Source organism: Neisseria perflava (assembly GCF_002863305.2).
GTDB classification, from domain to species: Bacteria; Pseudomonadota; Gammaproteobacteria; order Burkholderiales; family Neisseriaceae; genus Neisseria; species Neisseria perflava_A.
Genome location: NZ_CP136962.1, coordinates 979,175 through 1,036,503, shown reverse-complemented (window position 1 = coordinate 1,036,503; position 57,329 = coordinate 979,175). Strand labels below are relative to the sequence as shown.

General features: G+C 47.4%; 57 protein-coding genes (2 of these 57 running past the window's edge). 21 read left to right on the top strand and 36 right to left on the bottom strand.

Annotated elements, in window-relative coordinates; translation table 11 throughout:
* From mutL to CYJ98_RS04645, 6 genes are all read right to left on the bottom strand, one after another.
* Positions 1–99: the 5' end (the start) of a DNA mismatch repair endonuclease MutL gene (mutL, locus tag CYJ98_RS04670; protein ID WP_101755536.1), read on the bottom strand. The gene continues 1,878 nt to the left of window position 1, outside the view; 99 of the gene's 1,977 nt are visible here — the first part of the coding sequence; it begins with the start codon at positions 97–99; its stop codon lies beyond the left edge, outside the window.
* A 37-nt stretch (positions 100–136) separates the two neighbouring features.
* Positions 137–619 (bottom strand): GNAT family N-acetyltransferase, encoded by a 483-nt coding sequence (locus tag CYJ98_RS04665; protein WP_101755535.1) that lies wholly within the window; start codon positions 617–619, stop codon positions 137–139.
* 72 nt (positions 620–691) lie between these two features.
* Positions 692–1,828, bottom strand: coding sequence for a 5-(carboxyamino)imidazole ribonucleotide synthase (locus CYJ98_RS04660; RefSeq protein ID WP_101755534.1), 1,137 nt, complete (start codon positions 1,826–1,828; stop codon positions 692–694).
* 82 nt (positions 1,829–1,910) lie between these two features.
* On the bottom strand, positions 1,911–2,480 hold the full coding sequence (locus CYJ98_RS04655; protein ID WP_101755533.1) for an RNA 2'-phosphotransferase: 570 nt from the start codon (positions 2,478–2,480) through the stop codon (positions 1,911–1,913).
* Between the two features lie 43 nt (positions 2,481–2,523).
* Positions 2,524–3,999, bottom strand: coding sequence for an anthranilate synthase component I (trpE, locus tag CYJ98_RS04650; RefSeq protein ID WP_101755532.1), 1,476 nt, complete (start codon positions 3,997–3,999; stop codon positions 2,524–2,526).
* Between the two features lie 135 nt (positions 4,000–4,134).
* Positions 4,135–4,512, bottom strand: a complete 378-nt coding sequence (locus CYJ98_RS04645) for a hypothetical protein (RefSeq protein ID WP_101755531.1) — start codon at positions 4,510–4,512, stop codon at positions 4,135–4,137.
* A gap of 136 nt (positions 4,513–4,648) precedes the next feature.
* Here CYJ98_RS04645 and CYJ98_RS04640 point away from each other — a divergent pair, with 136 nt between their 5' ends.
* The gene (locus tag CYJ98_RS04640; protein WP_101755530.1) at positions 4,649–5,269 is read left to right on the top strand and encodes a Smr/MutS family protein; all 621 of its coding nucleotides are present in this window, start codon (positions 4,649–4,651) and stop codon (positions 5,267–5,269) included.
* Positions 5,270–5,321: 52 nt separating this feature from the next.
* Here CYJ98_RS04640 and CYJ98_RS04635 read toward each other — a convergent pair whose 3' ends face one another.
* The 6 genes from CYJ98_RS04635 to dnaB form a co-directional block, all read right to left on the bottom strand.
* Positions 5,322–5,810: a PilX family type IV pilin gene (locus CYJ98_RS04635; protein WP_101755529.1), complete on the bottom strand. Its 489-nt coding sequence runs from the start codon at positions 5,808–5,810 to the stop codon at positions 5,322–5,324.
* Between the two features lie 4 nt (positions 5,811–5,814).
* On the bottom strand, positions 5,815–6,414 hold the full coding sequence (locus CYJ98_RS04630) for a pilus assembly PilX family protein (protein ID WP_101755528.1): 600 nt from the start codon (positions 6,412–6,414) through the stop codon (positions 5,815–5,817).
* Complete coding sequence (locus CYJ98_RS04625) at positions 6,393–7,328, bottom strand: PilW family protein (RefSeq protein WP_101755527.1); 936 nt, start codon at positions 7,326–7,328, stop codon at positions 6,393–6,395. Before CYJ98_RS04625 ends, CYJ98_RS04630 begins: the two co-directional genes overlap by 22 nt.
* Before the next feature lie 2 nt (positions 7,329–7,330).
* Positions 7,331–7,978, bottom strand: coding sequence for a type IV pilus modification protein PilV (gene pilV / locus CYJ98_RS04620; protein ID WP_180947862.1), 648 nt, complete (start codon positions 7,976–7,978; stop codon positions 7,331–7,333).
* A gap of 15 nt (positions 7,979–7,993) precedes the next feature.
* A complete protein-coding gene (locus CYJ98_RS04615; RefSeq protein ID WP_101755526.1) occupies positions 7,994–8,659 on the bottom strand; it encodes a pilus assembly FimT family protein in 666 nt (221 codons plus the stop codon).
* 157 nt (positions 8,660–8,816) lie between these two features.
* Positions 8,817–10,223, bottom strand: a complete 1,407-nt coding sequence (dnaB, locus tag CYJ98_RS04610) for a replicative DNA helicase (RefSeq protein ID WP_101755525.1) — start codon at positions 10,221–10,223, stop codon at positions 8,817–8,819.
* A 154-nt stretch (positions 10,224–10,377) separates the two neighbouring features.
* Between dnaB and CYJ98_RS04605 the strand changes: the two genes are divergently transcribed.
* A complete protein-coding gene (locus CYJ98_RS04605) occupies positions 10,378–10,959 on the top strand; it encodes a superoxide dismutase (RefSeq protein WP_003683473.1) in 582 nt (193 codons plus the stop codon).
* Between the two features lie 225 nt (positions 10,960–11,184).
* Positions 11,185–12,726 (top strand): OFA family MFS transporter, encoded by a 1,542-nt coding sequence (locus CYJ98_RS04600; protein ID WP_101755524.1) that lies wholly within the window; start codon positions 11,185–11,187, stop codon positions 12,724–12,726.
* Positions 12,727–12,786: 60 nt separating this feature from the next.
* Here the strand turns inward: CYJ98_RS04600 and CYJ98_RS04595 are convergent, their stop codons facing one another.
* The 10 genes from CYJ98_RS04595 to cmk all read right to left on the bottom strand — a co-directional run bounded on the left by CYJ98_RS04595 (position 12,787) and on the right by cmk (position 22,577).
* Entirely contained in the window at positions 12,787–13,632 is an 846-nt protein-coding gene (locus tag CYJ98_RS04595) for a DUF817 domain-containing protein (RefSeq protein ID WP_101755523.1), read from the bottom strand.
* Between the two features lie 33 nt (positions 13,633–13,665).
* Positions 13,666–14,931 (bottom strand): flavodoxin-dependent (E)-4-hydroxy-3-methylbut-2-enyl-diphosphate synthase, encoded by a 1,266-nt coding sequence (gene ispG / locus CYJ98_RS04590; RefSeq protein WP_101755522.1) that lies wholly within the window; start codon positions 14,929–14,931, stop codon positions 13,666–13,668.
* Position 14,932: 1 nt separating this feature from the next.
* Positions 14,933–15,814, bottom strand: coding sequence for a helix-turn-helix domain-containing protein (locus tag CYJ98_RS04585; RefSeq protein WP_070822174.1), 882 nt, complete (start codon positions 15,812–15,814; stop codon positions 14,933–14,935).
* A complete protein-coding gene (pilW, locus tag CYJ98_RS04580; protein WP_003683469.1) occupies positions 15,815–16,570 on the bottom strand; it encodes a type IV pilus biogenesis/stability protein PilW in 756 nt (251 codons plus the stop codon). It lies immediately after the preceding gene.
* Between the two features lie 8 nt (positions 16,571–16,578).
* Positions 16,579–17,667, bottom strand: coding sequence for a 23S rRNA (adenine(2503)-C(2))-methyltransferase RlmN (gene rlmN, locus CYJ98_RS04575; RefSeq protein WP_070826197.1), 1,089 nt, complete (start codon positions 17,665–17,667; stop codon positions 16,579–16,581).
* Between the two features lie 168 nt (positions 17,668–17,835).
* A complete protein-coding gene (ndk, locus tag CYJ98_RS04570) occupies positions 17,836–18,261 on the bottom strand; it encodes a nucleoside-diphosphate kinase (protein ID WP_004519785.1) in 426 nt (141 codons plus the stop codon).
* A gap of 94 nt (positions 18,262–18,355) precedes the next feature.
* On the bottom strand, positions 18,356–19,492 hold the full coding sequence (gene zapE, locus CYJ98_RS04565; RefSeq protein ID WP_101755521.1) for a cell division protein ZapE: 1,137 nt from the start codon (positions 19,490–19,492) through the stop codon (positions 18,356–18,358).
* Between the two features lie 260 nt (positions 19,493–19,752).
* Positions 19,753–20,067 (bottom strand): integration host factor subunit beta, encoded by a 315-nt coding sequence (locus tag CYJ98_RS04560; RefSeq protein ID WP_003678992.1) that lies wholly within the window; start codon positions 20,065–20,067, stop codon positions 19,753–19,755.
* Positions 20,068–20,077: 10 nt separating this feature from the next.
* Entirely contained in the window at positions 20,078–21,763 is a 1,686-nt protein-coding gene (rpsA, locus tag CYJ98_RS04555) for a 30S ribosomal protein S1 (RefSeq protein WP_003678994.1), read from the bottom strand.
* Between the two features lie 154 nt (positions 21,764–21,917).
* Positions 21,918–22,577, bottom strand: a complete 660-nt coding sequence (gene cmk / locus CYJ98_RS04550; RefSeq protein WP_101755519.1) for a (d)CMP kinase — start codon at positions 22,575–22,577, stop codon at positions 21,918–21,920.
* A gap of 216 nt (positions 22,578–22,793) precedes the next feature.
* On the opposite strand from cmk, the gene ruvB reads away from it, so the two are divergent.
* The 7 genes from ruvB to CYJ98_RS04515 all read left to right on the top strand — a co-directional run bounded on the left by ruvB (position 22,794) and on the right by CYJ98_RS04515 (position 27,952).
* On the top strand, positions 22,794–23,825 hold the full coding sequence (ruvB, locus tag CYJ98_RS04545) for a Holliday junction branch migration DNA helicase RuvB (RefSeq protein ID WP_039862144.1): 1,032 nt from the start codon (positions 22,794–22,796) through the stop codon (positions 23,823–23,825).
* Positions 23,826–23,947: 122 nt separating this feature from the next.
* Entirely contained in the window at positions 23,948–25,855 is a 1,908-nt protein-coding gene (locus tag CYJ98_RS04540) for an ATP-binding cassette domain-containing protein (protein WP_101755518.1), read from the top strand.
* An 89-nt stretch (positions 25,856–25,944) separates the two neighbouring features.
* Positions 25,945–26,376, top strand: coding sequence for a type II toxin-antitoxin system RatA family toxin (locus CYJ98_RS04535; RefSeq protein WP_101755517.1), 432 nt, complete (start codon positions 25,945–25,947; stop codon positions 26,374–26,376).
* Positions 26,369–26,641, top strand: coding sequence for an RnfH family protein (locus CYJ98_RS04530; RefSeq protein ID WP_101755516.1), 273 nt, complete (start codon positions 26,369–26,371; stop codon positions 26,639–26,641). Before CYJ98_RS04535 ends, CYJ98_RS04530 begins: the two co-directional genes overlap by 8 nt.
* A 54-nt stretch (positions 26,642–26,695) precedes the next feature.
* Positions 26,696–27,274, top strand: coding sequence for an aminoacyl-tRNA hydrolase (pth, locus tag CYJ98_RS04525; protein WP_003683307.1), 579 nt, complete (start codon positions 26,696–26,698; stop codon positions 27,272–27,274).
* 103 nt (positions 27,275–27,377) lie between these two features.
* Positions 27,378–27,587 (top strand): dioxygenase, encoded by a 210-nt coding sequence (locus CYJ98_RS04520; RefSeq protein WP_101755515.1) that lies wholly within the window; start codon positions 27,378–27,380, stop codon positions 27,585–27,587.
* A complete protein-coding gene (locus tag CYJ98_RS04515; RefSeq protein WP_101755514.1) occupies positions 27,584–27,952 on the top strand; it encodes a VanZ family protein in 369 nt (122 codons plus the stop codon). The genes CYJ98_RS04520 and CYJ98_RS04515 overlap by 4 nt, the downstream gene beginning before the upstream one ends.
* Before the next feature lie 103 nt (positions 27,953–28,055).
* Here the strand turns inward: CYJ98_RS04515 and CYJ98_RS04510 are convergent, their stop codons facing one another.
* The 7 genes from CYJ98_RS04510 to dapA all read right to left on the bottom strand — a co-directional run bounded on the left by CYJ98_RS04510 (position 28,056) and on the right by dapA (position 33,465).
* Positions 28,056–28,598, bottom strand: a complete 543-nt coding sequence (locus tag CYJ98_RS04510) for an opacity family porin (protein ID WP_101755513.1) — start codon at positions 28,596–28,598, stop codon at positions 28,056–28,058.
* A 135-nt stretch (positions 28,599–28,733) separates the two neighbouring features.
* Positions 28,734–29,909, bottom strand: a complete 1,176-nt coding sequence (hemW, locus tag CYJ98_RS04505; RefSeq protein ID WP_101755512.1) for a radical SAM family heme chaperone HemW — start codon at positions 29,907–29,909, stop codon at positions 28,734–28,736.
* A gap of 96 nt (positions 29,910–30,005) precedes the next feature.
* Positions 30,006–30,368 (bottom strand): thioredoxin, encoded by a 363-nt coding sequence (locus CYJ98_RS04500; protein ID WP_101755511.1) that lies wholly within the window; start codon positions 30,366–30,368, stop codon positions 30,006–30,008.
* Positions 30,369–30,421: 53 nt separating this feature from the next.
* Positions 30,422–31,015, bottom strand: coding sequence for an RdgB/HAM1 family non-canonical purine NTP pyrophosphatase (rdgB, locus tag CYJ98_RS04495; protein WP_101755510.1), 594 nt, complete (start codon positions 31,013–31,015; stop codon positions 30,422–30,424).
* Between the two features lie 9 nt (positions 31,016–31,024).
* Positions 31,025–31,255: an NGO_0222 family membrane protein gene (locus CYJ98_RS04490; RefSeq protein ID WP_036490655.1), complete on the bottom strand. Its 231-nt coding sequence runs from the start codon at positions 31,253–31,255 to the stop codon at positions 31,025–31,027.
* A 122-nt stretch (positions 31,256–31,377) separates the two neighbouring features.
* On the bottom strand, positions 31,378–32,463 hold the full coding sequence (gene bamC, locus CYJ98_RS04485) for an outer membrane protein assembly factor BamC (protein WP_419150078.1): 1,086 nt from the start codon (positions 32,461–32,463) through the stop codon (positions 31,378–31,380).
* Positions 32,464–32,589: 126 nt separating this feature from the next.
* Positions 32,590–33,465 carry a 4-hydroxy-tetrahydrodipicolinate synthase gene (gene dapA, locus CYJ98_RS04480; protein ID WP_101755508.1) on the bottom strand — a complete coding sequence of 292 codons (876 nt, stop codon included), beginning with the start codon at positions 33,463–33,465 and terminating at the stop codon, positions 32,590–32,592.
* Positions 33,466–33,801: 336 nt separating this feature from the next.
* Between dapA and CYJ98_RS04475 the strand changes: the two genes are divergently transcribed.
* The 5 genes from CYJ98_RS04475 (at position 33,802) to CYJ98_RS04455 (ending at position 39,725) form a co-directional block, all read left to right on the top strand.
* Positions 33,802–35,193 carry a nucleobase:cation symporter-2 family protein gene (locus CYJ98_RS04475; protein ID WP_036490659.1) on the top strand — a complete coding sequence of 464 codons (1,392 nt, stop codon included), beginning with the start codon at positions 33,802–33,804 and terminating at the stop codon, positions 35,191–35,193.
* 117 nt (positions 35,194–35,310) lie between these two features.
* On the top strand, positions 35,311–36,453 hold the full coding sequence (locus tag CYJ98_RS04470; protein ID WP_101755507.1) for a THUMP domain-containing class I SAM-dependent RNA methyltransferase: 1,143 nt from the start codon (positions 35,311–35,313) through the stop codon (positions 36,451–36,453).
* A gap of 287 nt (positions 36,454–36,740) precedes the next feature.
* Positions 36,741–37,250, top strand: coding sequence for an anaerobic ribonucleoside-triphosphate reductase activating protein (gene nrdG, locus CYJ98_RS04465; protein WP_101755506.1), 510 nt, complete (start codon positions 36,741–36,743; stop codon positions 37,248–37,250).
* Between the two features lie 117 nt (positions 37,251–37,367).
* A complete protein-coding gene (gene nrdD, locus CYJ98_RS04460; protein ID WP_101755505.1) occupies positions 37,368–39,149 on the top strand; it encodes an anaerobic ribonucleoside-triphosphate reductase in 1,782 nt (593 codons plus the stop codon).
* 189 nt (positions 39,150–39,338) lie between these two features.
* Complete coding sequence (locus CYJ98_RS04455) at positions 39,339–39,725, top strand: DUF5339 family protein (protein ID WP_101755504.1); 387 nt, start codon at positions 39,339–39,341, stop codon at positions 39,723–39,725.
* 306 nt (positions 39,726–40,031) lie between these two features.
* On the opposite strand, the gene CYJ98_RS04450 is transcribed toward CYJ98_RS04455, so the two are convergent.
* The 4 genes from CYJ98_RS04450 to rfbD all read right to left on the bottom strand — a co-directional run bounded on the left by CYJ98_RS04450 (position 40,032) and on the right by rfbD (position 45,402).
* The gene (locus CYJ98_RS04450; RefSeq protein WP_145988411.1) at positions 40,032–40,541 is read right to left on the bottom strand and encodes a hypothetical protein; all 510 of its coding nucleotides are present in this window, start codon (positions 40,539–40,541) and stop codon (positions 40,032–40,034) included.
* 18 nt (positions 40,542–40,559) lie between these two features.
* Entirely contained in the window at positions 40,560–41,486 is a 927-nt protein-coding gene (locus tag CYJ98_RS04445) for a hypothetical protein (RefSeq protein ID WP_101804489.1), read from the bottom strand.
* 52 nt (positions 41,487–41,538) lie between these two features.
* Complete coding sequence (uvrA, locus tag CYJ98_RS04440; RefSeq protein WP_101755502.1) at positions 41,539–44,388, bottom strand: excinuclease ABC subunit UvrA; 2,850 nt, start codon at positions 44,386–44,388, stop codon at positions 41,539–41,541.
* Between the two features lie 150 nt (positions 44,389–44,538).
* Positions 44,539–45,402, bottom strand: a complete 864-nt coding sequence (rfbD, locus tag CYJ98_RS04435) for a dTDP-4-dehydrorhamnose reductase (protein WP_101755501.1) — start codon at positions 45,400–45,402, stop codon at positions 44,539–44,541.
* A 444-nt stretch (positions 45,403–45,846) separates the two neighbouring features.
* Between rfbD and CYJ98_RS04430 the strand changes: the two genes are divergently transcribed.
* The 4 genes from CYJ98_RS04430 to dld all read left to right on the top strand — a co-directional run bounded on the left by CYJ98_RS04430 (position 45,847) and on the right by dld (position 52,516).
* Entirely contained in the window at positions 45,847–47,277 is a 1,431-nt protein-coding gene (locus CYJ98_RS04430) for a calcium-binding protein (RefSeq protein WP_419150075.1), read from the top strand.
* 163 nt (positions 47,278–47,440) lie between these two features.
* Positions 47,441–48,304 carry a phosphoribosylaminoimidazolesuccinocarboxamide synthase gene (locus CYJ98_RS04425; protein ID WP_070460812.1) on the top strand — a complete coding sequence of 288 codons (864 nt, stop codon included), beginning with the start codon at positions 47,441–47,443 and terminating at the stop codon, positions 48,302–48,304.
* 236 nt (positions 48,305–48,540) lie between these two features.
* Positions 48,541–50,661, top strand: a complete 2,121-nt coding sequence (pnp, locus tag CYJ98_RS04420; protein WP_101755500.1) for a polyribonucleotide nucleotidyltransferase — start codon at positions 48,541–48,543, stop codon at positions 50,659–50,661.
* 163 nt (positions 50,662–50,824) lie between these two features.
* A complete protein-coding gene (dld, locus tag CYJ98_RS04415; protein ID WP_036490674.1) occupies positions 50,825–52,516 on the top strand; it encodes a D-lactate dehydrogenase in 1,692 nt (563 codons plus the stop codon).
* 61 nt (positions 52,517–52,577) lie between these two features.
* Here dld and CYJ98_RS04410 read toward each other — a convergent pair whose 3' ends face one another.
* The 3 genes from CYJ98_RS04410 to CYJ98_RS04400 form a co-directional block, all read right to left on the bottom strand.
* Positions 52,578–53,942: a sodium-dependent transporter gene (locus tag CYJ98_RS04410; protein WP_101755499.1), complete on the bottom strand. Its 1,365-nt coding sequence runs from the start codon at positions 53,940–53,942 to the stop codon at positions 52,578–52,580.
* 783 nt (positions 53,943–54,725) lie between these two features.
* On the bottom strand, positions 54,726–55,409 hold the full coding sequence (locus CYJ98_RS04405; RefSeq protein ID WP_101755498.1) for a 16S rRNA pseudouridine(516) synthase: 684 nt from the start codon (positions 55,407–55,409) through the stop codon (positions 54,726–54,728).
* A gap of 143 nt (positions 55,410–55,552) precedes the next feature.
* Positions 55,553–56,029, bottom strand: coding sequence for a hypothetical protein (locus CYJ98_RS04400; protein WP_049348077.1), 477 nt, complete (start codon positions 56,027–56,029; stop codon positions 55,553–55,555).
* A 341-nt stretch (positions 56,030–56,370) separates the two neighbouring features.
* On the opposite strand from CYJ98_RS04400, the gene dnaQ reads away from it, so the two are divergent.
* Both dnaQ and ispD read left to right on the top strand, forming a co-directional pair.
* Positions 56,371–57,108 carry a DNA polymerase III subunit epsilon gene (gene dnaQ, locus CYJ98_RS04395; RefSeq protein ID WP_101755497.1) on the top strand — a complete coding sequence of 246 codons (738 nt, stop codon included), beginning with the start codon at positions 56,371–56,373 and terminating at the stop codon, positions 57,106–57,108.
* A protein-coding gene (ispD, locus tag CYJ98_RS04390; RefSeq protein ID WP_101755496.1) for a 2-C-methyl-D-erythritol 4-phosphate cytidylyltransferase crosses the window boundary here: on the top strand, positions 57,105–57,329 show its 5' portion. The gene runs 462 nt beyond the window's last position; only the first 225 of its 687 coding nucleotides appear in the window; it begins with the start codon at positions 57,105–57,107; its stop codon lies beyond the right edge, outside the window. The genes dnaQ and ispD overlap by 4 nt, the downstream gene beginning before the upstream one ends.

Here is a 57,329-nt window from a genome sequence, read left to right as displayed (position 1 = left end):
TTCAACGATTTCTTTCAAGGCGTTGGCAGGGCGTTCGACCACTTCGCCGGCGGCGATTTGGTTGACAAGATGGTCGGGCAGGGCGGCAATTCGGGACATCGGTTTCTTTCAAAAAAAGCAACAGCGGAAGGGGAAATTACAGGTATTTGCGCATCAATTCGCATTCGACACGGACGGTTTTGTTCAGCTGCAACACGGCAGTACCGAGCGACTCGTAACGGTTGAGGCGATAAAAAGGTACGGAATTGAGCGAGGCATACAGTTTGAGAAAGCTGAGGCCCGCATTTCGTGCCATTTCTTCGGCGCGGCTGAGCAGGGCCGTGCCCAAGCCGAGATTGTGGAAGAGCGGATGGACGTATAAGGCGTCCAGTTGCGCTTCTTTGAAATCGACTTGGAAGAAGCCTTGAATCAGCCCTTTGTATTCGACCACCCACAAGGCTTTGTTTTTATCGGAGATGGTTTCCAAATAGCTGTTGATGTCGAGCAGACTTTCCCATGTGTGCATAATGGTTTCATTGTAACTGCGGATGCAGGCATATTGAACGGCATGCAGATGGGCATTGTGTATGTCTTGGCAGTCTTTTTCGGTTGCCGGACGGAGGATGGTCAGAAGGCTCATGGCGGATGGTCGGAAAAATTGATTTCAGACGGCCTTTGGCAATCAAAGGCCGTCTGAAAAAAGTGGGTAAGGTTACAGGCTTTGATGTAAGGCTTGGGCAGTTTGGAACGCGTTGTCCGCATCGTTGGCCAAGACGGTAAAGTGGCCCATTTTTCGGGCTTTACGCGCGGCTTTTTTACCGTATAGATGCAGATGTGCATTCGGGTTGCTTTGCAACGGCAGCCATTCGGGTTCGCCGCCGTCTTCCTTCCAAACGTCGCCCAAAATATTCGCCATACAGCAAGAGCTCAGCAATTTGGTGTCAGCCGGAGGCAGGTTGCACATCAGGCGGACCTGTTGCTGGAATTGGTCTGTCGCGCAGGCATCGATGGTATGGTGGCCGGAATTGTGCGGACGCGGCGCGATTTCGTTGACGACCAATTCATGTGTATCGCCGACAACAAACATTTCTACTGCCAATACGCCGACGTAGTTCAATTCATCGGCCAAACGCTGCGCCATCTGCCGCGCCTGTTGCTGCACGTCGGCACTCAGTCGCGCAGGGACGATGGAGTAGGCGAGGATGCCGTTTTCGTGAATATTTTCGGCAGGGTCGAAAGTTTGCACGTTGTCATTGTTCAGACGGCATACGATAACGGAAATCTCGCCGCGCAAGTCCACCATTTTTTCTAAAACGCAATCCACGCCACCGTGTTCGGCAAATGCGGCTTTGAGTTCATCCAATGTTTTTACGCGGATTTGACCTTTGCCGTCGTAGCCCAAAGTGGCAGTTTTCAAGATGCCGGGCAGAAATTGTACGCTTTCTTCAGTGATGTCTTCGGCTTTGCAAACCGCTTGATACGGTGCGGTTTGCAGGCCTGCTTTGCGTATCCATGCCTTTTCCTGAATGCGGTTTTGCGCGATGGCAACGCAGTCGCCGCTGGGGGAAACATTGGTGTGTTTGGCGAGAAAACGCATCGCATCGGCATTGACGTTTTCAAACTCGGTCGTAACAGCCGCGCATTTTGCCAATTCTTCCAAAGCGGCCGGATCATCAAACGGCGCGCACAAATGGCGGTCGGCAAATTCCGCTGCCGGCGCGTTCGGGTCGGGATCGAGTACGGTTACTTTGTAGCCCATGGTTTTGGCAGCAACAGTAAACATTCTGCCTAATTGTCCGCCGCCGAGGATGCCGAGCATGGCAGGAGGGAGGATGGGGGATGTGTTCATGGATAATCGCTTTATGAAGAAATTGGGTAGGGTGTTTGCAGGCCGTCTGAACATGGTTTACGGCTTCAGACGGCCTGATGTTTTAAAGTTTGCCGATAAATTGCGGCGGAACGTTTTCAGTTAACCATACGCCGTTGTCCGCCAAATAAAATTGATGTCCTGCCGCAAGCATGGAGACAGTGTCGATGGTCAATACAACCGGCTTGCCGTGGCGGGAGCCGACTTTAACGGCTGTTTCGGCATCGGCAGACAGATGGACAAAATGGCGCGAGGCAGAATGCAGACCTTGTTCCAAAATAGATGGAACAGAGTGCTCAGCCGTACCGTGATACAAAATCTGAGGAGGCGTCGCCACTTTGTGTTCGACCTGAACTTGTGCCGTCGAATGACCTTGCGCCGCGCGGATGCGTTTGCCGTCTTCTGATACGGTAAACCGTTTTTTATCGTTGTTTTCGACCACTTCCAACAATATTTCGTAGGTCAGCGGATTGCCCGTAAGGCCGCGCTCGGGATGGTTTGCCTGCGTCAGTAGGGTATCAATATCCACCCAGCCGTCTTTATCCAAAGTAATACCAATTTGCTCGGGATGATGGCGTAATATAAAGCTGAGGAATTTGCTGATGGATTTTAGTTGTTTTTCGTTGAGTATCATAATCTTATTGTTTAGTCATTTCAGAGCGCAGGCCGTCTGAAAATTATTTATCCAGCCCTTCTTGCACCATTTGCGCTGCGCGGATTACTGCCCGAGCTTTGTTTTGGGTTTCCTGCCATTCGGATGTCGGGTTGGAATCGGCAACTACGCCTGCGCCGCTTTGGACGAAGAGGGTATTGTTTTTAATCACGGCAGTGCGGATGGCAATGGCTAAGTCCATGTCGTTGTTGAAACTCCATACGCCGACTGCGCCGCCGTAGATGCCGCGTTTGCTCGGTTCGACTTCTTCGATGATCTCCATGGCGCGGACTTTGGGGGCACCGGAAAGTGTGCCTGCCGGGAAGGTTGCGGCGAGGATGTCCATATTGGTCATGCCCTCTTTCAGACGGCCTTCGACGTTGGAGACGATGTGCATTACATGAGAGTATTTTTCAATTACCATTTTGTCAGTGACTTTGACTTCGCCGGTTTTGCTGATGCGGCCGACGTCGTTGCGTCCTAAGTCAATCAACATGACGTGTTCGGCAATTTCTTTGGCATCACTCAGCAGGTCTTGTTCGTTGGCAAGGTCTTCGGCGGGTGTTTTACCGCGCAGGCGCGTGCCGGCGATAGGGCGGACGATGACGTCGTCACGTTCGCGGCGGACGAGGATTTCGGGCGAAGAGCCGACAATATGGAAATCGCCGAAATCGTAGTAGAACATATACGGCGATGGGTTCAGTGTACGCAGGGCGCGGTAGAGGGCAAGCGGATTGTCGGTAAATTCCATGCTCATGCGTTGGCTGGGGACAACCTGCATGCAGTCGCCTGCAAAGATGTAGTCTTTGATTTTGTTGACGCAGGTTTTGAAAGGTCCTTCGCCAAACTCGCTGACTGCTTGGGTTTGTTTGCTGCCGAGCGAAAGCGGGATGGCGCAACTTTGGCGCAACTGGGTACGGATGTCTTCAAGACGTTCGCGTGCGCGTTCGTAGCCGTCGGCTTGAGACGGATCGGCATAAACAATCAGGTAGATTTTGCCGCTTAGGTTATCCACTACCGCAAGCTCTTGCGAGAGCATCAGGAGGATGTCGGGCGTACCGAGCGGATCGGCTTTGGCCGTATGTTTCAGGCGGTGGGCAAAATGTTCAAAGTTGTAGATGGTTTCATAACCAAAGTAGCCGACCAGGCCGCCGGTAAAGCGTGGCAGGCTTGGGATTTCGGGCGTTTTGAAGCGGTTGTGGAAGGCTTCGATAAAGGGTAGGGGATTGCCGTCGTGTTGTTCGACGATTTCGCCGTTTTGATACACATCGACATGTTTGCCGCTGGTTTTGAGATAGTGGCTGCAAGGCAGGCCGATAAAGGAATAGCGGCCGAAGCGTTCGCCACCGACAACGGATTCGAGCAGGTAGGTGAAAGGCTTGTTGGCAAGTTTGAGGTAGATTGAGAGCGGTGTGTCCAAGTCGGCAAGCAGCTCTTGAACGAGTGGAATGCGGTTGTAACCTTGTGCGGCTTGGGCTTGGTATTCTTGTTTGCTGATCATCTTGATAAGTCTTTCAGACGGCCTGTTTTAGGGTGTTAAATCGTGTGAAGAGTATAGCATTTTATTGGAATTGTTGACAGTCTGAGCGTTATGTCAGATATGGAAAACGCCGTCTGAAAAAGACGGCGCGAGGTATTAGGCAATGGTGTTGGAGATTTTGTTTTTCCGGCTTCGTTTCCACTTGAAAATATAAGCGGCAACAACGGGAATCAGGGCGATAATGGATTTGAATGTCCAGCCTGAATACCATGTACCTTCGGGAACATCGCTGGCAAGCCAAGTGAAGTATGGCCACCAGCAGGCAACCAGGCTGCCGAGGAACAGCGGCCAAATATGACGGCTTAAGTTGCGTTGCCATAAAAGGAAACAGATGGCCGCCCAAACAAAAGTCAGTACGGTAATCAGGAGGATGGTGTAGGCATCTGAAATCAGGATGGCGGCAAAGTAGTAGCTGAGTCCGACCCATAATAGGGCAAGTATCAAGACGATGATTTCTTCCGGGCGTTTAAACATATTTTCTCTCTTTTATAAGACTGGCAATACGTTAATACTATACCCTAAACAAGAAGCGATGATAAGAGTCTTTCAGACGGTCTTGTAATCGGGTTTGCTATAATGTGCGCAATCAATTTTTTGGAAAGGACAAACCATGACGGCAAACTTTCAAGAAACGCTGAAGGCTTTGGGCAAACAGGTGAAAAAGGAAGCCGCGGAGCGGGAAGCCGAAGCGAAGGCTAAAAAGCTGGTAGAGGATGTAGATTTCAGCAAGGCGGTTGGCAAGGTTACGCCGTTGAAAAATGCCGGTAACTATTATGAACAGCCTCGCGATAAATCGCCTATCAAACCGCGACCTAAAGAAATGGCAACTTTGGAGCAGGAAGATTATTTTTATGTGGGTAGCGGCGGCTGGGAAGAGCCACCGGCTTCGTTCAGTAAAAACGGACAGGGTAAAAATGATTTGATGCGTTTGCGAAACGGCCATTATCCTGTTGTGGCTGATGTGGATTTGCATGGCTATACGCAGGAAGAAGCGCAGCAGGTATTGAACGAATTTATTGAATTTACGAAAAAACGCGGCGTTTGCGGCGAGATTGTCCACGGCAGCGGCTTGGGTTCTTCAGGCTATAAACCGGTTTTGAAAAATATGACGCGCCGTTGGTTGATGCAGCATCCTGATGTGTTGGCTTATGTCGAGCCTCGACAAGGCAATGATGGCGCTGTCAGGATTTTGTTGAAACGTCAACGCCGAGACGATGATTGGAAGCAGTAAAATAAAAAAAGCAGTGTCGATAAAATGACACTGCTTTTTTATGTTTGTCAGACTAAGAAGATTTCTTTTTGGAAACCGATTCGCAACCTTTGCCATTGATCATTGTAGTTTTGGAATCTTTGGCAGAGTCAATATCAGTACATTTGTAAGCATTGCCCAAACTATCCATCCAAACGGAAAGGGTATAGCCTGTTTTGATGGGTATGGCTTTCAAACGATAGGCCCGGCTTGTACTGGCATTAATCATTTCAGCAGAGTATTGGTATTTGTCTGCCAAATCTTTATGGCCTTTGTATGAGGAAATAAATGTACCTAATTCTTTTTCAATCCTTTTAGTTTCCCAATTTGGATTTTTAACCATCTTATTTTTAAAAGCAGAATTGATGGCGACTAACTCGGCATGCGCTTGTGATTGGTAGCCGCGTTCAATGTAGCGGTTGTAAGATGGAATGGCAATGACGCTCAGGATGGCTAAGATGGCGACGGCAATCATCATCTCAACCAGCGTAAAGCCTAGTTGTTTGGTAGAGGTGGTATTCATTATATTATTCGCTGGCAACGTAAGACTGAAGAACGACTTGGGTATTGTCATTCTTACCCCATGCTTTGGCAGTAACGCGGTAAATAGTACGTTTGTCGGCAGAGTTAGTGCCTAGATATTCGATGATGTAGCGCGGACTTTTTTTGATGCCGCTATTTTCACCTAGAGAATATTTTTTGCCGTTGACATCAATACATTTTTGGGGTTTTTTCTTCTTTTTTTCATCTTTTTCATCTTTTTCTATACATTCAGGGAGTATACGATTCCAAGCATCTCCTTCCAGTTTGTCGTTTTCTGGTTTTTCAAAGTTACCATCATATATAACTTCTGGAGTAGAGCATAAACCGTTTTTACAATCTTTGGTAAAAGTAGTCTTTTTACCTTCAATATCAAAAATTTGATTTTCACCTTCACGCAGTGCCGCTTCGGCCAGGGTGGTTGCCAGTTTGCGGTCGGCATCGTTAGTGCTGATGCGTTGTTCGGTATTGTAGGACTGAGTGGCTGTAACCACGAGCAGGGCGATAACGACCATCATCATTAAGACGATAAACAAAGCATAGCCCTGCTGCCGTTCGGGTTTGTTTAGAGTGATCGGTCGGCGCATACGTTTCCTCCGCGGATGGTGGCATTAATATTATAGATATCGACTTTATTGTCTTGTTCTTTTGATGGGTCAATACTGCCGTTATTCAGTACGATTTGGATAGAAGCCGGAGACTTAGCCTCAATTGAGGTATCCAATTGATCTGCATACTTAAAGGTTTCCGCATTTGCTCCACTTGCTGATGCATTTTCAGAATCAGGACATTCTGCATAGATATAATGAAGATCCATGCTTGTAATGCCTTTAATTAGCAGCTGTGGATTACTCCATGAGCCATTATCAGATAATTGGAAACGGAACAAACCGCTCTCTTCGCCAAGTTTACCGACAGCGTAGGCAATCATTTCATGTTTCATAATGGCGATACTGCCGTCTTGATCAGAGTTGGTAATTTTTAAAGCTGATTTTGCCGCAGCCAAATCTTTAATTTCTATGTGAGGTTTGGCAATACCGGAGCAGCTGCTGGCAATGGCAGTTTTTGCAGCAGAGTCCGCTTTGTCGATACCGTATTGGAACAGCAGGGCTTTGCCAGTTTGAACAAAGCCTGTATAGCTTAATTTATTGATTTCTTTAACCGGTAACAGCTTATTCACACCGGCTGTTTTCAATGTATATTCATCCGAGCTTTTGTCTTCTATCACTGCAGAGGCAGGAAAATTCGCCATATTGAAGCAGCCGAAATTACCTGCCATACGCGCATCGCGGACGATCATATTGGCGGCGTTGCGCAAATCTTGTTGGATACCGATACGGGCGTTGGCAGACTTGTTTAATCCGCGCGCAGTAAAGTAGGTGGAGCTGACAGCCATTAAGACGATCATGCTGAGCAGGCTGGCAACCAGAAATTCAAGGATGCTGAAGCCACGAATGGCGATTTTATTGGGAATATGGTTGAGTAAGCGTTTATTGTTCATTGTTAGTCTCTTACGCGTGATTGGTAGGTATAGACAACGTGATGCCCCGATGTATTGAGATTTTTTGCGCTATTTTCTTCTTCGACATCTTGCAACCATAAAACTTTCACGATGGTCGTGTCGCCTTTGCCATCGCATTTCGCGTTAAACCCATTTTCGTAAGTCGGCTCTGCACCGGAAGAATCTTTGCAGATGGTCGAGAAGACTTGGGCTTCGGGAAGGGCTTTGGCTAAATCAGCTTTAAACTGTGCAATTTGAGCCTGTGCAAGTTGGGCTTTGCTCATTTTGGCTTCAAATTTTGCAGTTTGTTTAGAGTCGGATTTTAGGTAGGCATCATAGGATTTTTTATAACGGGAGGTTTTTTCCCCTGCAGTATCGGTTTCTTCAGAGAGTGTCGGATTAATGAGCATGCCTTCAATTAGATTTTGTGTAATTTGGGCGACTGTGGTTTGATTTTCAGACTCGCGCACGCTGGATACGGTACGCAATTGAACAGCCAGAAGGGCAAGCACACCGATGGCAAGGACAAACATGGCAATCAAAACTTCAATCAGGGTCATACCTGATTGAAGTTTTGGAGTAAAGCTTGTTGAGCTTGTTTTCAGACGGCCTTTAAATGATCTGAGATGAGTAGGATTAGTAATGTTCATAAGATACCGTTGTTATTATTTGGAAGTGTATTCGCATATTTTGCGCTCATCGTTTTTAGCACAGATTTCGACATGCCCATTGCCATTGATTAAAAGTACGGTAGCACGGGCTTTCTTGGTTTCAGCATCGGCAGCAGATTTATCCGTTAGGCTGATTTTGATGTGGCCGTCTGAAAATTGATAATTTTTGCCATCAGTTGAATGACCAAATGTACCATTGGGAAGAAATCTCCACCAGACTTCTTTTGAAGCTGAGGCCGAGAGGGCAGAACGGTCATTGCCGATAGGGATATAGTTGAAGCTGTATTCCACTTTGTCGGTATCTCCATTAAGGATAATGGAGCGGATGGATAAATCAACTGTGTCGTTTTGATAGCGTAAGTCTTCGTTTTTATCGGCGTAGGACAACATACCATTACCGGCATATTTGGAATCGCAACCATTATTGGGTGAGCCATCGGATTTGATTTTGACCGGGCAGATGTAAACGGGAAGATTGAGTCGGACGGCCTCATTACGCGCGAAGCGCAGCAGATTTGCAATTTGCTCTGCTTGCGATGCCGCACGTCTGGAGGCAATCCATTGATTCATATTGGGAAGTGCGATGACTGCCATTACTGCTGCAATAGTAATGACGATCAGCAACTCAATTAGGGTGAAGCCTTTTTGTGTCTGATACATGAGTGATTTTTTAGTAGTAATGTGTTGGGTAACTGACGTTTTCTCTTTTGCACTTGCCTGTGGCAATGCTTTTGCTTTTATTAGATTTATTCTAAACGATTTTGTAATGCGTGACTAATGAAATATGAAATTCGGTTAGTTTTTCGGACAATCTGTCTCAATCTTCCATCAACATGGATTCTGGAATATAGGCAGCATTATCAAATTTGGTAAATTGACCCATCCAAGTGAGGAATACTTTCCCAACGGGACCGTTACGGTGTTTGCCGATAATACATTCCGCCAAGCCTTTTGCGGGTGAATCTGAGTTGTAGTATTCGTCGCGATACATGAACATAATCAAGTCGGCATCTTGTTCGATTGCGCCGGACTCACGCAAGTCGGACATCATCGGGCGTTTGTCGGTACGCTGCTCAACTGTACGGCTCAACTGCGACAGGGCAATGACGGGAACTTGCAATTCTTTAGCCAATGCTTTGAGGGAGCGCGAAATTTCGCCAAGCTCGGAAGCACGGTTGTCAGAGCGACCAGAACCTGACATCAATTGCAGGTAGTCGATAACGATCAACCCTAATTTGCCGTTGAACTGGCGTGCAAGACGACGGGCGCGGGCGCGGAGTTCGAGCGCAGTCAAACCCGGCGTTTCATCGATATACATGGGTGCATCGGAGAGTTTAACGACCGCTTCGTTCAGACGGCCCCAGTGTTCGTCTTGTAATCTGCCGGTTTTTAAAACGCTTTGATCCAAACGTCCGACTGAACCCAGCATACGCATGACCAACTGCGCACCGCCCATCTCCATAGAGAATACGGCGACAGGCAATTTGTTTTCTACGGCAACGTGTTCCGCAATATTGATCGAAAAGGCGGTTTTACCCATGGACGGACGACCTGCGACGATGATCAAATCGCCTGGTTGAAGACCTGATGTTTTTTTGTCGAGGTCGATAAAACCTGTCGATATGCCGGTTACTTCATCAGGATTGTCGCGCGAATAAAGCATATCGATGCGCTCGACCACTTCTTTCAGAAGGTCGGGCATCTCAAGGAAGCCTTGTTTGGATTTGGCGGTGCTTTCGGCGATTTGGAATACTTTGTTTTCTGCCTCGTCCAAAAGCTGGCCTGCATCGCGCCCTTGCGGATTGTATGCGCTGCGTGCAATTTCCGTGCCGACTTCGGCAAGCTGGCGCATGATGGAACGTTCGCGCACGATTTCGGCGTAGCGGCGGATATTGGCAGCAGATGGCGTATTTTGCGCCAGCGTAATCAGATAGTTGAATCCGCCTGCCGCTTCCAATTCTTCATTGCGTTCCAAACTTTCTTGGACGGTAATGACGTCGGCAGGACGGCTTTCATTAATCAGGTTGGCAATCGTACGAAAAATCAGGCGGTGTTCGTGGCGATAGAAATCCTCGCTGGAAACGACATCGGCAATACGGTCCCAAGCAGAATTTTCCAGCATCAGGCCGCCCAATACGGATTGCTCCGCTTCTGTGGAATGTGGCGGCAGTGACAATGCGCTGATTTCACGGTCTTCAGACGGCATATCGGAATAATTGCTCATGACGGGCATCTCTGGCTGGGAAATTGCAATCCACTATTATAGCGCAGTGTAAGTTCAATTGGTTTGTTTAGGCTAAAGCAGGTAAAATAGCAATGTTGTCGATTTGACAACACATACTACCAAAATATAAATATCAATAATTAGGAGCATAAAAATGGAACATAAGCTGCCACAACTGCCTTATGAACTGGACGCATTGTCCCCACATCTGACCAAAGAAACTTTGGAGTTCCACTACGGCAAACACCATCAAACCTACATCACCAATTTGAATAATCAAATCAAAGGCACTGAGTTTGAAGAAATGCCTTTGGAAGAAATCGTAAAAAAATCTTCCGGCGGTATGTTCAACAACGCTGCCCAAACTTGGAACCACACTTTCTACTGGCTGGGCTTTACCCCTAAAGGTCAAGGCAAACCTGCCGGTGAATTGGCTGCGGCCATCGACGCCAAATGGGGCAGCTTCGAGAAATTCCAAGAAGCGTTCAATGCCTGCGCGGCTGGTACTTTCGGTTCCGGTTGGGCATGGTTGGTAAAAACGCCTGCCGGTGAATTGGATCTGGTTTCTACTTCCAATGCAGGTACTCCGCTGACTACTGAAAATACTCCGCTGTTGACTTGTGATGTATGGGAACACGCCTACTACATCGACTACCGCAACAGCCGTCCTAACTACCTGAAAGGTTTTTGGGAAATCGTTAACTGGGATGAAGTTGCCAAACGCTTCGCCGCATAAAACGATATGAATGAAAAGGCCGTCTGAAAGATTTTCAGACGGCCTTTTTGTTGATATTGGATGAGGAAAATGGTTTGGATGAATGTTTTTTCTGTCTGATGCGCAAAATTATCATGGAGCGGACAAAAAGGAAAATGGGAGATTAATGTTACAATATTGTTAACAATTTTTTGATTCCATATGATATGGAATCAGCGTTTGACATACATAAGATAAGAGGATTTTATGAAGTTTTTAGACCGTGAGGCGACCATTGCCAAACCCGGCTTTAATCGTTGGCTGGTACCGCCTGCCGCTTTGGCTGTGCATCTTGCCATCGGGCAGATATACGCTTATTCCGTGTTCAATGCGCCTTTAACCAAGCTTATCGGTATCACTGAGTCGGCTGCCGGAGATTGGAAGCTGACCACGGTGGGTTGGATTTTCAGTATTGCCTTGGCGATGCTGGGCGCGTCTGCGGCCATGTTCGGTACATGGATGGAACGCGTTGGGCCGCGTAAGGCGATGTTTGTTGCCGCCTGCTGCTTTAGCTTGGGCTTTTTTGTGTCGGCAATCGGCGTCCATACGCACAATCTGTTTTTGCTTTATTTGGGCAACGGCGTGATTGGCGGGATTGGTTTGGGCTTGGGCTATATCGGGCCTGTATCGACATTGATGAAATGGTTTCCCGATAAACCGGGCATGGCAACAGGTTTGGCGATTATGGGTTTTGGTGGCGGCGCGATGTTGGCCTCGCCTTTGTCGGTATCGCTGATGAGTTTTTTCTCCAGTGAAACTTCGGTTGGCGTTGCGCAGACTTTTGTGGTTTTAGGGTTGTTTTATTTGGTGTTGATGATGTTCGGCGCGTTTACGATCCGTGTACCTGCCGATGGCTGGAAACCTAAAGGTTATGTTGCGCCGAAAAACAAAAGCAAATTGGTCAGCAGCAATCATGTCAATGTTTCACAAGCCATGAAAACGCCGCAATTCTGGCTCTTGTTTTGGGTGTTGTGTTTGAATGTGACGGCCGGTATTGGCGTATTGGGACAGGCTTCCGTCATGATTCAGGAGCTGTTTTCCGAGGCATCTGTGGGAAAACAAGCGGCCATTGGTGCGGGCGCAGCGGCAGGTTTTGTGAGCCTGTTAAGCCTGTTTAATATGGGCGGCCGCTTTTTGTGGTCCAGCGTGTCCGATAAAATCGGCCGTAAAAACACTTATACTGTTTTCTTCGTGCTCGGCTCGCTGTTGTATTTTGCCATTCCGTCTATTGGCGGAAGCGGTAACAAGGCTTTGTTTGTCATAGGTTTCTGCGTCATTATTTCCATGTATGGCGGCGGTTTTGCAGCTATTCCGGCGTATTTGAAGGATTTGTTCGGCACTTATCAAGTCGGTGCAATCCACGGCAGGATTTTGCTGGCATGGTCAACTGCGGCCGTTATTGGCCCGGTATTGGTTAACTATATCCGCCAAAGTCAAATTGAAAGCGGCGTTCCGGCTGCCGAGGCTTATAGCATTACCATGTACATCATGGCGGGTTTGTTGATTGTCGGTTTGCTGTGTAACTTGGGTGTCCGTTCGGTTCATGAAAAGCATCACGAGAAAGACATTAAAGTAGCGGCCCATAGCCGTAATCCCGATGATGAAACCGCTGTATCCGATGCCTATCTGATTAGCAAAAAAGTCTCAGCGGGCGGCATTGGAGTATGGTGGCGCTGGGCTTTGGTCTGCATTCCTTTGGGCTACGGCGTTATTATGGTGTTTGTGAAAGCCTTAAGTTTGTTTAATTGATTGTTGAAAATTAAAGGCCGTCTGAAAGTTTCAGACGGCCTTTTTTCAAATGTTAAACAACTAATCTTTCGATACGCTGATGGTATGTTTGATGTGTTTTAAATTCGCAACGATGGTAAAAGTCATCATCACCAGTAAAGCCCATGAACTCCATTTGCTGATGTGTACCGATGCCCACGCGCCGATTTGGTTTGGATAGCGCCAAACGCCGAATAGGGTTCCCAAATTTTCCGCCAGCCAAATGAAAAATCCGATCAGGACGAAAGCGAGCAGGAGCGGCATTCTGCGAGTGGTGTCATAGGGCGTGTATAAGACCGTTGTTCGGGCGTATAGGCCGAGAGCAAAAGCTGCAAGATACCAGCGATAGTCACCGATATAGTGATGGGTGAAGAAATTGATATAAATCGCCAGTGCGCACAAAGTACCCAGCCAATACGGCGGATGACTTTTGATTTTTAAGTCAAACAGCCGCCATGCTTGAATGATATAGCTGCCGACTGCAGCATACATAAAGCCCGCAAACAGCGGTACGCCGCCGATTTTAGTGTAAGCCTCATCCGGATAGCTCCAAGACTGGATATCGCCTGATGTCTTGAACCACTCTAAAGCAAAGCCCACCAAGTGAAACAGCGTAATCGATTTCACTTCATCCCAAGTTTCCAGCTTGAAATACAGCATGGCTGCTTGTACGGAGACGGCAAAAATCAGCAGCAGGTCATAGCGCGAAATTCCCAGCCAACCTGTTTTCGGAATGAGGAACATGGCAATGAAAAACAAGCCTGCAAATAAGCAGGCTCGTGCTTCTTTCAAACCGAAAAACCAAAATTCAACGATAAAGCGTCGCCAACCATGCAAATCCTTGCGTTTGGGATGCTCAGTCAGCCAAGTATCCAGTTTGTCCAACATATTTTCAGACGGCCTCTTTATCTTGATAATATTTTAGGCAGACTGAATTGGAATGACACGGTTTTGCTTACGTTTTGCGCCACCTTCGCAGTAGTTGGTTTTGACATAATCTTCAACGATTTGCAAAAACTCGGCAGCGATATTGTCGCCTTTGAGGGTCACTTTGCGTTCGCCGTCTACATAAACCGGCGCAACCGGAGTTTCACCTGTACCTGGCAGGCTGATACCGATATCGGCAAGCTTGCTCTCGCCCGGGCCATTGACTACGCAACCCATTACGGCAACGTTCAATGATTCAACGCCTGGATACTCAGTGCGCCAAACAGTCATTTTTTGACGTAAATAGTTTTGTACGTCTTGCGCCAATTCTTGGAATACGGTACTGGTGGTACGGCCGCAGCCCGGGCAGGCTGTAACCATTGGTGTGAAGGAACGCAAACCCATGGTTTGCAGGATTTCCTGACCGACAATGACTTCCTGAGTGCGCGAACTGCCGGGCTCGGGGGTTAGGGAGATTCGAATGGTGTCGCCGATGCCTTCTTGCAGCAATACAGCCAAGGCAGCGGTAGATGCCACAATACCTTTGCTGCCCATGCCAGCCTCGGTCAGACCGAGATGGAGCGGATAGCGGCAACGGCTGCCCAATTCGCGGTAAACCTGAATCAAGTCTTGTACGGCACTGACCTTGCACGACAAAATGATTTTGTCTTCGGGTAAACCCAAAGCTACGGCTTTTTCTGCCGACTCCAGCGCCGAAACAATCAAAGCCTCTTTCATGATTTCTTCAGGCGGCTTCGGTGTAGCAGAAGCTAGGTTGGCATCCATCATACGTTTGGCAAGGCTTTGATCAAGCGAACCCCAGTTCACACCGATGCGTACGGCTTTATTGTTTTCTGCCGCTGTACGAATCATAAAGGCAAATTTCTCATCGCCTTTTGCGCCTTTGCCGACATTGCCCGGGTTGATGCGGTATTTAGACAGGGCCTTGCCGCACTCGGGAAATTCAGCCAATAAGCGTTCGCCATTGAAATGGAAGTCGCCGATAAGGGGCGTGGTGTAACCCATATCGTCTAAGCGGCTGCGGATTTCGGTGACTTTGGAAGCCGCTTCCGGAGTATTGACCGTGATGCGTACCATTTCCGAGCCGGCATCGCTCAACTCTTTGACCTGTCGGGCGGTTGCTTCTGCATCTGCGGTGTCGGTATTGGTCATAGATTGCACAACGACGGGCGCATCCGAACCGACAATGAGATGATCGATTTGTACTTGATGTGTCAGACGGCGTTTAGGTGTGGTCATTTTAGTTTTTTCCTGCAACAAAAGAGGCGGATTTTTCACCGGCAACACGGTGTTTTAAAGGTTCGATTGGTGTGCCGCCGTAATTGGCTTCCGAACCGGCTGCAATACCGATCCAAACATTATAAGGCGCGCCACCTCTCAGACGATGTTCGCTTCCGGCCGGAACAATGCGGCTGAATACTACTTTTCCATCTTTGTCTGTAATAATCAGATTGCTTCGGTATTGGACTTTAATCCACAGTTCGTCTTTCTCGACTTTGACGGCAGGTTTTTCTTCTACAACGGCAGAAGCTGCTGAAGCTGCTTGTTCATTGACGGCTTCAGGCTTATTGGTAATTTCTTTTTTACCGTCTTCGGTCATTTCGCTAACGGCAACATTATCCGTTTTCAAAGCAGGCGTTTTCATCGTATCGGCAACATCTTTGCTGTTTTGAATATTTGCCTGTTCGTTTTCATAGCTGGATTTACTTTGCCAAAAGTAAACACCGCCTATTGCTAAAGCCAATGCGGCTGCACCCAATATCCATTTTGGGAAACCCTGTTTTTCAGCATCCTCGTAGCTTAAGCCGCTGTTGGTGCTGCGTGTTACTGCATATACATGGTCTTCAAGTTGCGGAGTAATCGAGTGTAAATGTTTGGTGATGGTTTGTTCATCGATTTTGAGGAATCGTGCATATGAACGAAGATAGCCTGAGACGAAGACCAGGCCCGGAAAATTTGAATATTCCCCTTTTTCTAAGGCATCAATTTGTTCGGCAGACAGTTTTAAACGTGAAGCAACATCTTCAATATCGATTTTGGCATCAGTTCTGTGCTTTCGTAATTCATCCCCCAGTGTTTTGGCGGCTTGTGTGTCGTAGTTGATTTTATCGTTATTTTCCATTTAGTGGCCTGTTGTAACAGTTTGTAGTTCGTCAGAATAAGGGAAGTTTGCCCTAAGTTGGGCTTCATATTCGTATGCAGCGTGTTTATTGCCCAAGGCAGTGGCCAAGCGCCAGCCTAAAAGCAAATCGTCAGCCTGCAGGACATCGACTTTGCTTTGGTATTGACGGAAATAATAGTCGGCATCGTTCAGATTGCCTGCCATCATTTTGGTTCGGGCAAGCTCTTTGAAAGCAGGGAAGAATTGTGGATTGGCTGCCAAAGACCTTTCCAAATAGGCTTGAGCCAAAGAGTATTGGCCTAACCTTGCGCTGCAAATGCCTTTATTCATATTGGCAATAAAGGGGCTTGGGTAGGTCGGGTCGGCCAGTGCTTTATCAAAATAAGCCATAGATTCGGCAGGTGCATTCATTTGATTGCATAAGAACCAACCGTAATTGTTGTTAACTTCCGCACTATCCGGTTTTAAAGACAATGCTTTAAGAAAGCTTTCCTGAGCTTTATCGCGGACCTTCAGATATTGATAAATTTCAGCGCGTACCAACCAAGCAATATCGTTTTTTGAATTGAATTTAAGCGCCTCTTCGATACTTTCGGTAGCTTGGCGATAGTTTTGGCCGCGCATATATTCCACGGCAAGCTGGGTTTTGATATTGGAAACCTGAATGGCACGTTCTTTGGGGCTTGGTCCGGAAGAGGAAGCGCAGGCAGAAAGAGTCAGTGCGGTAAGTAAAGCGAATCCGAACTTGATTTTCATAATTAACCTTATTGTTCGACCAAAATCTGTTGCCATTTTTGTTGGCGGCGTGTTTTATCTTGTACTTGTCCGGCCAATTGTCCGCAAGCGGCATCGATATCGTCGCCGCGGGTTTTGCGGACAGTAACAACAAAGCCGGCTTGTTGCAGAATATCGCGGAAGACACGGATATTTTCATTGCTAGAACGTTCGTAGCCGGAATTTGGGAAAGGATTGAACGGAATCAGATTGAATTTGCAGGGTACGTCTTTAACCAATTCAATCAATTCACGTGCATGTTGTGCCTTGTCGTTGATGCCGTCGAGCATAACGTATTCAAAGGTAATAAAGTCACGGGGGGCTTTGACCAAATAACGTTGACAGGCCGCCATCAATTCTTTAAGCGGGTATTTTTTATTAAGGGGGACAATTTGATCGCGAACTTCATCGTTGGATGCGTGTAAAGATACAGCTAAAGCAACAGGCATTGCATCACGCAGTCTGTCCATTTGTGGAACCATACCTGAAGTGGAAACAGTCACGCGGCGGCGGCTCAAGCCGTAGCCGTGATCATCCAGCATAATACTCAAGGCAGTAACAACATTATCAAAGTTTGCCATGGGTTCGCCCATGCCCATCATCACCACGTTGGAGATAACGCGTTCGTTTTTAGGGGTAACGCCCATGGCTTTATTGGCCCACCAAAGCTGACCGATAATTTCAGCGGCAGTCAGGTTGCGGTTGAAACCTTGTCGTCCGGTAGAGCAGAAGGTGCATTCCAATGCGCAACCGACTTGGGAAGAGATACACAAAGTACCGCGTTCAGCCTCGGGAATGAAAACGGTTTCTACACCGTTGCCCGTGCCGACATCCAGCAACCATTTGCGTGTGCCATCCGTAGATTCTTGTGCCATCATTAATTTAGGCACTTCGATTGTGGCTTGTTCATTCAACTTGGCGCGCAATGATTTGGCCAAGTCAGTCATTTCTTCAAAGTTCTGTGCACCGGCTTGATGCATCCAACGCATTACTTGCTTGGCACGAAAAGGCTTTTCGCCCATTTCGGCAAAGTGTTGCGTCAGTCCGTTTAAATCGTAATTCAGTAGATTGGTTTTCATGTATTTTTATGTTTCTCAGTAAAGCTTTTAAAGCAAAGGGGCTTATTGGGCAGCTTTGCTTTAAAAGCCTTTGTGTTTTCAGACGGCCTTTAATTTGTAGGACATACAAAGCAGTTTTGCCGTCCGATATGAATCGGACGGCCGTAGAGCGGCTACAGGCTTTTACTCTTAGCGCGGGCAGATTTCGCTTTGGCTGAAGAAGTAAGCAATTTCAATTGCAGCATTTTCAACGCTGTCAGAACCATGTACGGCATTAACACTGACAGATTCTGCAAAGTCGGCACGGATTGTGCCCGGAGCTGCATCGGCTGGGTTGGTTGCGCCCATCAATTCACGATTTTTGGCAACGGCGTTTTCACCTTCTAATACTTGAATCATAACAGGATTGCGAGTCATGAATTTAACCAAGTCTTCATAAAAAGGGCGATCTTTATGTACGGCATAAAACTCTTTTGCTTCACGCTCAGAGAGATGTTTCATTTTCGCCGCAATAATGCGCAAGCCGTTTTCTTCAAAGCGGCTATAAATCTTGCCGATGACGTTTTTTTCTACTGCATCGGGTTTGATGATGGAAATCGTACGTTCGATAGCCATGTTATGTCCTTGTTTTTATTGATAGGTAAGTTGTCGCAGCCAAGAGGCAAGGGAAGTGTATTCTACCAAATTTCGCCCCTTTTTGGGAAAGGCATTATTTGCTTAAAGTCAGGTGCGGTTGCTCCAAATAGACTTCAGACTGCATTTCGACCATACGGCTGGCTGTACGGGTAAATTCTTCGGCAAAATCGCCTTCAACATAAATATCGTTTACGCCAACTGCGCTGGTAGCACACAATTTCACACGGAAATCGTATAAAACGTCAATTAACCATGTCAGACGGCGTGCTTCTGCTTTTTCTTGCGGGGTTAGACGTTCTAATCCTGAAAGGAAAACCATCTCATAATGTTCAGCCAAGTACAGATAGTCAGCTTGTGAGCGCGGGCCGAAACATAATGCACGGAAATCAAACCAGATGGCGCGTTCTGACTGGGCTTTATGAGGAATTTCCCGTCCATGAATAATGCTGATGCCTGGGTTTAATTCAGAGATTCCGCTCATTTCTTTAAATAAAGCAGCCAGTTTTTGCTCATTTTCTTCATTATTGGGGACAAAGAAAATTTCAGCAGGACGCAGCGTACGCAAGCGGTAATCTTCGCCGCCATCCACATTTAAAACGGTCAGGTTGGACTCTATAAGGGCGATGGTTGGCAGAAAACTGCTGCGGTTTTGGCCTTGAGGATAGAGTTCGGATGGGGCGTAGTTGGAAGTGGCTACCAAGACTACACCTTCACTCAACAGGTTTTCCAGCAAACGGCCTAGAATCATGGCATCTGCAATATCGCTGACATGAAACTCGTCAAAGCATAATACGCGTGTTTCTTTGGCAATTTCTGTTGCAACGGCTTTTAAGGGATTGGCTTCGCTTTTTAAGACTTTAAGGCGTTGATGGATTTCGGCCATGAAGGCATGGAAATGCACGCGACGCTTACGACGATAGGGAAGACAACCGAAAAAAGCATCCATCAAAAAGCTTTTACCGCGTCCTACGCCGCCATAAAAATAGAGTCCTTTAGGTACTTGGGGAGAACGCAAGCTACGGCCGAGAAAACGGTTGCGTTTGCGTTTGAACATCATCAGCTCGGTCCACAAACGATCCAAATATTCAATGGCTCGCGCTTGTGCTTCGTCGCGGATGAAGTTGGGCTGTTCGGCTGCAGCTTGATACCAAGTCAATGGGCTATGGTTTTCAAATGGAGGTGGTGTGAATAGTTGGTCTCTATTACTCATGTGTAACCTTTATTATGCTTTACTGGCGATAGTTGAAACATCATTCGCAATAGTTTGGACGGTAGTTGGAATGATGTTTTCATTACAGAATATTCGGTCTATTATAAATGATTTCAGACGGCCTGCGTTTTTTGCAAAAGCATTGTAGTAGATATAGTTGAAATAGTGTGCGATTAAGGTATGCGTGAAAAGAGCCGGCTTTGGTATTTTTGGCGAAAACAAAAAAACGCCGCATTTCTGCGGCGTTTTGCTACTAAGTATTAATGAGCACTTTCTTGCAATGCCAAGTCTACACGCTCACGCAACTCTTTACCCGGTTTGAAGTGAGGAACATGCTTTTCTGGCACTTCCACGCGTTCTCCGGTTTTCGGGTTGCGCCCGATACGGGCAGGGCGGTGGTTCAAGTCGAAGCTGCCGAAGCCGCGGATTTCGATACGTTGTCCACGAGCCAGTGAGCGGGTCATGGTATCAACCAAGACTTTTACACTGTATTCGACATCTTTAGCCAGCAGTTGGTTGCCATTTTTTTCGGCAAACACTTCTGCGAGGCGAACCATCAATTCAGACTTCGTCATGTCTGCAACCTTATTCTTGGTCGCCGGACAGTTTGGCTTTCAGCAAGTCGCCCAGGCTGGTAGTACCGGCATTGGCAGTTGCAGCGGCGTTAACTGAGTTCAGCGCTTCGCGATTTTCTTTAGCGTCTTTCGCTTTAACAGACAGACGGATACTGCGGTTTTTGCGGTCAACGGTAACGATAACGGCTTCAACTTCGTCGCCTTCTTTCAGTTTGGTAGTTAGGTCTTCAACGCGGTCAGCAGCGAATTCAGAAGCAGGCAGGTAGCCTTCAACTTCTTCAGACAGAGCGACTACGGCACCTTTGGCGTCAACAGATTTCACAGAACCTTTAACCAAAGAACCTTTGTCGTTTACGCTGATGAAGTTGCCGAACGGATCACCTTCCAGTTGTTTGATACCCAAAGAGATGCGTTCTTTTTCAACGTCGATGGCCAATACAACGGCTTCAACTTCTTCGCCTTTTTTGTATTTGCGTACAGCTTCTTCGCCGGCTTCAGTCCAAGACAGGTCAGACAAGTGAACCAGGCCGTCGATGCCGCCAGGCAGACCTACGAATACGCCGAAGTCAGTGATAGATTTAACTGCGCCGGAGATTTTGTCGCCTTTGTTGTGGTTGGCGGCAAACTCTTCCCAAGGGTTAGCTTGGCATTGTTTCATACCCAAAGAGATACGGCGGCGGTCTTCGTCGATTTCCAGGATCATTACTTCAACTTCGTCACCCAATTGAACAACTTTGCTTGGGTGTACGTTTTTGTTGGTCCAATCCATTTCGGAAACGTGTACCAAACCTTCGATGCCTTGTTCGATTTCAACGAATGCACCGTAGTCAGTCAGGTTGGATACTTTACCGAACAGGCGGGTACCTTGTGGGTAACGGCGGGTCAGGCCGCTCCAAGGATCTTCGCCCAGTTGTTTCATACCCAGGGAAACGCGTTGTTTGTCTTGGTCGAATTTCAGGACTTTAGCTTCTACTTCTTGGCCAACTTCCAAAACTTCGCTTGGGTGTTTCACACGGCGCCATGCCAAGTCGGTGATGTGCAGCAGACCGTCGATGCCGCCCAAGTCAACGAACGCACCGTAATCGGTGATGTTTTTAACGATACCTTTGATAACTGAACCTTCTTGCAGGTTTTCCAGCAAGGCTTTGCGTTCTTCGCCCAAAGTAGCTTCCAGAACAGCGCGGCGGGACACAACAACGTTGTTGCGTTTTTTGTCCAGTTTGATCACTTTGAATTCAATTTCTTTGCCTTCGAAGTGAGAAGTGTCTTTTACAGGACGTACGTCAACCAAAGAACCCGGCAGGAATGCGCGGATGCTGTTGATCATAACAGTCAGACCGCCTTTGACTTTGCCATTGATAACGCCGGACAGGATGTCGCCGTTTTCCATAGCTTCTTCCAAAGCGATCCAGTCGGCAGCGCGTTTGGCTTTTTCGCGGGACAGTTTGGTTTCGCCGAAGCCGTTTTCAACAGATTCGATGGTAACGGTAACGAAGTCGCCAACTTTAACTTCAATCTCGCCCTGAGCGTTTTTGAATTCAGCAACATCAATCAGAGATTCTGATTTCAGACCTGCGTTAACGGTAACGAAGTTTTGATCGATGCCGACTACTTCGGCAGTAATCACTTCACCTGGGTTCATCTCTTGCAGGGTAAAGCTTTCTTCCAGCAGCTGGGCAAAATTTTCCATAGTCATATATACTCTTTTCGGTACACCGCCAAGGGGTGCGGGTTAGGTTTGAAATGACCTGCCGTCCTTGGCGCGGCAGGTTGGGAAATGTTTTCAGACGGCCTTGTTATAGGGCTAACAGGCCGTCTGAAATGAAAACTTCGTGATTATACTCCAAATTTTAAACTTTATGATACCAATCAAGCACTTTTTTTACAGCTTCTTCGATAGAAAGGTTATCAGTATCTAAAAGCAGGGCGTCGGGCAGCTGTTTCAACGGAGCAACAGGGCGGCGGCGGTCTGCTTCGTCGCGCGCTTCAATGTCCGACAAAATACGCTCAAATGCAACCCCTTCGCATGGGATACCGAGTTGTTTTGCACGACGTTGGGCGCGGACATTGGCACTTGCGGTCAGGAAAATTTTTAATGCGGCATCAGGGAAAATAACCGAGCCGATATCGCGGCCGTCGGCGACCAAACCTTTTTCGGTCAGGAAGTCGCGTTGGCGTTGCAAAAGGGCGGTACGCACTTTAGGCAACTGTGCGACGGCAGATGCGCCCATGCCGATCGCTTCGGTACGGATTTGCTCGGATACATCTTCGCCGTTTAATAATACGGCACTGCCTTCAAATTGTGCGGGCAAAGTTTCTGCCAGTGTGCTGACGGCATTTTCATCTGTCCAGGCAACATTTTGTTTTTGTACGTAAAGCGCGGTCAGGCGGTAAAGCGCACCGGAGTCGAGGTAAAGAAAACCCAAGGCTTCGGCTACGCGTGAGGCAACCGTCCCTTTACCGGATGCGCTGGGGCCGTCGATGGCGATAACTTTTTGCTTGAGGCTCATGTGTTCTCCTGAATGCGATAGGTATTTAAATTAACCGTTTATTATACGTTGCTTTGGCCGTCTGAAAACGAAAATTTTTGTGTGATTTAGATTTGAGGGGAAAGCGGTTCGGCCTTATCAGGTATAATGGCCAAAATCATAATTTAACCGCTTTGTCTGATTGTTCGGGCCGTCTGAAACAACGGGTCGGGAACGGTCTTAGAATTTAGAAACATTATGTTACAAACCGATAATCTTACTTCTGCACAACCTCAGCGCATTATCACTGCTCAAAATATTTCCGCTCAGGAAGAATTGCTTGAACGCGCTTTACGTCCAAAAACTTTAGATGATTATATCGGGCAGGATAAAGCAAAAGAGCAGTTGGCCATTTTTATTCAGGCGGCGAAAAAACGTGGCGAAGCGCTTGACCACACTTTGCTGTTTGGCCCTCCGGGTTTGGGCAAAACTACTTTGGCGCATATTATCGCCAAAGAGTTAGGCGTTAATTTGCGCCAAACCAGCGGCCCGGTTTTGGAACGTGCAGGCGACCTTGCAGCCTTGTTGACCAATCTCGAGCCGCATGATGTGCTGTTTATTGATGAAATCCACCGTTTAAGCCCTGTGGTTGAAGAAATCCTTTATCCTGCGCTTGAAGATTATCAGTTGGACATCATGATAGGCGAAGGACCGGCCGCGCGTTCGGTCAAAATCGATTTGCCGCCGTTTACATTGGTAGGCGCGACGACCCGCGCCGGTATGCTGACCAATCCTTTGCGCGACCGTTTCGGTATCGTATCCCGATTGGAGTTTTATCAAAACAAAGACTTGGCAACTATTGTTGCCCGTTCTGCTCAGTTGTTGCAGTTGGATATGGGCGACGAGGGTGCGATGGAAGTGGCCAAGCGCAGCCGCGGTACGCCGCGTATTGCCAACCGCCTTTTGCGACGTGTACGCGATTATGCCGATGTGAAAAACAACGGCGTCATTGATGCGGAAATTGCCGATGCTGCCTTGAGTATGCTGGATGTAGACGGGCAAGGTTTGGATGTGATGGACAGGAAATTCCTTGAGGCGATTCTGCACAAATTCAGCGGCGGTCCTGTCGGTTTGGAAAACGTGGCCGCTGCGATTGGCGAATCGACCGATACCATCGAAGATGTGATTGAACCATATCTGATTCAGCAGGGCTTTTTGCAGCGTACACCGCGCGGACGCGTAGCAACCGAACGAGCCTATCTGCATTTCGGCTTGAAGGTTCAAGAATAATAATGAAGGCCGTCTGAAAACTGCTTTCAGACGGCCTGATACTTTCAATTTCATATGATTATCGGCAAATATCTGCCGATAATCGGTTAAAATGTCCCCCTTTTCTTTTTTGAAGTTTCCCCATGAATATCTTATCCGTAGAAAATGCTTCTTTTGCCGTCGGCCATGTTGCCTTGCTCGACAAAACTTCTTTTCAACTCGACAGCGGCGAGAAAATCGGTTTAATCGGTCGTAATGGCGCGGGTAAGTCTTCGTTTTTAAAAATCCTTGCAGGCGTACAAAAACTCGATGATGGGCAGATTATTGTTCAAAATAATCTTAAAATCGTTTATGTGCCGCAGGAATCCTTTTTTGATAAGGACGCAACCGTATTTGATACCGTTGCTGAAGGTTTGGGCGAAATTCGCGATTTATTGCGCCGTTATCATCATGTCAGCCATGAGTTGGAAAATGGTTCGAGTGAGGCTTTATTGAAAGAGCTCAACGAATTGCAACTTGAAATCGAAGCGAAGGACGGTTGGAAACTGGATGCAGCAGTTAAGCAGACTTTGGGGGAACTCGGTTTGCCGGAAAACGAAAAAATCGGCAACCTCTCCGGCGGGCAGAAAAAGCGTGTCGCCTTGGCGCAGGCTTGGGTGCAAAAGCCTGACGTATTGCTACTGGACGAACCGACCAACCATTTGGATATTGACGCGATTATTTGGTTGGAAAACCTGCTCAAAGCGTTTGAAGGCAGCTTGGTTGTGATTACCCACGACCGCCGTTTTTTGGACAATATTGCTACGCGCATCGTCGAACTCGACCGCGGTATTCTGCGCTCCTATCCCGGCTCGTTCTCCAAATACAGCGAGAAAAAAGCGCAAGAGTTGGCAGTCGAAGCAGAACACAACCGCCTGTTTGACAAATTTCATGCTCAGGAAGAAGCATGGATACGCAAAGGCATCGAAGCGCGCCGTACCCGTAATGAAGGTCGCGTGCGCCGTTTGGAAGAGCTGCGCCGCCAGCGCGCCGAACGCCGCAACGTACAAGGACAGGTCAACTTCAAGCTCGACAGCGGCGAAAAAAGCGGCAAAATCATCGCCGAATTGGAACACGCTTCGTTTGCCTATGGCGACAAAGTCATCATGGACAAATTCTCCGCCATTTTGCAGCGCGGCGACAAAATCGGCTTAATCGGTCCAAACGGTATCGGTAAAACCACCTTCCTTAAGCTGATTTTGGGCGAATTGCAGCCAATTTACGGCAGAATCCGTATCGGCAGCAAGCAGGAAGTTGCCTATTTCGACCAGTTCCGCAGCGCCTTGAACGAAAACGACACCGTGTTTTACACGCTCGGACAGGGCAATGATTACGTTGAAGTTGGTGGTAAGAAAAAGCATGTGATGAGCTATTTGGAAGATTTCCTGTTCCATCCAGCCCGCGCACAAAGTCCCGTTTCATCGCTCTCCGGTGGTGAACGCAACCGCCTTTTGCTGGCAAAACTCTTTACCCGTCCTGCTAATATTCTGGTCTTGGACGAACCGACCAATGACTTGGATATCGACACCCAAGAGCTGCTTGAAGACTTGCTGCGTGATTACCAAGGCACGGTATTCCTTGTCTCGCATGACCGTATGTTCTTGGATAATGTGATTACCCAAAGCATTGTTTTCGAAGGACAAGGCCGTCTGAAAGAATACATCGGCGGCTATCAGGACTATATCGACGCAAAATCGAGGGAAGATAAAATTCAGACGGCCTCTGCGCCTAAAGCGGTTGCAGAACCTGAGAAAGTCAAACCCAAAGCCAACCGTACGGTCAAACTTTCCTACAAAGAACAGCGCGAACTCGACGCCCTGCCTGATGAAATCGCAGCTTTGGAAACCGAACAGGCTGAAATCAATACCCAGCTTTCCGATCCTGAAATTTTCAAAGATTACGAAAAAGCAGGTGCATTGCAAAGCAGGGCTGAAGAAATCGAAATGCTGCTTTTGGAAAAGCTGGAACGCTGGGAATGGCTGGAAGCGAAACAAAATGGCGAAGCGGTTTAAATTTGAAATTTTGTCCCAAAGTAGGGCAGATATTTTTCTAAATCATGCTGTCTGAACCCCGAATATTCAAAAACAAGGTCTACAACCACATGAAAAAAGTCGAGAAAAACGTATTGGTGCTGCATAGTGCTAAGGAAATGTTTGAGCTGGTGGACAAAGTTGAGGACTATCCAAAATTTTTGCCGTGGTACAGCAAGACCGAAGTCATCGAACGCAAGGGCAACGAACTAAAAGCGCGCCTGTTTATGGACTATATGCGCGTCAAACAGTCATTTGCGACGCACAACCACAATATCCCGGGGCAGGAAATCCGCATGGATTTGCTCGAAGGGCCGTTTAAAACCCTGTGCGGTACTTGGAAATTTATCGACTTGGGCGATGATATGTGTAAAGTCGAATTCAGATTAGAATACGATTTCTCCAATGCCGTACTCTCTGCCATGATTTCCCCGGTATTCGGCCACCTCGCCGGTACATTGGTGGATGCTTTTATTAAAGAGGCCGACCGCCGCTATGCTTGAGATTGAAATTGTTTACGGACTGGTCGACAGGCAAGTGTTGAAGGGCATGACCGTTGCCGAAGGGACAACCGTACGCGAAGCTGCCCTGCAAAGCGGTTTGGAGGTGGAGTTCCTAGAGTTGGATTTGCAGCAAGCGCCTTTGGGTATTTTCGGCAAGGTCGTGAAAGACGAGACTGTGTTGCGCGATGGCGATCGGATTGAGGTTTATCGTCCATTGTTGATTGATCCGAAAGAAGCGAGACGTAAACGCGCCGGGCAAGAATAAATCGAAGGCCGTCTGAAATTTTTTCAGACGGCCTGTCAAACTGAAAGAACAGTAATGAGCTTGAAAATTAAATTAATCGTCGGTTTGGGCAATCCGGGCCAAGAATACGAGCAAACGCGCCACAATGTCGGCTTTTGGCTGTTGGACGAACTGGCGTGGAAATGGAAAGTCAATTTTAAAGACGAAAAGAAATTTTACGGCGAAGTAGCGCGCGCCACTACGCCTGATGGCGATGTTTGGCTGCTCAAGCCTATGACCTTTATGAACCGCTCCGGTCAGGCAGTAGCCGCTTTGGCTCAGTTTTACAAAATCAAGCCGGAGGAGATCTTGGTGGTTCATGACGAGCTGGATATTCCATGCGGCCGTATTAAATTCAAACTTGGCGGCGGCAACGGCGGACACAACGGCCTCAAAGATATTCAGGCTCGTTTGGGTACGCCTAATTTCTACCGCCTGCGCTTAGGCATTGATCACCCTGGCGACCGTAATCTGGTTGTCGGTTATGTGTTGAATAAACCGTCGGCGGAACACAGACAGCAAATTGATGATTCCATCGCTAAATCCCTGCAAGGATTGCCGGCTGTGTTGAATGGCGAATGGGAAGAAGCAACACGTTTTTTACACAGTAAGTAAGCGTACCCAAATCGAACGGGTAGCCTTGCACATCATGTTCAGACGGCCTGAAAACAGGTAGTGTGATCTGACTAGCGATAAACTAATCGAAGAAACAGTAAATATGAACGAACTGACCAGCCTTATGCAGACCGAAACCCCAGGCATTGTTGGCGAAACATTAGACTTCTGTCTTTACGAATGCAGTATTGAAGATGCCCCGGATGCTGAAGAAGTAGCACAATGGCGTGATATTTTGAAGGCGCGGGGTGGGAAATTTGTCCGCTTGGCAGATATCTGCCAAACATGGCTGGATGAAGAGGCCGACAAATGAAAGCCTTGCCGTTAAACAAATTTACTGTCGCTGCCTTGATTTGGTTTGCCGCCGCCATTTATGCCTTGCTTTTCAAAGAGGGCGGCAATAGCGCTCCACCATTTCCCCATTTTGATAAAGTCGGCCATTTCGGGCTGTTTTTCGGTCAGGCATGGCTGTGCGCAAAAATATTTATTCAAGACAATAGGAATATTCCCTATAAAGGTATTCTGTTTGCCGCTTTATTGTTCGCAGTAGGCAGTGAGTTGGCTCAGGCATTTCTGACTACTACGCGGCAAGGTTCAATCGCGGACGGTATTGCCGATATGGTAGGTACGGTTGCAGCGCTGTGGTTTGCAACAAAAGTAAAAGCAGCAAAAAGTTAGACATATTTAAAAAACTTAAAGGCCGTTTGAAATCCTGAGAAACAGGTTTCAGACGGCCTTTTGTTACTTGATATTTGAAGCAATGATTGCCTCATGACAAGAATTAGAATGTTACGCGTACACCAGCAGATACTTCGTGAGTATGGAGCTTAACGTTATTGATCTTGCTCCAGTGGTTATAGCGATAGCCTGCATCCAATGCTACATTTTGAGTTACATCGTAACTTACACCAGCCATTGCACCTACGCCAATTTTAGTATCTTTACGTTCAGCTGTTTGTCCGGCTGTTTGATATTTATGAGTAGAGTGGTTAAGGCCAAGGCGAGCGCCTACATAAGGTTTTACAGGGGCTTGCAGGTCAAAATCATAAATAGCAGATACACCGGCACTGTGATATTTAGCCTCAGCATATACCGAAGGTACATTAATCTTTGCAGATTTATAATGCGTATAGTCGGCGGCAACACGGAAATCGCCGAAATCATAGCCTGCAGAAATACGAGGGCTAAAGCCTTTAATTGATGCGCCACCCAATTTTACAGTAGCATGACCAGCATCAGCTTGAATATAAAAACCTTTGGTTGCATCAGCCAATGCAAATGTAGGCAGGGAAAGAGCAATCAGTGTTACCAGAACTTTTTTCATTGTTTTGTCCTTAATGTAGGATTAGAAGTAGTGGATAATCGCCGGGGTTGGTCGTTCCCAACAATTATTCTGATTGTATTTTCTTGTCGTAAATTAAGCAAATCTAAAAATTTTTTAACTGTTGTAAAATCGCACTTATAAAAAACACTGTAACAAGTCGTTTAAGAACAAACGGCCTTTCTCGGTCGGGCGGAATACGGTCGGGTCTGATTCAAGCAGGCCTTTTTGTCTGGCGGTTTCGATTTGTGCCATGATTTTTGCAGTAGGTACGCCGGTACGTTCTTGCAGTGTTGGAGCAGGTACGCCGTCGGTCAGGCGCAGGGCGTTCATCATGAACTCGAATGGAAGGTCTTCGGAAGCAACGGTTTTGCGTTCAACTGCTTCATGCGGATTGCTCTGCATGGTGGCAAGATAGTCGTTGGGATGACGACGGCGGACGGTACGTTCGATACGGTCGGGATAGGAAATTTTGCCGTGTGCACCGGCGCCTATCCCTAAGTAATCGCCGAACTGCCAGTAGTTCAAATTATGACGGCACTGCATATTAGTTTTTGCGAAAGCCGATGTTTCGTAGTGGATAAAGCCTGTGCCTTCCAATGTGCCGTGTACGGCATCTTCGATGTCCAACGCCGCTTCATCTTGCGGCAATCCTTTTGGCGGCGTATGACCGAAAGGTGTGTTCGGCTCCATGGTCAGATGATATGCGCTGATATGAGATACGCCTGTTGCAATAGCGGTTTGCACATCGTTTAATGCCGTCTGAACCGTTTGGTTTGGCAGGGCATACATCAAATCGATATTAACTTTTTCAAATAATTTCAAGGCAGTATCAATGGCTGTCAGGGCTTCTTTGCCGTTGTGAACGCGTCCCAATCGAGCAAGCATATCGTCGTTAAAACTTTGCACGCCGATAGACAGACGCGTAATACCTGCGTCTTTAAATCCCTGAAACTTCTCAATTTCAAATGTGCCCGGATTGGCTTCCAAAGTAATTTCCGCTTCGGGTTGCAAGCGCAACAGCGAACGCACGCCACTTAACAAACGGTCAATTGATTCTGCTTGAAATAGGCTGGGTGTCCCGCCACCGAAAAAAATGGTTTCCACCGGCCTGCCCCAAATATTGGGCAATTCAAGCTGCAAGTCAGTTAATAGGGCATCGATATAGGCTTCTTCCGGCAGGCCGTTTTTCAGGCTGTGGGAATTGAAGTCGCAATACGGGCATTTTTTGATGCACCAAGGAATGTGGATATAGAGTGATAAAGGAGGCAGGGCGGTTAGGTGGCCGGGGCGTTGGAAAGTGATTTGGGTCATGGTATGTGTTGAGGCTTGAGGCCGTCTGAAATTTTTAGGCCGTTATTTTAACTGAAATGTCGGCTGGGAAAGTAATCAGTAGGAAATATGCGAAGTCTAAGCGCTCAAAAAAGCTTCAATTTCTTCTTCTGATAATTTGGAATTGCAGACGAATTTTATTTTGCCTTGTGAGATTTTGAGTAGTGCAGGAACAGTTTTGATGTTGTGTTGCTCACGAAAAGTTTTTAAAGCTGCTTTGTTGCTGCTGTCTGTAAAGCGGACGGTAAGCTGCTTGTTTAAGGAAATGGTAGACAGTTTTGCAACAAAACGGCGGCAGTATGAACAACTTGGTTTGCCTAAAAAGACGATAGCAGTTTCTTGACTGTCAATGAGTTGAAGAAGTTTGTCGGGTGTGGTTGGGATGAAGGCAGCGACGTGTTTTGCAAAGGCTGCCAATTCTTCAGGCGAGGGTTTGCGCATGGGAATGAATATGAGGTAGGCCGTCTGAAGGTTTCAGACGGCCTGTTACCAATTTATAAGGACTTGATTTTTCTTAATAGTTCGCGCAATGCTTGGGCACGGTGGCTTTCGGCATTTTTGATTTCAGGGTCAAGCTCGGCGGCGGTGCAACCATGTTCGGCCAGATAGAAATGCGGGTCGTAGCCGAAGCCGTTTGTACCGGCTGCTTCTGCCTGCCATTGTCCGCGCCAGATGCCTTCGGCGATGATGGGTTGCGGGTCGTTTTCATGACGGACAAGGACGAGGACGCAGACGTAGTAACAGCTTTTATCGTCTTTATCAGCAAGATCGGCAGACAGTTTGGCGTTGTTTGCGGCATCGGATTTGGGGTTTTCACCTGCATAACGTGCGGAGAAAATGCCGGGTGCGCCGTTTAAGGCGTTGGTGCAGATGCCGGAATCGTCGGCAAGTGCCGGTAAGCCGCTGTATTTGGCGGCATGACGTGCTTTAGCCAGGGCATTTTCAACAAAGGTATGGTACGGCTCGGGACATTCGGGCGTATTGAACTGCGATTGTGGCAGGACTTCGATGTTTAAGTCGGCAAAGAGGCGGGAAAATTCGTTGAGTTTGCCTGTGTTGCCACTGGCAAGGACGATTTTTTCAAACATGGTTTTTCCTTAATGGGTTTCGGTTTGCTGCATACGAGCCATTTGTGCGCGTGCTTTGTGGCGGATGTAAAGGGCAAGGCTGCCGATTTGGGCAAAAACGGCGGCAAAGGCAAACAGAAAGGCGGCAACGGCAAATTGTTTGCTGTGAATGCTCAGAAGATAAGCGCCCAACAGAATCAGTACGATAAACATCAGGGTAAACAGGGCGGTCAGGAGCAGATAGGCTTTTTGTCGGGTCATGGCAGCTTGGGGGAGGGGGAAAAATGTTCTGATTATAACGTCAGATTGAGAATTTGAAACCATGCCGCATTCGTTAAAAAGGCCGTCTGAATATTTCAGACGGCCTTAAGTCGAATAACGGATTAACGCAATTCTGTGTGCAGGCGGCTCAACAATGTGGAGGCATCGCTGCCTTTGTATGGGCTGCCGTCTTTGTTCAACAGATGGAGGCGTGCGCCATTGTTGATAGGCTCAACATAGACGATGATTTCAGGGTACGTTTTTGGCGCTTCTACTTTGCCTTTGCCAAATACGCGTTTGAACAGACCCGGTTTTTTATTGGCAACTGCTTCGCCTTCGGTTGGTGCTTGTTGAACCAAGAAGGCGCGGCGTTCGGCATTTTGACCGATAACAGTCAGGCCGATGCGGTCAAGCGCAAGGGCGGTACGGCGCCAGTTGCGGCCGTAATCGCCAGCCAGCAGCAGGGTGTCGTTGTCCACACGGGCCAACTCAGAAGCATTGCTGCGGGCGGCAACGCTTTGGGTTAGGGCCTGTTCAGCTTGCTGACCGTCAACGCCCAAGTATTGCATAAAGCGGGCGAGGAATGCGGCTTCAAGATTAGGGTCACTCTCGCTTGGCTGCCACATGGTGGTGTCTTTTTTACGGTCGGCATAAACTTCTTTCATGCCTTTGTGGGCGAAGAAGATGTCGGTCGAACCGTTTTTACCTTGTTCGATGCGGATGATGAATTTGTCGCGTTCGCTGGTAGAGTAGATACCGCCCAAGCCGACTTTGTCCAACAGGCGGCGCAGGCTGTCTTGAGGGATTTTGGCTCGGTTTTCAGCCCACTCGGTTTCCATTTGGCCGATAGCCGGTTCTTCAGATTTGATGTCGAAACCGTTTTCTTGCCAGAACACTTTCAGCAACGGCCAAATTTCGCGAGGCGATTTGCCATCGACAACCAACCAGCGTTGGTTGCCGTCACGCTCAAGGCGTACGCCTTTAACGGATTTCAAAACTTCTGCATTGGCAGGTTGTTGTACGGCTTGAGTGCGGCGTTTGTTGAAGTCGCTGGCGCGGACGGCGCCGCTGCCTGCCGGTAATTGATAGAGGTTGCCTTGGTCTGGGTTGTTCAAATCAGGTGGTACTTCCAGTTTGACCAAGCGGTGTGATTGACTTTGATAGTCGAGTTTGGGTTGTTCTTTTTTGCTGCCGGAACAGGCAGTCATGCTAATCAGGGCGAGGGCTACTACGATGGGTTTGATATAGGTCATCTTGTTTTCCTGTGGATGAAGTTCTTAACAGGGAGGCCGTCTGAAAAGGGTGTTTAGGATTCAGACGGCCTTATTTCCGGATCAGATTTGTCCTGATTTTTCCAGAGCGGCTCGGACTTTGGCTTGACCGGCTTCGGTCAGTGCTACCAAAGGCAGACGAACATGGGGTTCGCATTTGCCCAATAAGCTCAGGCCCCATTTGGGCGCGGCCGGGCTGGGCTCGCAGAACATGGTGTTATAAATTGGGATAAGTTGCTCGTTTAGACGACGGGCGGTCGCAATATCGCCCTCAAGGGCGGCTCGGCACATATCGGCAAAGAGTTTCGGTGCAACGTTGGCTGCAACGGTTACCACGCCATGACCGCCACACAGCATGAAAGGCAGGCCGGTAGGGTCATCGCCGGATAAAACGGCAAAACCTTCAGGAACGCTGTTGATCAATTCGATGTTGTTACCGATATTGCCGCTGGCTTCTTTCACGCCGATGATATTCGGAATCTCGGCCAAACGCAAAATAGTGTCGTTGCTCATGCTGACGACGGTACGGCCGGGAACATTATAGATAATCATCGGAATCGAAGTGGCTTCGGCGATGGCTTTGAAATGTTGGTAAATGCCTTCTTGCGAAGGTTTGTTGTAGTAGGGAACAACAGATAAGGTGTAGTCCGCACCGGCTTGCTCGGCTGCTTTAGAAAGGGCGATGGCTTCGACAGTATTGTTGGCTCCTGTACCGGCGATAACGGGAATGCGCTTGTTGACGTGTTTGACAGTGGCTTCAATAACGGCCAAATGTTCTTCGACAGGCAGAGTGGCTGACTCGCCGGTGGTACCGACTGCGACGATGCCGTCGGTGCCGTTTTCAATGTGCCAGTCGATTAAGTCATGAAGTTGTTCGTAGTTGATGCTGCCGTCTTGATTCATCGGGGTAATCAGGGCAACCAGACTGCCTTTTAACATACGGAAACCTTTAATTTTATGGTGTAGGTGAATTATGCAGTGGATTGTAGCTTACTTTGTTGTTTGTGTGAAACATATCCGCTATGAGGCTTTGCCGTTTAATGGTGACTTGTCATTATCTTAATGAATAATACATTTTTAAATCATTGGTTTGTTTGTTTTGAGATGGAAAAATGATGTCAAGAATTAAAATGTGTTAAGGCGGTTTGAGGCCGTCTGAAAACAGTTGGGCGGAACTTTCAGACGGCCTGATGGTTTTGAATTTGCTGATACATTTCAAATTAGTTAAAATACGCATCTTAATATTTTTTAACGATTCTTGAGAGAAGGTTCAACATGGCCGGAATGACTGAAAAACAGGCGGAATCGCTTGATTTGGTTTATGGTTTGGAAGACAAGCCGCCGTTTGGGAATGCGTTGTTGAGTGCGGTTACGCACCTTCTGGCGATTTTTGTTCCGATGATTACTCCGGCATTGATTGTCGGCGGGGCGTTGGAGCTGCCGGTTGAAATGACGGCTTATTTGGTGTCGATGGCGATGGTGGCTTCCGGCGTCGGCACTTATTTGCAAGTCAACCGTTTTGGGCCGGTTGGTTCGGGTATGTTGTCGATTCAGTCGGTCAACTTCTCTTTTGTTACCGTGATGATTGCACTAGGTACCGGCATGAAAGAGGGCGGATTGACTGAAGATGTGATGATTTCAACGCTTTTGGGCGTGTCCTTTGTCGGCGCGTTTTTGGTGTGCTTCTCCGCTTGGCTTTTGCCTTATTTGAAAAAAGTGATTACGCCGACTGTAAGCGGCGTGGTCGTCATGTTGATCGGCTTGAGCTTGGTTCATGTCGGCATTACCGATTTCGGCGGCGGCTTCGGTGCGAAAGCAGACGGTACGTTCGGCTCGATGGAAAACTTAGGTCTGGCATCGCTGGTGTTGCTGATTGTGTTGGTTTTCAACTGCTTGAAGAATCCATTGCTGCGCATGAGCGGCATCGCGGTGGGTTTGATCGTCGGGTATATCGTTGCGCTGTTTTTGGGCAAAGTGGATTTTTCCGCCCTGCAAAATCTGCCGCTGATTACCCTGCCTGTTCCGTTTAAATATGGTTTCGCATTTGATTGGCACGCGTTTATTGTCGCCGGTGCGATTTTCTTGTTGAGCGTATTTGAGGCAGTGGGCGATTTGACGGCGACAGCAATGGTCTCCGAGCAGCCGATTGAGGGTGAGGAATACACCAAACGTCTGCGCGGCGGCGTATTGGCAGATGGTTTGGTGTCTGTGATTGCGACTGCGTTGGGTTCTTTGCCGCTGACCACTTTTGCGCAAAATAACGGCGTGATTCAAATGACCGGCGTGGCTTCGCGCCATGTGGGCAAATATATTGCAGCGATTTTGGTATTGTTGGGCTTGTTCCCTGTCATCGGTCGCGCGTTTACCACGATTCCAAGTCCTGTTTTGGGTGGCGCGATGGTGTTGATGTTTGGCCTGATTGCGATTGCCGGTGTGCGGATTTTGGTCAGCCATGGTATTCGCCGTCGTGAAGCGGTCATCGCGGCTACTTCTGTCGGTTTGGGTTTAGGCGTGGCATTTGAGCCGGAAGTGTTCAAAAACCTGCCTGTATTGTTCCAAAACTCAATTTCCGCAGGCGGTATTATGGCGGTATTGTTGAACTTGGTTTTGCCGGAAGATAAAACCGATAAAGCGGTTAAGGTGGAAACCGACAGTTTGGATCACTAAGAAAGCTTTATTCAAAGGCCGTCTGAAGTTTCAGACGGCCTTTTGGTTTTTCGGCTATAATATTGTTTTTATTTGTTATCCGAGTGGTTCGGATAGCTCTACCCGGAAAGGTTTTATATGACGGTTTATTCACTTTTTATCACTTGTCCTCGCGGTTTGGAAGCGTCTTTGACGCAGGAACTCGACAGCATGGCATGTCAGGATATCCGCGCTGTTGACGGCGGTGTGGCATGTAAAGGCACGATGGAGCAGGTGTATCGTATCAACCTGCATTCGCGCGTTGCCAGCCGTGTTTTGCTGCGTTTGACCAAAGGCGGTTATCGCAACGAACACGATATCTACAAATTGGCACGAAATCTGCATTGGACAGGTTGGTTTAAGCTGGAGCAGACCTTTAAAGTCAAAGTCGAAGGCAAGCGCGCCAATGTGAAAAGCTTGGATTTTGTCGGTTTGAAAATCAAAGATGCCGTCTGCGATGCCTTCCGCGATATTTATGATGCGCGTCCTAGCGTGGGCAAAATCAACCCCGATATCCGCATTCATGCCTTTATCGATGAACGGAATGTGGAAATCTTTATCGATACTTCCGGCGAAGCGCTCTTCAAACGCGGCTATCGTCAGGATACCGGCGAAGCGCCATTGAGGGAAAACTTGGCGGCGGGTTTGCTGCTTTTGGCTGGCTACGACGGTACGCAGCCTTTCCAAGACCCGTTTTGCGGCAGTGGCACGATTGCCATTGAGGCTGCATGGATTGCGACACACCGTGCACCGGGTTTGATGCGCCGTTTCGGTTTTGAAAAACTGCAAAACTTCGACAAAGAAAAATGGCAAGCGCTGCGCCGTGAAGCTGAAAAACAGATTAAACCGGCCGCCGCGCCAATTTCCGGCAGCGATAATGACCGTTATATGATTCGTGCTGCATTGGCCAATGCCCAAGCCGCCGAAGTGGATCATTTCATCCGCTTTGACGTGCAAGATGCGCAAGCCGCGCGGCCAAACGGCGAACACGGCATTATGATTTCCAATCCGCCTTATGGCGTGCGCCTTGCCGAAATTCAGGCTTTACAGGCGCTTTATCCTCAACTGGGCACATGGTTGAAACAGCATTACGCAGGTTGGCTGGTTGGGATGTTTACCGGCGATCGCGATATGCCGAAATTTATGCGCCTTTCTCCGAAACGTAAAATTCCGTTGTTTAATGGCAACTTGGATTGCCGATTGTTTTTGATGGATATGGTTAAAGGCTCGAATCGGGGTTAAAACCTGAAATTGAGGCCGTCTGAAAGATAATTCAGACGGCCTTTTTTGTTTTATTTAGATAGACTTTGCTATAACGGAGTTTGCTTCTTTTATTTTAATTTCAGGCCGTCTGAAAGATAATTCAGACGGCCTTTTATTGGTTTAAAGTTGAACTTAATATAGTAATTTACAATTGGTTAAATAATAAAAATCTATTATACGAGTAAAATACATTGTTAAATAAAAATACCATATCTAGTAGTATTGTGTTTTAATTCGCACCATATCTTGTGTTTTATGGTATTGCAATGAGTAGCTTGAAATTTACAGTTGAGCAAATTGTATGGCAGGAAGTGCCGGGCGAAGTGTCGCTGGCATTTCTGTTTTCAGGCTGTCCGCTGCGTTGCAAAGGTTGCCATAGTGCCGATACATGGAAAGAGGGTATTGGCACGGAATTGACCGAGGATTATTTAAAAGGCCGTCTGAAACGCTATCACGGATTAATCAGCTGCGTGTTGTTTATGGGCGGGGAGTGGCAACCGAAAGCCTTGCAGAAAATGCTGGCTATTGTTGCTCAGGAAGGATTGAAAGCCTGCTTGTACACTGGCTTGGATCGCGAGGAGCTGGAGGCGGTTTCAGACGGCATCCTGCCTTATCTGACGTATCTGAAAACCGGCCGCTGGCAGATGGAGCTGGGCGGCTTGGGTAGCCCGACCACCAATCAGAAGTTTGTCGATTTGCGCACGGGTGAGGTGTTGAACCGCTTGTTTATCAAAGACAAACCCGTGCATAAAGTTTTTTCAGTGGCTTCAATTTAGCCCGGTGCTGTATTGCACTGATTTAAATTGAATTTATTGTATTCGCTGACAGCGATGTTTCAGACGGCCTGACCGTCATTGCTTGATAAATCATCCAAACCATACAGGAGAATTAACATGATTCGGCTGCATCCCGAACAGTTAAACGGAAAACTACAATTCATGCACGACTACATCAGCGCGCAAAACGCGGCGGACGGCTCGAAAATGGACGCCAACGCCAACGTTACCCAGAAAAACATCGCTACGATGGAAGCGGAAATCATGAAAGATTTTTTCGTGCAGATTAACCGCGCCCAAGTGTCGCGTAAAATCGCCGAAATTTTCGACCAATCCGTTGCCGACGAATACATCCGCCAGATTGAGGCGCACGAGATTTATGTGCACGACGAAACCAGTCTCAAGCCTTATTGTGTGTCGGTTACGCTGTATCCCTTCCTGCTCGACGGCTTAAGCAAACTCGGCGGCGAATCCAAAGCGCCGCAGCATCTGGCTTCGTTTTGCGGCTCGTTTATCAACTTGGTGTTTGCCATCAGCGCGCAGTTTGCCGGCGCGGTGGCGACGGTGGAATTTCTGACTTATTTCGACTATTTCGCCCGCAAAGACTACGGCGACGATTATTTGGAAACCCACGGCAAAGAAATCGCCAATCATATGCAGCAGGTGGTGTACAGCATCAACCAGCCCGCCGCCGCGCGCGGCTATCAGAGTGTGTTTTGGAATATTTCCGTTTACGATCAATACTATTTCGATGCGATGTTTGGCGATTTCGTCTTCCCCGATTTCAGCAAACCGGTGTGGACGAGCGTGGCGAAGCTGCAAAACTTCTTCCTCAAATGGTTCAATCAGGAACGTACCAAAGCCGTTTTGACTTTTCCCGTCGTGACCGCTGCGATGCTGACTGACGGCGGCAAATGCAAAGACACCGTGTTTGCCGACGAAATGGCGAAAGAGTTGGCGGAAGGCAATTCCTTCTTCGTCTATCTTTCCGACAATCCTGACTCCTTGGCTTCCTGCTGCCGTTTGCGCAACGCCATCGAAGACCGTACCTTCAGCTACACACTTGGTGCGGGCGGCGTGGCGACCGGTTCCATCAACGTCATCACCATCAATATGAACCGGTTGGAACAAGACGGGCGCGACCTTGCCGCCGAAGTCGCCAAAATCCACAAATACCAATACGCCTACCGCAAACTGATGGAAGAATACCAAGTAGCCGGCATGCTACCCGTTTACGATGCAGGTTTCATCACGCTGGACAAACAGTTCCTCACCATCGGCATCAACGGCATGGCGGAAGCCGCCGAATCGCAAGGTATTAAGGTCGGCTACAACGACGACTACATCAATTTCGTCCAAGGCCGTCTGAAAACCATATTTGAAGCCAACCAAGCCGCCAGCAAACACTACGGCGTAAAGTTCAACACCGAGTTTGTCCCCGCCGAAAACCTCGGCGTGAAAAACGCCAAATGGGACAAAGCCGACGGCTACAAAGTCAGCCGCGAATGCTACAACTCCTATTTCTACGTTGTCGAAGACGAAGAAATCAACGCGCTCGACAAATTCCTGCTGCACGGCAAAGAACTGGTGGACTGGCTCGACGGCGGTTCCGCGCTGCACTTGAACCTTGACGAAGCCTTGCCCGAATCTGGCTACCGCTCGCTCTTGGACATCGCCGCGCAAACCGGCTGCAACTACTTCTGCGTGAACGTGCGCATCACCATCTGCAACGAATGCGGCCACATCGACAAACGCACCCTGCACGCCTGCTCCGCCTGCGGTTCGCACGACATCGACTACGGCACTCGCGTCATCGGCTACCTGAAACGCGTATCCGCCTTCTCCAGCGGTCGTCGCAAAGAGCATGCGCTCAGACATTATCACCGTAAAGCGGCGTAATCATTGAAAAAAGGATTACTTAAAAAAGCAAAGGCCGTCTGAAATTTCAGACGGCCTTGATCATGTTAAGATAGGCAGGCTCTTTCAATGATATAGTTTTAATTAAATTAAACAAAATCTCTTGACACCTTCATATAATGAATTAACATATAACATCCTTTAACCTAAATTTAAAAAAGTGAGAGACACATGAAAACATCAGTTTTATTGGCGGCTTTGTTGGCAGCCCTGTCCCTGTCAGCATGCGGCGGTTCAGGCTCATCTTCTTCTGCCGTTTGTGACGAGTACGAAAAAGCATTTGCCGAAGCAACTAAAGACGTAGATGCCGCAACCAAAGAAATGATGCAAAAATCTTTCGAACAAACCAAAGAAGCGTTGAAAAACCTGCCAGCAGACCAACGTGATGCAACTTGTAAAACTTCTTTGGATGCTTTGAAAGGCGTTCCGGCTGCCGAAACTCCTGAAGAAAAAGCCGAAGAAGCCAAAGACGCCGCTGAAGAGGCTAAAGAAGAAGCAAAAGACGCAGCGGAAGATGCAAAAGAAGCTGCTGAAGACGCTAAAGAAGAAGCTAAATAATACAGCTAAGCTTTACAGAAAAACGGATTCCAATGATTTGGAATCCGTTTTTTGTTGTGTGAATTAGGGTAGTTATTTTAGATGAGCTTTTTCAGTTTTCAGACGGCCATTTCTTATGCCGTCTGAAAGCGTTAGTTTCAACTAAGTTAAAATTTACAACAGCAAACCATCAATCAAACAACCGCGTGCGTCCCGCACACACCCTACGCGTAGGTTTTGAAGTTTCGTGTGATTTACAGGTAGGGTGTGTAGCGCAGCCACGCACGCGGTCGGTTGAGTATGCAGGCTACGGCTTGCTAAAAATTATTAAAATTTAAATTCAGTCATATTATGTTCGTTATCAAGAGCAGCTAAGACTTGGCTTACTTCTGCTTTTAAGGGCGATGTTTTTGCTAAATCTACAATACCATTCAAGGCAGCATTAACAATTTCTATATTTCCTGACTCAATTCCTTTATCTAGTGCATTGAAAAAATGACTAAAATTTTCTTTTCGCTCTTCAAATGTGTTATCTAAATATTGCATTAAAAACTGTTTTTGGGCTGCAATTTTCTCTAGACTAACTTCTTTCCAATTTGCAATCATTTCTCGTTTGGTTTTCTCTTGTTCAGCAGTATTTAAACAATTAATAAATTCAACTGCAACTCTTTCACAGCAAGAAAATACCTCCTGAAGAGCATCCATTTGTCGATTCATTTTTTCACGAGCTAAAGCATTCTTTTCTTGTTTGTTAATACGAGAATTATTTAACATTTGTAAACCAAAATTAGTTGCTGTAGATGCTATCATCATGTTAGTATCCATTTGATTTTTCATTTTAATCTTCCCTTTCATTTAAATTTCTTGTGTTAAATATCCTGAGCAAGTTTGCTTTATATTAGATATGAGCTCACCATTTTCTTGAACTATTTTTATCATCATAATATTTTTTAATGCAACTGCAATATTAGTCATTAGTTCAAAATTTTTATCATTTGTAGTATTTACCTTAATTTTTTCGTATCGATTAACTAATTCATTTAATGTATTAATTATCTCTTGGGCATTATCTTGTAATGCAAGAAATCCTTTTTCTAGAATTTCAAAACGACCAATTTCAACTTCAACTTGTGCTGCAAATGCCTGTGCTTCTGTTAAGGCTTTTTCAGCATCGTTAGCTTCTTTGATACCACTCCAAGCCAATGCTAAACCCGCTGAGACGGTGGCAGTGGCAGTACCAATAAAAAGATTGTCAGTTTCACGTCTGGCTTTTGCACCAGTAAAGCTTTCCCATTTTTGAGAAAACCATCCTTCAGGAGCTTTTTGCTTGAATCCTGAATATGCAAGAGCCCCCAAAGTTGTACTTAAAGACATACTCTGTGTATTATGAGTACTGCTTTTTTGATATTGAATAAAATCTTGAATTTCTGCCAAATCTTCTATATATAAATTCACATCAAAATCTTTTAGTTCTCCTGAAACTTTTTGAAATTTTCCAGAATTTTTAAGTGTGTTTAAAAAATGAGCGATTTGATTATGAAAAACTTGTTTCTTTATTAGAGATAAAGTTTCAAATTGTTGTTGTGTTAAGTTATGAATGGAAAAAAGCTTTTCTTTTGAAATTTGATATTTTGATTGAGCTTCTTCTCCAATTTTATTTGCTTCATTCAACATTTCAGCAGCTGATTTTTTTTTATAAGTACCATAACTGGCTACTGCCACTCCTGCAGCACTGGCAATTAAACTTGAAATGATACTATTTGAATTTGAACGTTTAAACATAAATTTCCCAAATGTTGGATTAAAATAATCAATATAAATGATTTAAAAAATATTACTTTAAGATTTGTTTTAAATATGCACCAGTATGACTTTTCTTGTTTTGAGCTACTTGTTCGGGAGTACCTGATGCAATAATTTGCCCTCCGCCATCTCCCCCTTCAGGCCCTAAGTCGACAATATAATCAGCAGTTTTAATGACGTCAAGATTATGTTCAATAATCACAATCGAGTTGCCTTTGCCTTTCAGACGACCTATGACTTCCAGCAATAGGGCGATGTCGGCGAAGTGCAGGCCTGTGGTCGGTTCGTCGAGGATATAGAGCGTTCTGCCGGTGTCGCGTTTGGATAGCTCTAGGGCGAGTTTGACGCGTTGGGCTTCGCCGCCGGAGAGGGTGGTGGCGGATTGACCGAGGCGGATGTAGCCTAAGCCTACGTCCATCAGGGTTTGCAGTTTGCGCGATACGGTGGGGACGGCGTCGAAAAATTCGCGGGCTTCTTCGACGGTCATGTCGAGGACTTGGCTGATATTTTTGCCTTTGTATTGGATTTCGAGCGTTTCGCGGTTGTAGCGTTTGCCGTGGCAGACTTCGCAGGGGACGTACACGTCGGGCAGGAAGTGCATTTCGACTTTAATCACGCCGTCGCCTTGGCAGGCTTCGCAGCGACCGCCTTTGACGTTGAAGGAGAATCTGCCGACGTTGTAGCCGCGTTCGCGCGAGAGGGGTACGCCGGCGAAGAGTTCGCGGATGGGGGTGAACAGGCCGGTGTAGGTGGCGGGGTTGGAGCGCGGGGTGCGGCCGATGGGGGATTGGTCGACGTTGATGACTTTGTCGAGGTGTTCGAGGCCGTGGATGTCGTCGTATGGGGCGGGTTCTTCTTGGGCGCGGTTGAGTTCGCGGGCGGTGATTTTGGCGAGGGTGTCGTTAATCAGGGTGGATTTGCCGCTGCCGGATACGCCGGTAATGCAGGTAATCAAACCGAGCGGCAATTCGAGGGTAACGTTTTTGAGGTTGTTGCCGCGCGCACCTTTGAGGACGAACATTCGGTCGGGATTGACGGGCGTGCGTTCAGACGGCACGGCAATGGATTTTTTGCCGCTGAGGTATTGTCCGGTAACGGAGTTTTCGCATTTGGCGACGTTTTCAGGCGTGTCGGCAATCAGTACGTTGCCGCCGTGTTCGCCCGCGCCGGGGCCCATATCGACTACGAAATCGGCTTCGCGGATGGCGTCTTCGTCGTGTTCGACCACAATCACGCTGTTGCCCAAGTCGCGCAGGCGTTTGAGGGTGGCGAGCAGGCGGTCGTTGTCGCGCTGGTGCAGGCCGATGGAGGGTTCGTCTAATACGTACATCACGCCGGTCAGGCCGCTGCCGATTTGGCTGGCGAGGCGGATGCGCTGGGCTTCGCCGCCGGATAGGGTTTCGGCGGAGCGGGAGAGATTCAGGTAATCCAGCCCGACGTTAATCAGGAAGCCGAGCCGCTCGGTGATTTCTTTGAGGATTTTTTCGGCGATTTGTTTTTTATTGCCGTCCAAATCCAGTGTTTCAAAGAATTGGTGGGTTTTGGTCAGCGGCCAGGCGGAGACTTCGTGCAAAGGTTCGCCGCTGACGTAAACGTAGCGGGCTTCTTTGCGCAAACGTGCGCCGCCGCAGCTTGGGCAGGCGCGGTGGTTTTGGTATTCACGCAGTTTTTCGCGCACGGTTTCGCTATCGGTTTCGCGGTAGCGGCGTTCGAGATTGGGAATGATGCCTTCAAAGGCATGGCTGCGGTTGAAGGTGGTGCCGCGTTCGGACAGGTAAGTGAAATCAATGACTTCTTTGCCCGAGCCGTGCAAGACAACTTTTTTGACTTTTTCAGGTAGGGTTTCCCATGCTGCATCCACATCAAACTCATAATGGCGTGCTAACGATTGAATCATTTGGAAATAGAATTGGTTGCGCTTATCCCAGCCGTCAATCGCGCCTGCGGCTAAGGATAATTCAGGATGGGCGACCACTTTTTCGGGATCGAAGAAGTTAGTATTACCCAAGCCGTCGCAAGTCGGGCAAGAACCCATAGGGTTGTTGAAGGAAAACAGGCGCGGCTCTAATTCGGGCAGGCTGTACGAACACACGGGGCAGGCGAAACGCGCGGAAAACCAATGCTCTTCGCTGCTGTCCATCTCCATTGCCAGCGCGCGTTCGTTTCCGTGGCGCAATGCGGTTTCAAAACTTTCCGCCAGCCGTTGTTTAATGTCGGCTTTTACTTTCACGCGGTCGATGACGACGTCGATATTGTGTTTGATGTTTTTTTCCAGCTTCGGCACTTCGTCAAGCTGATAGACCTCGCCGTCCACGCGCACACGCGCAAAACCTTGCGCCTGCAAGTCGGCAAAGAAATCGACAAACTCGCCCTTACGCTCGCGCACCGCCGGCGCAAGAATCATCACGCGCGTGTCTTCCGGCAGCTTCAAGACGGCATCGACCATCTGAGATACGGTTTGGCTCGACAGCGGCAGATTGTGTTCGGGGCAGTAGGGTGTGCCGACGCGTGCGTACAAAAGACGCAGGTAGTCGTGGATTTCTGTTACCGTACCGACGGTGGAGCGCGGGTTGTGGCTGGTGGATTTCTGCTCGATGGAAATCGCGGGAGACAGACCTTCGATCAAATCTACGTCGGGTTTGTCCATCATCTGCAAAAATTGACGGGCATAGGCGGAAAGGCTTTCGACATAACGACGTTGGCCTTCGGCATACAGCGTATCAAACGCCAGCGATGATTTGCCGCTGCCTGACAATCCTGTTACCACCACGAGTTTGTGGCGCGGAATGTCTAAATCGACATTTTTCAAATTATGTGTACGCGCGCCACGGATGCGGATGGTGTCATTATCGTGTGAATGTTTGTGATGATGGTTGCACATATTGTCAGGCCGTCTGAAAAATAAAATAAACGGCTATTGTAGCACTTTTCAAATGACAGACTGGATAGATAAAGCATTTGATATAAAAGAAACAAAGAGGCCGTCTGAAAATATGTTTTCAGACGGCCTTGATATAGATGAATCAGCTTATCAGTCGATTTTGCGGAGAATTTCGCGCAGGGCTTTTTGCCAGTCGGACGGTTTGATACCAAATTCGGTCTCTAGGCGTGAGCAATCCATGATGCTGTATGCCGGACGTGGAGCGGGCAGTGGATATTGATCGGTAGTAATCGCGTTCAGTTCCGGAATGCGGAAGCTGTCGTCTAATTGGTGGGCTGTCTGAAAGATGGCTTTGGTAAATTCGTACCATGTTGCCGATTTATTACCACAGTAATGGAAGATGCCGCGTGGGGAGGTGGGTTGTTGTAATAATTCGATAATAGCGTGTGCCAAATCGCCTGCATAAGTCGGACAGCCGGTTTGGTCGTGAACGACGGAGAGGGAATCGCGTTCTTTGGCAAGGCGCAACATGGTTTTGACGAAATTGCTGCCGTATTCGCTAAACAGCCATGAAGTACGGATAATAGTGCTTTCAGGATGCGCGGCTAAAGCCAAAAGCTCGCCTGCGACTTTGGATTGACCGTAAGTGCTGCGCGGATTAGTGTAGTCGGTTTCGCGGTAAGGGCGTTTGCCTTCGCCGTCGAATACATAATCAGTGGAAATATGGATAAAGCGGGCATGCGCGGCACGGGCAGCTGCGGCAAGGTTGTGAACAGCGGTTGCGTTGACGGCAAAAGCAGCCTCTGCGTTTTCTTCTGCTTTATCGACGGCAGTGTAAGCTGCGGCATTAACGATGGCATCTGGTTGGAAGTTTTTAATCATATGATGCACGGCTTCGGTATCGGTAATGTCCAGCGAAGTAGAATCGGTAGCAATCAGTTCCCAATCTTCGGGTAGGCGGTCGCGCAGACAACGGGCAAGCTGGCCTTTGGCTCCGGTCAATAAAGTACGCATGGTTGAGTATCTCCTCTGATAGCTGTTAAATAGGTGTTTGTGTCATTATAGTGTAAATACGACAAATTCACATTATTGGCGTAGAACAAAATGCAGAGGCGGCTGTATTTGGGCAAATTATCGATATTATCTATCCATAATAATAACCACTTATTGGTATTATGTTTGTTTACTATAACTAGAGTTAAAGTTCAGCTTTTAATAAGATAGATAAAGGATCTATGCTGTTTGAGAGAGTGTGAATCAATGTTAATGTTTTTATTGTTGCTAGGATAATGGAATTTAAAAACAGGCGAAACTCCGTCCTTTTGTCGGCAAATTCTACCGTTTGATATTTTTGAGTAAATATTTTGAAAAATATTACTAAAATAATAATTGAGCAAGGGCGGATTTGCTCGTTCCGCTAGCTCGATATCTTTATTAACTATTTTGGGAGTAATTATTATGGCATACTGTTACGGGGGGTATTATGCTAGACCCCTGGTTAGTTCTTACTGCGCTCCTGCGCCTAAGGCTTCCTACTCTTCTTACTACTGCGCTCCTGCAGCGAAATCTTCTGTTTCTATCGGCAGCATCGCTAGCATTGCCAGCGTCGGCGTGTCAGTAGTTAATGCGGTAACTGGTTTGGTTTCTGCTATTGCGGCTTTCTGCCCACCGGCAAAAACTCCTAACTACAAATGTGTTCCGGCTTGCCCACCTTACAACTGCGATCCAATCAAACCGATCCCATGTCCAAAACCTCAGCCTAAACCTCAGCCTAAGCCTCAACCAAAACCTGAGCCTAAACCTGAGCCACAGCCAGAACCGCAACCAGAACCAAAACCACAACCAAAACCTGAGCCTAAGCCAGAACCAAAACCTGAGCCTAAGCCAGAGCCTAAGCCAGAACCAAAACCTGAGCCTAAGCCAGAGCCAGACTGCAAAGACTGTGTTGACGACCATAACCAAAACAACTCATACGGTCACGAAGACAAAAACCCAGGTAATGTCATCAGAGCTGAAGACTGCAAAGACGGCAACGTTATCCGCGGTACTGATGCTAAAGATACCATTTATGGTACTGCTTGCGAAGACATCATCTACGGTGGCAACGGCACAGACGTAATCTACGCCGGTGCTGGTAACGACACCATTTACGGTGATGCCGACGGTGACTCTCTGTACGGTGAAGAAGGTAAAGACTACCTGCAAGGTGGTGCCGGTAACGACTACCTGAACGGTGGTTCCGGTGCTGACATCATGCGCGGTGGCGACGGTAACGACGTTTACTTCGTTGACAATGCCAACGACCAAGTTATCGAGTACGGCAATGCACATGCCGGTATCGATACTGTTCGTACCGTTATCGACTACACCCTGACCGATCACGTTGAAAACCTGATTTTGCAAGGTATGCAAAACCTGAACGGTACCGGTAACTCTTTGAACAACAACATCGAAGGTAACGGCGGCAACAACCATCTGTACGGTTTGGCCGGCGACGACTGTCTGGTTGGTAAAGACGGTAACGACTACCTCGACGGCGGTGTCGGCAACGACATCCTGATCGGTGGTACCGGTAACGACACTTACTTCTTCGACAAAGGTTACGGTCACGACACTATCCGTGAAGAAAGCGGTAATGACACCTTGTTGTTCGGTAAAGGCGTCGCAGCTTCTGACGTATTGCTGAGCAAATCAGGTGCTAACCTGACTGTTTCTGTCGGTACTAACGACAGCATCACCATCGATGACTGGTTTACCGGTAACGATCACAAAGTTGAAAACTTCAAGTTTGCTGACGGTAGCACTTACCAAGTAACCGGCCACGGCGACTACTACTCTCTGTCTGCTGTGAACCAAATCCAAGATCAGACTCAAGCTTCTGTAATCTGATAGGATGGTGATTTTCAGGGTTCTTCCCTGAAATCAACGGTTAAGGCCGTCTGAAACCAAAATATAAGGTTTCAGACGGCCTTTATTTTGTAAACAATCTGACGAAAAATTCCAAATTGGGCTAAAATATCGCATTCTTCTGTCTACCAAAGAGATACTTGAAATGTCTGAAATCAGCTTGAAAAAAATCTACTCCGGCAAAGTACGCGATTTGTACGAAATTGACGATAAACGTATGTTGATGGTTGCTTCCGACCGCCTGTCTGCATTCGATGTGATTTTGGATGACCCGATTCCGGGTAAAGGGGAGATTCTGACGCAGATTTCTAATTTTTGGTTTAAAAAACTGGCTCATATCATGCCTAACCACTTTACCGGCCATACGGTTTACGATGTTTTACCTGAAAACGAAGCCAAAGTTTTAGAAAAACGCGCCGTTGTGGCTAAAAAACTCACTCCGGTGAAAGTAGAGGCTATTGTGCGCGGTTATCTGGCAGGCAGCGGTTGGAAAGATTATCAAAAAACAGGCTCTGTTTGCGGTATTCAACTGCCTGAAGGTATGCAGGAAGCGCAACAACTGCCTGAAGTGATTTTTACGCCATCGACCAAAGCAGCAGTTGGTGATCATGATGAAAACATCAGCTTTGAAGAATGCGAACGCATCATTGGTAAAGAGCTGGCGGCGGAAGTACGCGCCAAGGCGATTCAGCTTTATACGGAAGCGGCCGAATATGCGAAATCTCGCGGTATTATTATTTGCGATACCAAGTTTGAATTTGGTTTGGATGAAGAAGGTACGCTGACTTTGATGGATGAAGTGTTGACGCCTGACTCCAGTCGTTTTTGGCCTGCAGACCAATACAAAGTCGGCACCAATCCACCGTCTTTTGACAAACAATTTGTCCGCGACTGGCTGGAGCAAAGCGGTTGGAACAAAAAAGCGCCTGCGCCTAAAGTGCCTGCCGATGTGATTCAAAAAACAGTCGAAAAATATCAGGAAGCATTGACTTTGCTGACTCAGGATTGATTTTTAAGTTTGAAGGCCGTCTGAAAGAGATATGTTTCAGACGGCCTTTTTATTGTATAAATACTGGATTTTAAGGATGGTTGCCTTTATAATCGAGAGTTGTTTTCAGTGCCTTAAAGGCCGTCTGAAAGCTTGTTTATAACCTGCCGCACGGTCTGAAACCCTAACTATGCACATTCGGATTTTAGTGTGCATTATTAGTGTTTTAGCAGTGCGGTATTTTGAAAGGAATAACAATGTTCAATAAACACGTTAAGACCTTCCAATACGGTAATCAAACCGTTACTTTGGAAACCGGCGAAATCGCTCGCCAAGCCGCCGCTGCCGTTAAAGTATCCATGGGCGACACCGTTGTTTTGGTTGCCGTTACTACCAACAAAGAAGTGAAAGAAGGCCAAGATTTCTTCCCTCTGACTGTCGATTACCTCGAGCGTACTTATGCAGCAGGTAAAATCCCCGGCGGTTTCTTCAAACGCGAAGGCAAACAAAGCGAAAAAGAAATCCTGACCAGCCGTCTGATCGACCGTCCGATTCGTCCTCTGTTCCCTGAAGGTTTCTACCACGACATCCAAATCGTTGCGATGGTGGTTTCCGTTGACCCTGAAATCGATTCCGACATTCCTGCCATGCTCGGCGCGTCTGCTGCGCTGGTGTTGAGCGGCGTACCGTTTGCCGGTCCGATTGGTGCGGCACGCGTGGGTTATGTAAACGGCGTGTACGTTTTGAACCCGACTAAAGCCGAATTGGCTAAATCACAATTGGACTTGGTTGTTGCCGGTACTTCTAAAGCCGTGTTGATGGTCGAATCCGAAGCAGACATCTTGTCTGAAGAAGTAATGTTGGGTGCGGTTGTTTACGGTCACGATCAAATGCAAGTGGCCATTAATGCCATCAATGAGTTTGCCGACGAAGTCAACCCGGAAGTTTGGGATTGGAAAGCACCTGAAACCAATGAAGAATTGGTTGGAAAAGTACGCGAAATTGCCGGTGAAACCATTAAAGAAGCGTTCAAAATCCGTCAAAAACAAGCGCGTTCTGCCAAATTGGACGAAGCTTGGAATGCCGTGAAAGAAGCGTTGATTACCGAAGAAACCGACACTTTGGCAGCCAACGAAATCAAAGGCATTTTCAAACACTTGGAAGCCGATGTTGTCCGCAGCCAAATTTTGGACGGCCAACCGCGTATTGACGGTCGCGATACCCGCACTGTTCGTCCGCTGAACATTCAAACCGGCGTATTGCCGCGCACTCACGGTTCTGCACTGTTTACCCGTGGCGAAACCCAAGCTTTGGCGGTTGCCACTTTGGGTACTTCACGCGACGAGCAAATCATTGATGCACTCTCCGGCGAATACACCGACCGCTTCATGCTGCACTACAACTTCCCTCCATACTCTACCGGCGAAGTGGGTCGCGTAGGCGCGCCAAAGCGTCGTGAAATCGGTCACGGCCGCTTGGCTAAACGTGCATTGTTGGCCGTATTGCCAGAACCTGAAGATTTCAGCTACACCATGCGCGTGGTTTCTGAAATTACCGAATCCAACGGCTCTTCCTCTATGGCTTCCGTCTGCGGCGGCTGCTTGAGCCTGTTGTCTGCCGGTGTGCCTTTGAAAGCACACGTTGCCGGTATCGCCATGGGCCTGATTTTGGACAACAACAAATTTGCCGTCCTGACCGACATCTTGGGCGACGAAGACCACTTGGGCGATATGGACTTTAAAGTAGCTGGTACAACCGAAGGTGTGACCGCGCTGCAAATGGACATCAAAATCCAAGGTATTACCAAAGAAATCATGCAAATCGCTTTGGCTCAAGCCAAAGAAGCACGTTTGCACATCTTGGATCAGATGAAAGCCGCTGTTGCAGGTCCACAAGAGCTGTCTGCACACGCGCCACGCTTGTTCACCATGAAAATTAACCAAGACAAAATCCGTGATGTGATTGGTAAAGGCGGCGAAACCATTCGTTCGATTACTGCTGAAACCGGTACTGAAATCAACATCGCTGAAGACGGTACCATCACTATCGCTGCGACTACTCAAGAAGCAGGCGATGCGGCGAAAAAACGCATCGAAGAAATCACTGCCGAAGTGGAAGTGGGCAAAGTGTACGAAGGTACTGTGGTTAAAATCCTCGACAACAACGTTGGCGCGATTGTCAGCGTGATGCCGGGTAAAGACGGTTTGGTACACATCAGCCAAATCGCCCACGAGCGCGTACGCAATGTCAGCGACTACCTGCAAGTAGGTCAGGTTGTGAACGTGAAAGCATTGGAAGTAGACGATCGCGGCCGCGTACGCCTGTCTATCAAAGCTTTGCTTGAAGCTCCTGCTCGCGAAGAGAAAGCAGCTGAATAATTTGATTGTTCAAGCTTGAAACAAAAGGCCGTCTGAAAATTTCAGACGGCCTTTTGTTTATTTGAATGATGAATTTAAAAATGAGTTTGCCTTTACTTTGATAAAAGGGATTACTACAATGTTTGTAATTTAATAAATATATTCATTTCTTAAGGAGTATGCAATGAATGCTACACAATTAATCAGTCGGCTGACGCAAACCGTCGGCGAAAAATATATCATCACAGACCCGGCAAAAACTGAACAATACCGTCAAGGCTACCGTTTTGGCGAAGGTAAGGCGCTGGCAGTTGTCCGTCCTGGTACGGTGTTGGAAATGTGGCAAATCTTGCAGGCGTGTGTTGAGGCTGATGTTATCGTGATTACGCAGGCCGCCAATACCGGCCTGACCGGCGGCTCGACTCCTGACGGCAATGATTACGACCGCGATATCGTGATTGTAAATACCATGCGTCTGAACATCATTCAGCCGATTAACAATAACGAACAGGTTGTCTGCCTGCCCGGTTCTACCCTGAATCAATTGGAGCTGCTGCTGAAACCTTTAGGCCGTGAGCCGCACTCTGTAATTGGTTCGTCCTGTATCGGCGCATCTGTATTGGGTGGCGTATGTAATAACTCCGGCGGTGCATTGGTACAGCGTGGTCCGGCTTATACGGAAATGGCCCTGTTTGCACAAATCAACGAAGAGGGTAAGCTGGAGCTGGTCAACCATTTGGGCATTGATTTGGGCGAAACCCCTGAAGAAATTCTGACCAATCTGCAAGGTTTCCATTATCAGAAAAAAGACATTGTTCAAAATGCAGGCAAAGGGCATGACCATGCTTATTGCGATCATGTCCGCCAAGTGAATGAACCGACTGCCGCCCGTTTTAATGCCGACCCTGCGCGTCACTACGAAGCATCAGGTTGCGCGGGCAAGCTGATGGTGTTTGCCGTACGCTTGGATACGTTCCCACAAGAAAAACAGACTGCCGTTTTCTATATCGGTACAAATGATATTAATGAGCTGACCGATATTCGTCGTGCTGCTTTGAGCGAGTTTAAAAACCTGCCTATTTCCGGTGAGTATATCCATCGTCATGCTTTTGATATTGCTGCCGTTTATGGTAAAGATACTTTTTATATCATTAAGACGTTCGGTACCCACCAACTTCCGAAACTGTTTGATCTGAAGGCCCGTGTGGATAGATTCAGCAAAAAGATAAGTTTCTTACCAAAACACTTCTCTGATAAATTCATGCAACTGATCAGTAAAATTTTGCCTGATCACTTGCCGAAATCTATGCGCAACTATCGGGATAAATATGAACATCACCTAATTTTAAAAATGGGTGGCGAGGGCGTAGAAGAAGCGCGTGCTTTCTTGAAGGAATATTTTGCAACTCATGGCGGCGCATTCTTCGAATGTAATGCCGAAGAAACGCAGGCGGCCATGCTGCATCGCTTTGCTGTGGCTTCTGCCGCGATCCGTTATCGTTCTGTACATGATGATGAAGTAGAGGATTTGGTTGCACTCGATATCGCCTTGCGCCGTGATGATCGTGATTGGTTTGAAACACTGCCGCCTGAAATCGACAATAAAATCATCCATAAATTGTATTACGGACATTTTATGTGTCATGTGTTCCATCAGGACTACATCATTAAAAAAGGCAACGACTGTATGGCTTTGGAACATGAAATGCTCCATCTGCTTGACCAACGCGGTGCGCAATATCCTGCCGAGCATAATGTCGGTCATCTGTATGAAGCCAAGCCCGAGCTGAAACAGTTCTATAAAAAACTTGACCCGACCAACAGCTTCAACCCCGGTATTGGTAAAACCAGTAAGAAGAAAAACTGGGCTGAATAAAGCATAGTTAAAATATAAGGCCGTCTGAATATTTCAGACGGCCTTTTTATATGCTTGCTTATCAGAACAGGTTGCTGATGAAAATCAGCAGAATCACCAACGGTACGAGGTATTTCACATAAGCAAACCAGATATTGACGGTGGTATGGTTGCCTTTGTAGAGCAATTCGTCCTTCGCTTCATCTTTCATCACGAAACCGACGAACAAGGCAGAGCCAAGTGCGGTCAGCATAAACAGGATGTTGCCGCTGATATAGTCAAAGGCATCAAAAATGTTTTTACCAAACACGGAAATATCTTTCCATGGGCCGTAGCTCAAGATGGAAGGGATATTGCCGAAGATAAAAATACCTGCCAGTACGATGGTAATCGCGGCTGCGCGGCGGATTTTGGTTTTTTCCTGAATCGTCGTAATCAACACTTCATAAATCGTCAGCGAAGTCGTCAGCGCGGCAATCAGAAGCAGTGAGAAGAAAATCACGGCGAACACAGGTCCTGCCCACATATTCGAGAACACGATCGGCAGGCTTTGGAATACCAAAGTCGGGCCGGAATTAGGGGCAACGCCGAAGCTGAAGAGCGACGGGAAAATCATAAAGCCCGCCAACACGGCGATGATGGTATTGGTAATGGCGGTAATGACTGCGGTTTGCACCAAATTTTCGTTTTTATCTAGATAGCTGGACAAGGTAATCATCACGCCGAAACCCAAGCTTAAGGCGAAGAATACTTGACCTAAAACGAAGACGAACAGTTCGGCCGTAATTTTGCTGAAATCAGGCTTCAGATAGAAAGTAATCCCTTCCATTGCGCCCGGCAGGGTAACGTTGCGCACGACCATGGCAATCAGGAACAAAAATAGCAAAGGCATCAGGTATTTTGCCGCTTTTTCAATACCGCCGATCACGCCTTTGACCAAGATCCATTGGTTCACAACCACAAATAGGAAGGTGTAAAACGCAATTTCCCAAGGGCTGTTTTCGATGTGTTCGGTAAAGAAGCTTTTGGTGACTTCTCCGGAAACCGGACTGGAAATGTCCAAATTGCCGCCGATGATATTGATGATGTAGCTGATAACCCAGCCGCCGAGCACCATGTAATAGGCCATGATGCCGAATGCGCCGAGCAGGCCCATCCAGCCGACCAATTTCCAAACTTTGGCAACGGGTTTGCTATTCATTGTGCCGCCAAACGCATCCAGCGCGTTCACGCCTTTACGGCGGCCGATGACGTTTTCCACCAAAATCATCGGAATACCGATGACCAGCATGGCGATACAGAACAGAAACACATATGCACCGCCGCCGTTTTCACCGACCAAATACGGGAAACGCCAAGTTGCACCAAAGCCGACAGTCGCGCCGGCAACGGTAAGGATGTAAGTCAAACGGTTGGACCAGGTTTGACGGGGTTGATTGGAAGACATAAATACTCAGATGCATTAAAATAAAGACAACATTTTACCGCAAAGATTTAACGAATCTTGACTAAAGTCTGAAAAGAAAATTAGTTAAAAAAACTATGTAATGAAGAATTTTTAGTGGGTTTCTCTGGTTTGCTTGGTATTGAAACCTGCAAACAGAGAATTTGTCTGAAGCGATACGAATGATTGAAAGAGCCGTAACGATAAAGGCCGTCTGAAAAGTGGGATATGGGAAAGGGTTGTTATGAGGAGATTGGATAGCACTAAGGTGTGCTTTCAAATATGTCGGCAACAAAGATGGTATTTCTCTAAGGTTGTCTAATAACATCCTGTAACCTTAGCTTGGATAGTCGCCGATGGTTTTTCTTTCTATAAAACGATTTGTCTGAAATTGGAATGGTACAGATTGATGCGGAAGAGACGAGAAAGAGAAAAGGAGGAATGGCAAGGTAATGAGTGGGAGATGAGGTTTAGTAATGATGGCTTCTTTAGATGAGAAAGGCCGTCTGAAAGTACGCCCGCTTGATTGCCAAATTTTAGATAAAAAAAACCATCTATACTAAGGGGAAAGTATAGATGGCCAAACACATTACGGGGAAAACGTCTTACTCACTTACTCACTTCTTTCGAAGCAAGTGTTACTCAGACAGGCGAATTATACAATAGTTCAGTCTTTACAGTGTTAAATTTTGTTAAATAAAAATAATAAGGTTTAGATATTTGATTTTAAATAAATAAAAAATCCATATTGTTTAAAAAATTATCAAAAAAAATTTGGAATTTTTTTTAGATTTGGATAAATTTCCATTCTCCGGCGGCCAAATCATCGACATTCCAGTCGCCGAATTTCTCACGGTGGAGCTGCTCGACACGGTTGCCTGCGGCTGCAACCATGCGTTTGACCTGATGGTATCTACCCTCTGTAATGGTCATCATCAGTGTGGTTGGGTCGGCCAATACTGCTTCGGCTGCGGCGACAGTTTCATTATCGTCATGCAGGAGGACGCCGTTTTTCAGTGTGGTGCAAAGGGTATCGTCGGCAGGATGTTTCAAAGTGACGCGGTAGAGCTTCGGAACTTTGTGTTTGGGCGAGGTAACGCGATGGTTAAATTGCCCGTCGTTGGTAATCAGAATAATGCCGGTTGTGTCAGCATCCAAGCGGCCGACTGCCTGCATATCGATATTGCGCATGTGGTCGGGAAACAGGCTGAAGATGCTTGGATATTGCTGAGGTTTGTGCGAAGTCTCGTAATCTGCAGGCTTATGAAGCAGAATGTAGAAATAGGGCATGGGTACGGCGGCAATTTCTTCGCCGTCAACAGACAGGGTGTACACTTGAGACGGATCGATATCGTCTTTGGCACGATTATGGATTTCGCCGTTGATGGCAATGCAGTCATTGTCTATCAGCCATTGGCATTGCTTGCGGCTGCCGAGGCCTTGTGATTGGATGTATTTGAGCAGTTGCATGGTTGAAAAGTAGGAAATGTTCAGACGGCCTTTATTGTACTGGAAAACCGATGTTTAGGCCGTCTGAAAAGTAGGGGCAAAAAAAATCGCCCCTTTAAAATTTTAAGGGGCGCAAAAGGAACACAAACCACTACCAAAAACTGTTACAGGGCAAATTCTCCTATTTGATGTGTTGCCGGATAAAGTGCTTTCATCAAGTCATGTGGTGAAAGCGAGAAATCTTTGCTGTTTGTCGTCAGACGGCCTTGCTGCGGCGTCAGCTCAAGCAATCGGGCGTTTGCCGACTGGATAAATTTGTTTTTCGTGCGCTGCATTTTTCTTTGCAGGGCGGAAACAACGCGGTTGTACAGACTGTCTTTTTGCTTGACTTCGCGTGTATCGGCAACCCAGCTCAAGCGTGTATTGCCGTCTTCATCTTCAATCAGCAGGATGCCGGTTTCTGATTGGGGCGATTTGCCCATACAAGGGAGCCAAACATAATATCGGCCATCTAAAGTAATGAATACTGCGTCGTGTACTTCGCACTCATCGCAACACTTGGTGGCGATTAAAGAGCGGATGGCTTGTTGGTGCAGTCTCAGAATATCAAGGGAGACTTGCTTAAAAATACTTTCGGGCATTTTCTTCTCCTTTCATTCTGTTGTGCGGTTATTTCGTTTCGATGGGTTGTATTATACGGAGATTTTTTAAATTTGCAAATGATAATTGTTCCTATTATTCAAATAATAAGTAAGGTATTAATTATTAAAGAAATTAAATTTAAAAAATTTTGTAGAAATTGGGTTTTCTACTTAAAAATACAGTAATAGATGGCCATTAAATGCAAAAAGAATAAAGGCCGTCTGAAAAAATCCAGCTATAAAAAGGCATTTCAAAAGCAGCTAAAGTTTTGCTGACTATACATTTCAGACGGCCTTCAGTATGATTCAAGGCATTTTGATAATTGCAGAAACCACCAACCATGAGCCAACGTCAGATTATCCTCGATACGGAGACCACGGGTCTTTATCCTGAAAACGGCGACCGTCTGGTCGAATTTGCCGGCTTGGAAATGATCAACCGCCAAATGACCGACTCCAACCTTCATTTATATGTCCACCCCGAACGCGATATGCCGGAGGAAGCGGCGAAGGTGCATGGTTTGACGATTGAAGTATTGGAAGCGAAGAATGCGCCGCCGTTTGCCCAAGTGGGTAAACAGATTGCCGACTTTATTCGTGGCGCAGAGCTGATTATCCATAATGCTAAGTTTGACGTCGGCTTCCTGAATATGGAATTCCGCCGCATGGGACTGCCTTCTATTGAGGAACTGGGTTGTAAAGTCACCGACACGCTGGCCATGGCGCGTGAAATGTTCCCGGGGCAAAAGGCAAGCTTGGATGCGTTGTGTAACCGCTTTTCCGTTGACCGCAGCAAACGGGTCTTGCACGGCGCGCTAATCGACTGCGAGCTTTTGGGTGAAGTCTATCTTGCCATGACGCGTCAGCAGTTCGATCTGATGGGCGGCGAGACGGAAGAAGAGGGCGAAGTCAAAAAAACCGTTATTGCGGAAACCAAACGTACGTCGCAGTTGAAAGTCATCAAAGCCAATGCGGATGAGCTGGTCGCACATGAAAAATATTTGGACGACTTGGGCGAGGCGTGTGTATGGCGCAAGGCTGAAACGCCTGATGAGGCCAATGCCGGAGCGTCAGCATGATGCGCCGCAATATCGCTTTGATTCCTGCTGCCGGTGTGGGAGCGCGATTTGGTGCAGGAAAACCTAAACAATATGTTGAAATCAATGGTAAAACCGTATTGCAACATACCATAGAAATCTTTGAGCAACACCCCCGCATAGATTTAATTGCCGTTATTCTTTCGCCGGAAGATTTGGTTTTTCAGACGGCCCTGTCTGAGAAAGTACGCGTCTTTCGAGTA

Coding starts and splice junctions, on each gene's coding strand:
- CYJ98_RS04665 (WP_101755535.1), bottom strand. CDS start 619: ATGAGCCTTCTGACCATCCTCCGTCCGGCAACCGAAAAAGACTGCCAA.
- CYJ98_RS04660 (WP_101755534.1), bottom strand. CDS start 1,828: ATGAACACATCCCCCATCCTCCCTCCTGCCATGCTCGGCATCCTCGGC.
- CYJ98_RS04655 (WP_101755533.1), bottom strand. CDS start 2,480: ATGATACTCAACGAAAAACAACTAAAATCCATCAGCAAATTCCTCAGC.
- trpE (WP_101755532.1), bottom strand. CDS start 3,999: ATGATCAGCAAACAAGAATACCAAGCCCAAGCCGCACAAGGTTACAAC.
- CYJ98_RS04645 (WP_101755531.1), bottom strand. CDS start 4,512: ATGTTTAAACGCCCGGAAGAAATCATCGTCTTGATACTTGCCCTATTA.
- CYJ98_RS04640 (WP_101755530.1), top strand. CDS start 4,649: ATGACGGCAAACTTTCAAGAAACGCTGAAGGCTTTGGGCAAACAGGTG.
- CYJ98_RS04635 (WP_101755529.1), bottom strand. CDS start 5,810: ATGAATACCACCTCTACCAAACAACTAGGCTTTACGCTGGTTGAGATG.
- CYJ98_RS04630 (WP_101755528.1), bottom strand. CDS start 6,414: ATGCGCCGACCGATCACTCTAAACAAACCCGAACGGCAGCAGGGCTAT.
- CYJ98_RS04625 (WP_101755527.1), bottom strand. CDS start 7,328: ATGAACAATAAACGCTTACTCAACCATATTCCCAATAAAATCGCCATT.
- pilV (WP_180947862.1), bottom strand. CDS start 7,978: ATGAACATTACTAATCCTACTCATCTCAGATCATTTAAAGGCCGTCTG.
- CYJ98_RS04615 (WP_101755526.1), bottom strand. CDS start 8,659: ATGTATCAGACACAAAAAGGCTTCACCCTAATTGAGTTGCTGATCGTC.
- dnaB (WP_101755525.1), bottom strand. CDS start 10,223: ATGAGCAATTATTCCGATATGCCGTCTGAAGACCGTGAAATCAGCGCA.
- CYJ98_RS04605 (WP_003683473.1), top strand. CDS start 10,378: ATGGAACATAAGCTGCCACAACTGCCTTATGAACTGGACGCATTGTCC.
- CYJ98_RS04600 (WP_101755524.1), top strand. CDS start 11,185: ATGAAGTTTTTAGACCGTGAGGCGACCATTGCCAAACCCGGCTTTAAT.
- CYJ98_RS04595 (WP_101755523.1), bottom strand. CDS start 13,632: ATGTTGGACAAACTGGATACTTGGCTGACTGAGCATCCCAAACGCAAG.
- ispG (WP_101755522.1), bottom strand. CDS start 14,931: ATGACCACACCTAAACGCCGTCTGACACATCAAGTACAAATCGATCAT.
- CYJ98_RS04585 (WP_070822174.1), bottom strand. CDS start 15,814: ATGGAAAATAACGATAAAATCAACTACGACACACAAGCCGCCAAAACA.
- pilW (WP_003683469.1), bottom strand. CDS start 16,570: ATGAAAATCAAGTTCGGATTCGCTTTACTTACCGCACTGACTCTTTCT.
- rlmN (WP_070826197.1), bottom strand. CDS start 17,667: ATGAAAACCAATCTACTGAATTACGATTTAAACGGACTGACGCAACAC.
- ndk (WP_004519785.1), bottom strand. CDS start 18,261: ATGGCTATCGAACGTACGATTTCCATCATCAAACCCGATGCAGTAGAA.
- zapE (WP_101755521.1), bottom strand. CDS start 19,492: ATGAGTAATAGAGACCAACTATTCACACCACCTCCATTTGAAAACCAT.
- CYJ98_RS04560 (WP_003678992.1), bottom strand. CDS start 20,067: ATGACGAAGTCTGAATTGATGGTTCGCCTCGCAGAAGTGTTTGCCGAA.
- rpsA (WP_003678994.1), bottom strand. CDS start 21,763: ATGACTATGGAAAATTTTGCCCAGCTGCTGGAAGAAAGCTTTACCCTG.
- cmk (WP_101755519.1), bottom strand. CDS start 22,577: ATGAGCCTCAAGCAAAAAGTTATCGCCATCGACGGCCCCAGCGCATCC.
- ruvB (WP_039862144.1), top strand. CDS start 22,794: ATGTTACAAACCGATAATCTTACTTCTGCACAACCTCAGCGCATTATC.
- CYJ98_RS04540 (WP_101755518.1), top strand. CDS start 23,948: ATGAATATCTTATCCGTAGAAAATGCTTCTTTTGCCGTCGGCCATGTT.
- CYJ98_RS04535 (WP_101755517.1), top strand. CDS start 25,945: ATGAAAAAAGTCGAGAAAAACGTATTGGTGCTGCATAGTGCTAAGGAA.
- CYJ98_RS04530 (WP_101755516.1), top strand. CDS start 26,369: ATGCTTGAGATTGAAATTGTTTACGGACTGGTCGACAGGCAAGTGTTG.
- pth (WP_003683307.1), top strand. CDS start 26,696: ATGAGCTTGAAAATTAAATTAATCGTCGGTTTGGGCAATCCGGGCCAA.
- CYJ98_RS04520 (WP_101755515.1), top strand. CDS start 27,378: ATGAACGAACTGACCAGCCTTATGCAGACCGAAACCCCAGGCATTGTT.
- CYJ98_RS04515 (WP_101755514.1), top strand. CDS start 27,584: ATGAAAGCCTTGCCGTTAAACAAATTTACTGTCGCTGCCTTGATTTGG.
- CYJ98_RS04510 (WP_101755513.1), bottom strand. CDS start 28,598: ATGAAAAAAGTTCTGGTAACACTGATTGCTCTTTCCCTGCCTACATTT.
- hemW (WP_101755512.1), bottom strand. CDS start 29,909: ATGACCCAAATCACTTTCCAACGCCCCGGCCACCTAACCGCCCTGCCT.
- CYJ98_RS04500 (WP_101755511.1), bottom strand. CDS start 30,368: ATGCGCAAACCCTCGCCTGAAGAATTGGCAGCCTTTGCAAAACACGTC.
- rdgB (WP_101755510.1), bottom strand. CDS start 31,015: ATGTTTGAAAAAATCGTCCTTGCCAGTGGCAACACAGGCAAACTCAAC.
- CYJ98_RS04490 (WP_036490655.1), bottom strand. CDS start 31,255: ATGACCCGACAAAAAGCCTATCTGCTCCTGACCGCCCTGTTTACCCTG.
- bamC (WP_419150078.1), bottom strand. CDS start 32,463: ATGACTGCCTGTTCCGGCAGCAAAAAAGAACAACCCAAACTCGACTAT.
- dapA (WP_101755508.1), bottom strand. CDS start 33,465: ATGTTAAAAGGCAGTCTGGTTGCCCTGATTACCCCGATGAATCAAGAC.
- CYJ98_RS04475 (WP_036490659.1), top strand. CDS start 33,802: ATGGCCGGAATGACTGAAAAACAGGCGGAATCGCTTGATTTGGTTTAT.
- CYJ98_RS04470 (WP_101755507.1), top strand. CDS start 35,311: ATGACGGTTTATTCACTTTTTATCACTTGTCCTCGCGGTTTGGAAGCG.
- nrdG (WP_101755506.1), top strand. CDS start 36,741: ATGAGTAGCTTGAAATTTACAGTTGAGCAAATTGTATGGCAGGAAGTG.
- nrdD (WP_101755505.1), top strand. CDS start 37,368: ATGATTCGGCTGCATCCCGAACAGTTAAACGGAAAACTACAATTCATG.
- CYJ98_RS04455 (WP_101755504.1), top strand. CDS start 39,339: ATGAAAACATCAGTTTTATTGGCGGCTTTGTTGGCAGCCCTGTCCCTG.
- CYJ98_RS04450 (WP_145988411.1), bottom strand. CDS start 40,541: ATGAAAAATCAAATGGATACTAACATGATGATAGCATCTACAGCAACT.
- CYJ98_RS04445 (WP_101804489.1), bottom strand. CDS start 41,486: ATGTTTAAACGTTCAAATTCAAATAGTATCATTTCAAGTTTAATTGCC.
- uvrA (WP_101755502.1), bottom strand. CDS start 44,388: ATGTGCAACCATCATCACAAACATTCACACGATAATGACACCATCCGC.
- rfbD (WP_101755501.1), bottom strand. CDS start 45,402: ATGCGTACTTTATTGACCGGAGCCAAAGGCCAGCTTGCCCGTTGTCTG.
- CYJ98_RS04430 (WP_419150075.1), top strand. CDS start 45,847: ATGGCATACTGTTACGGGGGGTATTATGCTAGACCCCTGGTTAGTTCT.
- CYJ98_RS04425 (WP_070460812.1), top strand. CDS start 47,441: ATGTCTGAAATCAGCTTGAAAAAAATCTACTCCGGCAAAGTACGCGAT.
- pnp (WP_101755500.1), top strand. CDS start 48,541: ATGTTCAATAAACACGTTAAGACCTTCCAATACGGTAATCAAACCGTT.
- dld (WP_036490674.1), top strand. CDS start 50,825: ATGAATGCTACACAATTAATCAGTCGGCTGACGCAAACCGTCGGCGAA.
- CYJ98_RS04410 (WP_101755499.1), bottom strand. CDS start 53,942: ATGTCTTCCAATCAACCCCGTCAAACCTGGTCCAACCGTTTGACTTAC.
- CYJ98_RS04405 (WP_101755498.1), bottom strand. CDS start 55,409: ATGCAACTGCTCAAATACATCCAATCACAAGGCCTCGGCAGCCGCAAG.
- CYJ98_RS04400 (WP_049348077.1), bottom strand. CDS start 56,029: ATGCCCGAAAGTATTTTTAAGCAAGTCTCCCTTGATATTCTGAGACTG.
- dnaQ (WP_101755497.1), top strand. CDS start 56,371: ATGAGCCAACGTCAGATTATCCTCGATACGGAGACCACGGGTCTTTAT.